This window comes from Crocosphaera chwakensis CCY0110, from assembly GCF_000169335.1.
Lineage (GTDB): Bacteria > Cyanobacteriota > Cyanobacteriia > Cyanobacteriales > Microcystaceae > Crocosphaera > Crocosphaera chwakensis.
Genome location: NZ_AAXW01000001.1, coordinates 170,223 through 227,893, shown reverse-complemented (window position 1 = coordinate 227,893; position 57,671 = coordinate 170,223). Strand labels below are relative to the sequence as shown.

At 36.7% G+C, this 57,671-nt stretch carries 58 protein-coding genes, 2 tRNA genes and 1 pseudogene (2 of these 61 cut by a window edge); 24 read left to right on the top strand and 37 right to left on the bottom strand.

Annotated elements, in window-relative coordinates:
• Both CY0110_RS01180 and CY0110_RS01175 read right to left on the bottom strand, forming a co-directional pair.
• On the bottom strand, positions 1–697 hold the 5' portion of the coding sequence (locus CY0110_RS01180) for a VWA-like domain-containing protein (protein WP_269719875.1). Its footprint begins 266 nt before the window's first position; 697 of the gene's 963 nt are visible here — the first part of the coding sequence; its start codon is at positions 695–697; its stop codon lies beyond the left edge, outside the window.
• 88 nt (positions 698–785) lie between these two features.
• Entirely contained in the window at positions 786–1,331 is a 546-nt protein-coding gene (locus CY0110_RS01175) for a retropepsin-like aspartic protease family protein (RefSeq protein WP_008272695.1), read from the bottom strand.
• A gap of 257 nt (positions 1,332–1,588) precedes the next feature.
• Between CY0110_RS01175 and CY0110_RS01170 the strand changes: the two genes are divergently transcribed.
• The gene (locus CY0110_RS01170; RefSeq protein WP_232285662.1) at positions 1,589–2,134 is read left to right on the top strand and encodes a hypothetical protein; all 546 of its coding nucleotides are present in this window, start codon (positions 1,589–1,591) and stop codon (positions 2,132–2,134) included.
• Between the two features lie 149 nt (positions 2,135–2,283).
• Here the strand turns inward: CY0110_RS01170 and CY0110_RS01165 are convergent, their stop codons facing one another.
• Both CY0110_RS01165 and pyk read right to left on the bottom strand, forming a co-directional pair.
• Positions 2,284–2,667: a DUF4346 domain-containing protein gene (locus CY0110_RS01165; protein ID WP_008272693.1), complete on the bottom strand. Its 384-nt coding sequence runs from the start codon at positions 2,665–2,667 to the stop codon at positions 2,284–2,286.
• Positions 2,668–2,789: 122 nt separating this feature from the next.
• Positions 2,790–4,568: a pyruvate kinase gene (gene pyk, locus CY0110_RS01160; RefSeq protein ID WP_008272692.1), complete on the bottom strand. Its 1,779-nt coding sequence runs from the start codon at positions 4,566–4,568 to the stop codon at positions 2,790–2,792.
• Between the two features lie 351 nt (positions 4,569–4,919).
• On the opposite strand from pyk, the gene CY0110_RS01155 reads away from it, so the two are divergent.
• The 5 genes from CY0110_RS01155 (at position 4,920) to CY0110_RS01135 (ending at position 11,315) form a co-directional block, all read left to right on the top strand.
• Positions 4,920–5,855, top strand: a complete 936-nt coding sequence (locus CY0110_RS01155; RefSeq protein ID WP_008272691.1) for a UDP-glucuronic acid decarboxylase family protein — start codon at positions 4,920–4,922, stop codon at positions 5,853–5,855.
• A gap of 111 nt (positions 5,856–5,966) precedes the next feature.
• The gene (locus CY0110_RS01150; RefSeq protein WP_008272690.1) at positions 5,967–7,316 is read left to right on the top strand and encodes a UDP-glucose dehydrogenase family protein; all 1,350 of its coding nucleotides are present in this window, start codon (positions 5,967–5,969) and stop codon (positions 7,314–7,316) included.
• Positions 7,317–7,768: 452 nt separating this feature from the next.
• A complete protein-coding gene (locus CY0110_RS01145) occupies positions 7,769–9,559 on the top strand; it encodes a sensor histidine kinase (RefSeq protein WP_008272689.1) in 1,791 nt (596 codons plus the stop codon).
• A 28-nt stretch (positions 9,560–9,587) separates the two neighbouring features.
• Entirely contained in the window at positions 9,588–9,977 is a 390-nt protein-coding gene (locus CY0110_RS01140; RefSeq protein ID WP_008272688.1) for a response regulator, read from the top strand.
• A gap of 3 nt (positions 9,978–9,980) precedes the next feature.
• Positions 9,981–11,315: a diguanylate cyclase domain-containing protein gene (locus CY0110_RS01135; protein WP_008272687.1), complete on the top strand. Its 1,335-nt coding sequence runs from the start codon at positions 9,981–9,983 to the stop codon at positions 11,313–11,315.
• A 40-nt stretch (positions 11,316–11,355) separates the two neighbouring features.
• Here CY0110_RS01135 and CY0110_RS01130 read toward each other — a convergent pair whose 3' ends face one another.
• The 3 genes and pseudogenes from CY0110_RS01130 to CY0110_RS01125 form a co-directional block, all read right to left on the bottom strand.
• The gene (locus CY0110_RS01130) at positions 11,356–11,691 is read right to left on the bottom strand and encodes a XisI protein (RefSeq protein WP_008272686.1); all 336 of its coding nucleotides are present in this window, start codon (positions 11,689–11,691) and stop codon (positions 11,356–11,358) included.
• Positions 11,679–11,795 (bottom strand): annotated as a pseudogene (locus CY0110_RS31305) (element excision factor XisH family protein); the annotation flags it as partial. The pseudogene CY0110_RS31305 and the gene CY0110_RS01130, both read right to left, overlap by 13 nt.
• Positions 11,796–11,885: 90 nt before the next feature.
• Positions 11,886–13,889 carry an NAD(P)/FAD-dependent oxidoreductase gene (locus CY0110_RS01125; protein ID WP_008272684.1) on the bottom strand — a complete coding sequence of 668 codons (2,004 nt, stop codon included), beginning with the start codon at positions 13,887–13,889 and terminating at the stop codon, positions 11,886–11,888.
• Between the two features lie 146 nt (positions 13,890–14,035).
• Here CY0110_RS01125 and CY0110_RS01120 point away from each other — a divergent pair, with 146 nt between their 5' ends.
• A complete protein-coding gene (locus CY0110_RS01120) occupies positions 14,036–14,269 on the top strand; it encodes a hypothetical protein (protein WP_008272683.1) in 234 nt (77 codons plus the stop codon).
• Here the strand turns inward: CY0110_RS01120 and CY0110_RS01115 are convergent.
• From CY0110_RS01115 to CY0110_RS01105, 3 genes are read right to left on the bottom strand one after another with little or no spacing between them, the layout of a single operon-like run.
• Positions 14,266–14,724, bottom strand: a complete 459-nt coding sequence (locus CY0110_RS01115) for an ATP-binding protein (RefSeq protein ID WP_035797939.1) — start codon at positions 14,722–14,724, stop codon at positions 14,266–14,268. The two genes, CY0110_RS01120 and CY0110_RS01115, sit on opposite strands and share 4 nt — an antisense overlap.
• Complete coding sequence (locus CY0110_RS01110) at positions 14,711–15,700, bottom strand: sugar transferase (protein ID WP_008272681.1); 990 nt, start codon at positions 15,698–15,700, stop codon at positions 14,711–14,713. The genes CY0110_RS01115 and CY0110_RS01110 overlap by 14 nt, the downstream gene beginning before the upstream one ends.
• A 27-nt stretch (positions 15,701–15,727) precedes the next feature.
• Positions 15,728–16,375 carry a DUF3318 domain-containing protein gene (locus tag CY0110_RS01105; RefSeq protein WP_008272680.1) on the bottom strand — a complete coding sequence of 216 codons (648 nt, stop codon included), beginning with the start codon at positions 16,373–16,375 and terminating at the stop codon, positions 15,728–15,730.
• A 206-nt stretch (positions 16,376–16,581) separates the two neighbouring features.
• On the opposite strand from CY0110_RS01105, the gene CY0110_RS01100 reads away from it, so the two are divergent.
• The 3 genes from CY0110_RS01100 to CY0110_RS01090 all read left to right on the top strand — a co-directional run bounded on the left by CY0110_RS01100 (position 16,582) and on the right by CY0110_RS01090 (position 19,122).
• A complete protein-coding gene (locus CY0110_RS01100; protein WP_008272679.1) occupies positions 16,582–17,703 on the top strand; it encodes a site-2 protease family protein in 1,122 nt (373 codons plus the stop codon).
• 147 nt (positions 17,704–17,850) lie between these two features.
• Positions 17,851–18,534: a hypothetical protein gene (locus CY0110_RS01095; protein WP_008272678.1), complete on the top strand. Its 684-nt coding sequence runs from the start codon at positions 17,851–17,853 to the stop codon at positions 18,532–18,534.
• Between the two features lie 24 nt (positions 18,535–18,558).
• Positions 18,559–19,122, top strand: coding sequence for a 2'-5' RNA ligase family protein (locus CY0110_RS01090; protein ID WP_008272677.1), 564 nt, complete (start codon positions 18,559–18,561; stop codon positions 19,120–19,122).
• A 45-nt stretch (positions 19,123–19,167) separates the two neighbouring features.
• On the opposite strand, the gene CY0110_RS01085 is transcribed toward CY0110_RS01090, so the two are convergent.
• Positions 19,168–19,238, bottom strand: a tRNA-Cys gene (locus tag CY0110_RS01085).
• Positions 19,239–19,484: 246 nt separating this feature from the next.
• Here CY0110_RS01085 and CY0110_RS01080 point away from each other — a divergent pair.
• From CY0110_RS01080 to folK, 4 genes are all read left to right on the top strand, one after another.
• On the top strand, positions 19,485–19,820 hold the full coding sequence (locus tag CY0110_RS01080) for a hypothetical protein (RefSeq protein ID WP_035797937.1): 336 nt from the start codon (positions 19,485–19,487) through the stop codon (positions 19,818–19,820).
• A gap of 138 nt (positions 19,821–19,958) precedes the next feature.
• A complete protein-coding gene (locus tag CY0110_RS01075) occupies positions 19,959–22,616 on the top strand; it encodes an efflux RND transporter permease subunit (RefSeq protein WP_008272675.1) in 2,658 nt (885 codons plus the stop codon).
• Between the two features lie 62 nt (positions 22,617–22,678).
• Positions 22,679–23,938, top strand: coding sequence for a DUF481 domain-containing protein (locus CY0110_RS01070; protein WP_008272674.1), 1,260 nt, complete (start codon positions 22,679–22,681; stop codon positions 23,936–23,938).
• Positions 23,939–23,944: 6 nt separating this feature from the next.
• The gene (folK, locus tag CY0110_RS01065; protein WP_035797935.1) at positions 23,945–24,439 is read left to right on the top strand and encodes a 2-amino-4-hydroxy-6-hydroxymethyldihydropteridine diphosphokinase; all 495 of its coding nucleotides are present in this window, start codon (positions 23,945–23,947) and stop codon (positions 24,437–24,439) included.
• A gap of 110 nt (positions 24,440–24,549) precedes the next feature.
• On the opposite strand, the gene CY0110_RS01060 is transcribed toward folK, so the two are convergent.
• The 6 genes from CY0110_RS01060 to rpsF form a co-directional block, all read right to left on the bottom strand.
• On the bottom strand, positions 24,550–25,956 hold the full coding sequence (locus tag CY0110_RS01060) for a DUF3370 domain-containing protein (RefSeq protein ID WP_008272672.1): 1,407 nt from the start codon (positions 25,954–25,956) through the stop codon (positions 24,550–24,552).
• Between the two features lie 398 nt (positions 25,957–26,354).
• A complete protein-coding gene (locus CY0110_RS01055) occupies positions 26,355–27,518 on the bottom strand; it encodes a GuaB3 family IMP dehydrogenase-related protein (protein ID WP_008272670.1) in 1,164 nt (387 codons plus the stop codon).
• Positions 27,519–27,960: 442 nt separating this feature from the next.
• On the bottom strand, positions 27,961–28,905 hold the full coding sequence (locus tag CY0110_RS01050; RefSeq protein WP_008272669.1) for a heme o synthase: 945 nt from the start codon (positions 28,903–28,905) through the stop codon (positions 27,961–27,963).
• A 100-nt stretch (positions 28,906–29,005) separates the two neighbouring features.
• A complete protein-coding gene (locus CY0110_RS01045) occupies positions 29,006–29,926 on the bottom strand; it encodes a COX15/CtaA family protein (RefSeq protein WP_008272668.1) in 921 nt (306 codons plus the stop codon).
• A 201-nt stretch (positions 29,927–30,127) separates the two neighbouring features.
• Positions 30,128–31,192, bottom strand: a complete 1,065-nt coding sequence (locus tag CY0110_RS01040) for a Gfo/Idh/MocA family protein (RefSeq protein WP_008272667.1) — start codon at positions 31,190–31,192, stop codon at positions 30,128–30,130.
• Positions 31,193–31,275: 83 nt separating this feature from the next.
• Positions 31,276–31,656, bottom strand: coding sequence for a 30S ribosomal protein S6 (gene rpsF / locus CY0110_RS01035; RefSeq protein ID WP_008272666.1), 381 nt, complete (start codon positions 31,654–31,656; stop codon positions 31,276–31,278).
• A gap of 209 nt (positions 31,657–31,865) precedes the next feature.
• Between rpsF and CY0110_RS01030 the strand changes: the two genes are divergently transcribed.
• Positions 31,866–32,693, top strand: a complete 828-nt coding sequence (locus tag CY0110_RS01030) for a fumarylacetoacetate hydrolase family protein (RefSeq protein WP_008272665.1) — start codon at positions 31,866–31,868, stop codon at positions 32,691–32,693.
• Here CY0110_RS01030 and CY0110_RS01025 read toward each other — a convergent pair.
• From CY0110_RS01025 to cofG, 6 genes are all read right to left on the bottom strand, one after another.
• Positions 32,653–33,162, bottom strand: a complete 510-nt coding sequence (locus CY0110_RS01025; RefSeq protein WP_008272664.1) for a Tic20 family protein — start codon at positions 33,160–33,162, stop codon at positions 32,653–32,655. The genes CY0110_RS01030 and CY0110_RS01025 overlap by 41 nt on opposite strands.
• A gap of 148 nt (positions 33,163–33,310) precedes the next feature.
• Positions 33,311–33,850: a GIY-YIG nuclease family protein gene (locus CY0110_RS01020; RefSeq protein ID WP_008272663.1), complete on the bottom strand. Its 540-nt coding sequence runs from the start codon at positions 33,848–33,850 to the stop codon at positions 33,311–33,313.
• A gap of 44 nt (positions 33,851–33,894) precedes the next feature.
• Positions 33,895–34,224, bottom strand: a complete 330-nt coding sequence (locus CY0110_RS01015; RefSeq protein WP_008272662.1) for a hypothetical protein — start codon at positions 34,222–34,224, stop codon at positions 33,895–33,897.
• 245 nt (positions 34,225–34,469) lie between these two features.
• On the bottom strand, positions 34,470–35,576 hold the full coding sequence (locus tag CY0110_RS01010; RefSeq protein WP_008272661.1) for an alkene reductase: 1,107 nt from the start codon (positions 35,574–35,576) through the stop codon (positions 34,470–34,472).
• Between the two features lie 134 nt (positions 35,577–35,710).
• Positions 35,711–36,106, bottom strand: coding sequence for a DoxX family protein (locus tag CY0110_RS01005; RefSeq protein ID WP_008272660.1), 396 nt, complete (start codon positions 36,104–36,106; stop codon positions 35,711–35,713).
• 58 nt (positions 36,107–36,164) lie between these two features.
• Complete coding sequence (gene cofG, locus CY0110_RS01000) at positions 36,165–37,139, bottom strand: 7,8-didemethyl-8-hydroxy-5-deazariboflavin synthase subunit CofG (RefSeq protein ID WP_008272659.1); 975 nt, start codon at positions 37,137–37,139, stop codon at positions 36,165–36,167.
• A gap of 112 nt (positions 37,140–37,251) precedes the next feature.
• Between cofG and pipX the strand changes: the two genes are divergently transcribed.
• Positions 37,252–37,521 carry a transcriptional coactivator PipX gene (gene pipX, locus CY0110_RS00995; RefSeq protein WP_008272658.1) on the top strand — a complete coding sequence of 90 codons (270 nt, stop codon included), beginning with the start codon at positions 37,252–37,254 and terminating at the stop codon, positions 37,519–37,521.
• A gap of 5 nt (positions 37,522–37,526) precedes the next feature.
• Positions 37,527–38,183 carry a YggS family pyridoxal phosphate-dependent enzyme gene (locus tag CY0110_RS00990; protein ID WP_008272657.1) on the top strand — a complete coding sequence of 219 codons (657 nt, stop codon included), beginning with the start codon at positions 37,527–37,529 and terminating at the stop codon, positions 38,181–38,183.
• Here CY0110_RS00990 and CY0110_RS00985 read toward each other — a convergent pair.
• The 3 genes from CY0110_RS00985 to CY0110_RS00975 form a co-directional block, all read right to left on the bottom strand.
• Positions 38,151–41,168, bottom strand: coding sequence for an FAD-binding and (Fe-S)-binding domain-containing protein (locus CY0110_RS00985; RefSeq protein WP_008272656.1), 3,018 nt, complete (start codon positions 41,166–41,168; stop codon positions 38,151–38,153). The genes CY0110_RS00990 and CY0110_RS00985 overlap by 33 nt on opposite strands.
• A 1-nt stretch (position 41,169) precedes the next feature.
• The gene (locus tag CY0110_RS00980) at positions 41,170–42,003 is read right to left on the bottom strand and encodes an acyl-CoA desaturase (protein WP_008272655.1); all 834 of its coding nucleotides are present in this window, start codon (positions 42,001–42,003) and stop codon (positions 41,170–41,172) included.
• Between the two features lie 99 nt (positions 42,004–42,102).
• Entirely contained in the window at positions 42,103–42,402 is a 300-nt protein-coding gene (locus CY0110_RS00975; protein WP_008272654.1) for a P-II family nitrogen regulator, read from the bottom strand.
• Positions 42,403–43,191: 789 nt separating this feature from the next.
• On the opposite strand from CY0110_RS00975, the gene CY0110_RS00970 reads away from it, so the two are divergent.
• From CY0110_RS00970 to hypE, 3 genes are all read left to right on the top strand, one after another.
• Positions 43,192–43,653 carry a pentapeptide repeat-containing protein gene (locus tag CY0110_RS00970; RefSeq protein WP_008272653.1) on the top strand — a complete coding sequence of 154 codons (462 nt, stop codon included), beginning with the start codon at positions 43,192–43,194 and terminating at the stop codon, positions 43,651–43,653.
• A 134-nt stretch (positions 43,654–43,787) separates the two neighbouring features.
• Positions 43,788–44,255 (top strand): Uma2 family endonuclease, encoded by a 468-nt coding sequence (locus tag CY0110_RS00965; RefSeq protein WP_008272652.1) that lies wholly within the window; start codon positions 43,788–43,790, stop codon positions 44,253–44,255.
• Positions 44,256–44,352: 97 nt separating this feature from the next.
• Positions 44,353–45,399: a hydrogenase expression/formation protein HypE gene (gene hypE / locus CY0110_RS00960; protein ID WP_008272651.1), complete on the top strand. Its 1,047-nt coding sequence runs from the start codon at positions 44,353–44,355 to the stop codon at positions 45,397–45,399.
• Here hypE and CY0110_RS00955 read toward each other — a convergent pair.
• A complete protein-coding gene (locus CY0110_RS00955; protein WP_035797932.1) occupies positions 45,396–45,809 on the bottom strand; it encodes a hypothetical protein in 414 nt (137 codons plus the stop codon). The two genes, hypE and CY0110_RS00955, sit on opposite strands and share 4 nt — an antisense overlap.
• Positions 45,810–46,018: 209 nt before the next feature.
• Positions 46,019–46,486: a hypothetical protein gene (locus CY0110_RS30670; protein WP_008272649.1), complete on the bottom strand. Its 468-nt coding sequence runs from the start codon at positions 46,484–46,486 to the stop codon at positions 46,019–46,021.
• 366 nt (positions 46,487–46,852) lie between these two features.
• On the opposite strand from CY0110_RS30670, the gene CY0110_RS00945 reads away from it, so the two are divergent.
• Positions 46,853–47,107 carry a SemiSWEET transporter gene (locus tag CY0110_RS00945; protein WP_008272648.1) on the top strand — a complete coding sequence of 85 codons (255 nt, stop codon included), beginning with the start codon at positions 46,853–46,855 and terminating at the stop codon, positions 47,105–47,107.
• 86 nt (positions 47,108–47,193) lie between these two features.
• On the opposite strand, the gene CY0110_RS00940 is transcribed toward CY0110_RS00945, so the two are convergent.
• Positions 47,194–47,532 (bottom strand): hypothetical protein, encoded by a 339-nt coding sequence (locus CY0110_RS00940; protein ID WP_008272647.1) that lies wholly within the window; start codon positions 47,530–47,532, stop codon positions 47,194–47,196.
• A gap of 193 nt (positions 47,533–47,725) precedes the next feature.
• Here CY0110_RS00940 and CY0110_RS00935 point away from each other — a divergent pair, with 193 nt between their 5' ends.
• On the top strand, positions 47,726–49,072 hold the full coding sequence (locus tag CY0110_RS00935) for a cytochrome P450 (RefSeq protein ID WP_008272646.1): 1,347 nt from the start codon (positions 47,726–47,728) through the stop codon (positions 49,070–49,072).
• Between the two features lie 133 nt (positions 49,073–49,205).
• Here CY0110_RS00935 and fabZ read toward each other — a convergent pair whose 3' ends face one another.
• Positions 49,206–49,694 carry a 3-hydroxyacyl-ACP dehydratase FabZ gene (gene fabZ, locus CY0110_RS00930; RefSeq protein WP_008272645.1) on the bottom strand — a complete coding sequence of 163 codons (489 nt, stop codon included), beginning with the start codon at positions 49,692–49,694 and terminating at the stop codon, positions 49,206–49,208.
• 149 nt (positions 49,695–49,843) lie between these two features.
• On the opposite strand from fabZ, the gene CY0110_RS00925 reads away from it, so the two are divergent.
• Together CY0110_RS00925 and CY0110_RS00920 are read left to right on the top strand one after the other, a co-directional pair.
• Positions 49,844–50,095, top strand: coding sequence for a 2TM domain-containing protein (locus CY0110_RS00925; RefSeq protein ID WP_008272644.1), 252 nt, complete (start codon positions 49,844–49,846; stop codon positions 50,093–50,095).
• Positions 50,088–50,393, top strand: coding sequence for a DUF3181 family protein (locus CY0110_RS00920; RefSeq protein WP_008272643.1), 306 nt, complete (start codon positions 50,088–50,090; stop codon positions 50,391–50,393). Before CY0110_RS00925 ends, CY0110_RS00920 begins: the two co-directional genes overlap by 8 nt.
• Before the next feature lie 440 nt (positions 50,394–50,833).
• Here the strand turns inward: CY0110_RS00920 and CY0110_RS00915 are convergent, their stop codons facing one another.
• From CY0110_RS00915 to CY0110_RS00885, 7 genes are all read right to left on the bottom strand, one after another.
• The gene (locus tag CY0110_RS00915) at positions 50,834–51,751 is read right to left on the bottom strand and encodes an NAD(+) kinase (protein ID WP_008272642.1); all 918 of its coding nucleotides are present in this window, start codon (positions 51,749–51,751) and stop codon (positions 50,834–50,836) included.
• Positions 51,752–51,778: 27 nt separating this feature from the next.
• The gene (locus CY0110_RS00910) at positions 51,779–52,756 is read right to left on the bottom strand and encodes an SDR family oxidoreductase (RefSeq protein ID WP_008272641.1); all 978 of its coding nucleotides are present in this window, start codon (positions 52,754–52,756) and stop codon (positions 51,779–51,781) included.
• Positions 52,757–52,984: 228 nt separating this feature from the next.
• Complete coding sequence (locus tag CY0110_RS00905; RefSeq protein WP_035797998.1) at positions 52,985–54,748, bottom strand: YfhO family protein; 1,764 nt, start codon at positions 54,746–54,748, stop codon at positions 52,985–52,987.
• A gap of 107 nt (positions 54,749–54,855) precedes the next feature.
• Positions 54,856–54,928 (bottom strand) — tRNA-Arg (locus CY0110_RS00900).
• A gap of 37 nt (positions 54,929–54,965) precedes the next feature.
• Positions 54,966–55,643 (bottom strand): uracil-DNA glycosylase family protein, encoded by a 678-nt coding sequence (locus CY0110_RS00895; RefSeq protein ID WP_008272639.1) that lies wholly within the window; start codon positions 55,641–55,643, stop codon positions 54,966–54,968.
• A 39-nt stretch (positions 55,644–55,682) separates the two neighbouring features.
• Entirely contained in the window at positions 55,683–57,161 is a 1,479-nt protein-coding gene (locus CY0110_RS00890) for a BCD family MFS transporter (RefSeq protein WP_008272638.1), read from the bottom strand.
• Positions 57,162–57,203: 42 nt separating this feature from the next.
• Positions 57,204–57,671: the 3' portion of a hypothetical protein gene (locus CY0110_RS00885; RefSeq protein ID WP_008272637.1), read on the bottom strand. It continues 1,197 nt past the right edge of the window; only the last 468 of its 1,665 coding nucleotides appear in the window; its start codon lies off the right edge, out of view; the stop codon is at positions 57,204–57,206.

Below are 57,671 nucleotides of genomic sequence, written 5' to 3'. Positions count from 1 at the left end.
CTGCATCAGCATAATATAATTCACATTTAACATGAGGATACGACCCTAAAATACCCACAACTTCGCTTAAAAATAATTGTAATTCTTGATTACCAATAGAACCACTGGTATCCACACAAACAAAGACTTGAACCGACTCTCCTGCTACAGCATCTAAATATAAACCACGACCAATAAAACGGCGATCGTATCCTTGAAAATCAGTAGGCGTTTGTATTAAATATCGCCATAAATAACTATGCCAATCAATTTGTGATTGAGAAATTTCTTGTAATTGTCTTTCAATTCCTGCTCGTAATGTTCCTTGACTTTTTGTTCTTTGAATAACAGTTGCTTGTTGCATTGCATTTCGCCAGTGAGATGCCAATTTTTCTTTTTCTGCTTGAGTTAAACTATCAAATTGATTACTTTTTGTCTTATTATTTTCTTGTTCCGATTTTTGAGAAGTTTCTGAACCATTGAAACCATCAATTTGATCGCTCTTTGTCTTATTATTATCTTGTTGATTTTCAGATGAGCTATTATTGCTATCATTTTCTTTTTCTGAATCTTGAGAATTACTTGAACTATTGCCTTGACAATCATCGGGAGGTTGGGATAATAAATCAGGGTTAGGTAGTTTTAAATCACAAGAATTTTTAAGCAATAAATCATAGATTTCTTCAACGCTCATTTTTTCCCATTCAGGTTTACGAATTCCTCCTTCTGGTAATTGATATAAAGGTTATGGGTGACAAGGCTTTCTAGATAGGTTTTTAGGGCGGTGGGGGTCATTTTACGGTTGCCTATCTCGTGCGTAACTCGATAGTATTTTCTTTAATCACTACGTCATAATGACCATAAAAGTTTTGTCCTAAGAGTCCAATAGGTAACGATGGGTTAATGGCGACTTGTAGATTAGACGAACTGAGTTCCCCTGCTTTGACTGAAGATACCGTACTCAAACCAATGGGAACCACTCCCCCTGCCGTTTGGGAAAACGCGCCGGCTTGAGGTTTTAAACCCATCGCGTCAGCCATATCCGTGCTAATAGTAATCCCACTGGCCCCAGTATCAAAGAGCATTTCAAAGGTATGTCGGCCATTAAAGGTGACATCTACCACAGGAATACCAGAATCTCTGCGTTTGATAGGAACAGTAAATACACCAGTTGGAGGAGAAACAGAGGTGTTAGAAGAACCAGAACCCCCACAAAGATGACCGAGATCAATATTTTGACCATTATCCCCTTGCAAAAAACAAGATTGTTGTGCTTGAGTTGGCACAAAAGAAGAAGCAAACACCATCCCTGTGACGACAATACTGGTACTAAGAATTTGTTTAATAGCCATAAGAATCAATAAATGCTAGAGGGCTTTATGGTTTAATATGCCCAAAACGATAATCATAATTTACACAATACGTTATCTTATAATGATTACTTAACTGTGATAGGTATCACATTTAACCAGTGATCAAAATCATCTTTTGAAAAGAAAGTTTTAACAGCGATTTGGGAATACTCGATAATAAATTCTATTTTAGAACTTATCAACAAATGAAAATCCCTCTTACCCTGTTAACCACGCTTGTTTCTGCTAGTGTAATCATGGCAAATTCAGCGGATGCTCAAGATTATTCGCGCAGTAGTTCCCGCGATTTTGATAATTGCGATTATGGTAATTATATGATGACTAATAATGGTCGTTGTGTTGATTTATCTGGCGACGATTCCAATCGTTATAATTTTTATGAGCAGAAGTTTTTCACTGCTTTAAAAAATGCAGGAATTTCTATTAGTTATGAAAGTTGTGAAGCCGGTTTATTAGGATATTATCAGCCTGATTATAATAGAATGACCATGTGTCAAAATAATCGACAAGATTTTAACCTTTATATTGAAACTTTGGCCCATGAAAGTTGGCACGTGGTTCAAGATTGTGCTGCTGGATTAAATAATGGAGTTGTTGTTCCTATTATGAATGCTGATTCTTCTACATTTCGCTCTATTTTAGCCAGTTTAGGTTCAGCAGATTGGGAAAGTTTAAATCTATATGAACCCCAAGATTTGCCTTATGAAGGAGAGGCATTTTTGATGGAGAAACATCCCGATAAAGTGTTACAAGCTTTAAATAACTGTGCTGCTAGACGTTAACAGTAACCAGTGATACTAGATCCGCTTTAGATAGTATAGTATTAACTTTCGGAGCAGGGAGTGGGGAGAAAAAACGTTACTCTACTAAAATAAGCGGATTTGGTATGACCAGTTAATAGTGACCAATCAATTTAACTGATCACTGATTGCTAATCTTGTATATATTCAGTTCCCATAATTAATGCTATTTCTGCCCTCATAAATTCTCGGCCTAAATAAGCAGCATGATCTAACATTGTAATGGGACACTGTTTATTTTCTTCGATTACTTTAACACATAATTCTTTCGCACTACGTCCAGTAAAAAGGGTTTCAGAAGTACGATTACTTTTCCCCCTAGCTGCGATCACTTCACCTGTTTCTGGGTCAACAGCTAGTCCTTTTTCATTAATAATATTGGTAAAATATTTAGCACAAATAAGTTCATTTTCTCGGTCGATATAAATAATAAAATATCCTCCTGGATCAAGAGCGATCGGACGTTTTGAGAGTTGATCATCAAGTTTTTTAATAGTTTGTGCTAATTCGTTCATAATACTAGGTCTGATTATCATAGGTTACTAACGAAAATAGGCACTCATGCAAGAGGCAAGAGGCAACAAAGGGTTTGTTTAGTCTGCTTTTAAAAGCGGATTTGGGATGACTTCTGACTTCGTTAAACCGCTCCATAATGACTATTACTGGTAACAATACCCGAATAAACAAAACCTTTTTCAGCATCTACAGTAATAATTGCTCCTTCTCGGATGTTTTGGGTCGCCTCTTTTAATCCGACAATAACAGGAACCCCTAAACGTAAACCAATGACAGCAGCATGACTGGTGAGACTGGATTCTTCGGTGATAATGCCAGACGCTTTACGCATCATATCAACAAACTCCGCGTTGGTTCCAGGCACCACCAAAATATCCCCAGGTTCAAAATTACCCAATTCTCTGGCATGATGGCCAATTCGAGCGCGTCCACTGGCTGAAGCCTGACCAACGCCGACCCCCTTTCCCAGGATAGCCTTAACCATTTCTACTTTTATTAAATCTGTTGATCCTGCTACCCCTTGTAGGGTTCCTGCGGTCATTACCACTAAATCCCCATCTTTGAGTAACTGATTTTCTTGAGCGACGTTAACGGCGGATTGGAAGGTTTGAGTGGCTGAGGCCAAATCAAGCACCAATAACGGTTTTACCCCCCAAACTAACTGTAATTGTCGTGCCACATCTACATGAGGAGTCACTGCTAAAATAGGGATTTGAGGGCGGAATTTAGAGACATTACGAGCCGTTGAGCCGGTTTTTGTCAAGGACATAATGGCCGCTGCATTGAGTTCTTGAGCAATATGACTAACCGCCGAAGAAATAGCATTGGTAATCGACTGTTTTTCCTCAGACATCAGTTTAGTTGCTGTGGGTTCCTTTTCAATGCGTTCAGCGATAGTGGCCATAGTTGCCACTGCTTCAACGGGATATTTACCCACAGCCGTTTCATTGGATAACATCACCGCATCGGTTCCGTCTAAGATAGCATTAGCTACATCGGAAACTTCAGCACGGGTGGGACGAGGGTTACTGGCCATACTATCCAACATTTGAGTAGCTGTAATCACAGGAATACCCAATCTATTCGCCGTAGTAATCAACCGTTTTTGAAGAATAGGCACATCTTCCGGGGGTAATTCTACTCCTAAGTCTCCTCGTGCTACCATTACCCCGTTACACAAAGCAAGAATTTCTTCCATATCCTCGATCGCCTCATGTTTTTCAATTTTGGCGATGACTGGCACATTTTTCCCTGCATTGGCAATAATTTCTTTAATTTCAAGAATATCTTGAGGATTTCTCACAAAACTTAGAGCTATCCAGTCTACGCCTTGATCTAAACCAAACATCAAATCTTTTTTATCTTTATCGGTTAAGGCTTTAACGGATAAATACACCCCTGGAAAGTTGACCCCTTTGCTATCGGACAATACACCCCCAACCACAACCCGACAATGAAGGTCTTTATTCTCTTTATCCACTTGTTCGACCTTCATTTCGACTTTGCCATCGTCCATTAAAATTCTAGCTTGTTCAGGGACTTCTTCGGAGAGGTACTCGTAGGTGATAGAACTAATGGTTTGATTACATTCGACTTGACGACTGGTCAAGATAAAAGGGTCACCGGGTTTAAGGGTAATCGGTCCATTAACAAACTTACCCAAACGAATTTTAGGTCCTTGTAAATCTTGTAAAATGGCAACCGGTTGATTTAACTCAAAAGCAGTTTGACGAATGAGGCGAATACTATGTTGATGATAGTCATGATCACCATGAGAAAAATTAAGTCGTAGGGTAGTCGCCCCAGCTAAAATTAATTGACGTAAAATTTCTTTATTTTGGGTAGCAGGGCCGATAGTTGCCACGATTTTTGTTCGGCGAGCCATAGAAGAAAAGGACATAGGGAGCTAAATTTAGGGGAGAAACGATCAATATACTAGAAATCAGAAGTCACCAAAAAGATACTATCTCAACCTCTGATTCAATATCTATAACGAACATTTATAAAAATAGGGTCTTTACTTAGGATCTCATGAATAGTTACTTTGAGTTAGAAAATTTGCTATTTTTTTAGGGATCGTTTTGACGGAACGCAGGAAGAAGGAGAATTAAAAGCCAAAATCAGTGACCAGTTATCACTTATACGTGACCAGTAACTAACGATTTGCCAAAATAAATAACTTAAAGGGGTTGGCCAAAACCCAAACCAAAGGTAAGTTAATATTAATTTCAACTTTGAACTTGTAGACTGCATGAGAATCTTAGTCACGGGTGGTGCTGGTTTCATTGGGTCCCATCTCATTGATCGCTTGATGGCACAAGGACATGAAGTCCTCTGTTTAGATAATTTTTATACCGGCCACAAACGGAACATTCTTAAGTGGTTTGGTAATCCTTATTTTGAATTGATTCGACACGATATCACGGAACCCATCCGTTTAGAAGTGGATCAAATTTATCATTTAGCTTGTCCAGCTTCTCCTATTCATTATCAACATAATCCCGTTAAAACCATTAAAGTTAATGTGTTAGGGACTTTGTATATGTTGGGTTTAGCTAAGCGAGTTAATGCACGTATTCTCTTAGCTTCTACTTCAGAAGTCTATGGTGACCCAGATGTTCATCCTCAACCAGAAGAATATCGAGGTAATGTCAGTTGTACGGGGTTACGTGCTTGTTACGATGAAGGAAAACGGGTGGCCGAAACCCTCGCGTTTGAATATCATCGAGAACATAAAACTGACATTCGAGTGGCACGTATTTTTAACACTTACGGGCCGAGAATGCTAGAAAATGATGGTCGAGTCGTTAGTAATTTTATTGTACAAGCCCTCAAAGGAAACCCGTTGACAGTATATGGAGATGGCTCTCAAACCCGCAGTTTTTGTTATGTTTCTGATTTGGTCGAAGGGTTAATTCGTCTGATGAATGGTGACTATATTGGCCCTGTGAACTTAGGAAACCCAGGAGAATACACTATTTTAGAACTGGCTCAAATAATCCAAGGAATGGTTAATCCTGACGCTGAGTTAGTTTATAAACCCCTACCCCAAGATGATCCTAAACAAAGACAACCGGATATTACTAAGGCAAAAACTTATCTTGATTGGGAACCTACTATTCCCTTAAAAGAAGGGTTAGAATTGGCTATTAAGGATTTTCGAGAACGAGTGTCAAAAGATAGTTAAACTCTTTCTAAGACAACTTAGTTTAAAATCCTTCTAACTTAGAAAATGATGCTGTTGTATCATCCCTAGAAAGTCTTGCTTTAAACAATATAAATTTAGAGGATAAAATTTATGCGCGTTTGTGTTATTGGAACTGGTTATGTTGGCTTAGTGACTGGGGTGTGTTTATCTCATATTGGCCATCATGTTATTTGTATCGATAATAACGAGGAAAAGGTCAAACTGATGAAGTCCGGCCAGTCTCCTATCTATGAACCTGGCCTCTCTGAATTAATGCACAGTTGTATGGAAGCAGGTCGTTTAGAATTTACCTCTGATTTAGCAGCCGGCGTTGACCACGGAGAAATTCTCTTTATTGCTGTGGGAACCCCTGCTTTACCCACCGGCGAAAGTGACACCCGTTATGTTGAAGCGGTAGCGCGAGGTATTGGAGAAAATTTAAACGGTGGTTACAAGGTTATTGTTAACAAGTCTACGGTTCCTATTGGTTCAGGAGACTGGGTGAGAATGATTGTCATGGATGGGTTGGCGAAACGGGAAGACTCTCCTAGGGATGTAGAGTTTGATGTTGTCAGTAACCCCGAATTTCTACGGGAAGGTTCAGCCGTTTATGATACTTTTAATCCCGATCGCATTGTTCTGGGTAGCAACAATGATAAAGCGATCGCTATGATGCAAGAACTTTATCAACCCTTGGTGGATCGGAAATTTGCTGATGATCCTTCTTTGCCTCCCGTTCCTGTGGTGGTAACGGACTTAAACTCTGCTGAGATGATTAAATACGCTGCTAATGCGTTCTTAGCCACTAAAATTAGTTTTATCAATGAAGTTGCTAATATCTGCGATCGCGTCGGGGCTGATGTCACCCAAGTGGCTGCAGGTATCGGTTTAGATTCTCGTATCGGTAATAAGTTCTTACAAGCGGGTATCGGTTGGGGTGGCTCTTGTTTCCCTAAAGATGTTCTAGCGTTAATTCATACCGCAACGGATTACAATTATGAGACAGAATTACTCAATGCTGCGGTTAGTGTTAACAAGCGTCAACGGTTAATTGCGGTTGAAAAGCTACAACAAGAATTAAAAATCCTTAAAGGGAAAACTATTGGTTTATTAGGGTTAACTTTTAAACCTGATACCGATGATATGCGTGATGCACCGGCTTTAATTATCATTGAACAGTTAAACCGTCTCGGTGCCAAAATTAAGGCTTATGACCCGATTGTGTCTCAATCTGGGTTAAGTCACGGTTTATCCAATGTCCTAATAGAAACGGATGCGGAAATGTTAGCCGATAGTTGTGATGCTTTAGTGTTAGTCACCGACTGGAAAGAATTTTTAAGCCTCAATTACGGGAAAATGGCTCAAGTCATGGCTAACCCTGTAATTATTGATGGTCGTAATTTTTTAGATCGGTCTAAGTTAGAAATGGCCGGTTTCCATTATGTAGGAATTGGACGTTAATCAGTCTTATTTTCAAATTAAATCAGTGAGTAGGATATCTTTAGTTTCAAGATGTTCTACTCATTTTTTTTGCTTCTTCTACTTACATCTTGCATCAGTACAAGAAAACTTAATAATTATCAGAAGATCATCAATTGTGAATAAGTTAGCGTCAAAATGAAATACTATTGCCTTTTGCCTCTTGCCTCCCTCAACTAGCTCATGTAATCGAAGGTGCAAGATATGAGTTCTAGGTTTGGACTAAAAAATTAAGGGACATTTTAAGAAAAGTAAATATAGCAATTTTAGCTAAAAAATCAATATTTTGGGTTTCACGGTCAAATTTTCTCTTAAGGTGAGATTGATCACGTTAATTATTTTAAACTTGGCATAGAATAAGATTAAGCTTCAGTTAAGAAAATTGTCTGAGCGAGTTTACTGTTGTTGATCTGATTCAATATCATGTTGTTACTATGTTAAGCTTGTTTACTAAAAATTTTTTAAAAAAGAATACAAAAGAACAACCTTTTCAACTGTTACGTTATTTTTCTATTACCAGTTTGAGCATTTTTTTGATCACAACAGTCGTCTTAGGCTATTTTTATCGTCACCAATCTATTCAAAATTTAATCACGTTAGGAGAAAAACAAAATGCGTCTTTAGGAAAACTATTTTCCAATTCTTTAGGAACAGAACTTAGTTCTTATATTAAAATCTCAGAAAATATGAATGAGCAGGAATTACGCAATGCTTTCTATTTAGAAACATTGACTAAAGCTGCTGAAACTCAGATGGAAGGTCTATCAGTTGTCAAAGTTAAAGTATTTAACTTAAACGGAACTACCATTTTTTCAACGGATACTCGGCAAATTGGTCAAAGTCGCCAAGGTTCTCTAGGATTTGAAGGGGCAAAAAAAGGCCAGTTTGTTACTCAATTAGCCACTAAAGATAACTATAATAGTTTTTCTGAAGAAATTCAAAAACGTGAACTGCTTTCTACCTATCTTCCAATTCAACACGAAAGTACAGGAGAAAAAATAGAAGGAGTTTTTGAAATTTATAGTGATGTTACTCCTTTAGTTAATAAAATCAAAGTCACTCAAAGAAATGTTGTTTCTGGTGTTATTATTATTTTATCATCAGTCTATGTAATTTTATTTTTAATTGTCAAAAATGCAGATCGTTTAATCAAAAAACAACGCAACTCTTTAAAAGCATCTGAATTACAATTAAAAGAACAAACTCAAAATCTAGAAAAAACATTAAAAGAATTATCTTCTACTCAAGAGCAATTAATTCAACAAGAAAAAATGGTAGCATTAGGACAATTAGTTTCAGGGATTGCCCATGAAATCAATACTCCTTTAGGAGCCATTCAAGCTGCAGGTAATAATATTAATAATGCTTTAAAATCTGCTTTATCAGAATTGCCAAAAATCAACCAGAATTTAAACAGTGAAGAACAAAATCAATTCTTTTTATTTCTTTCTCATAGCTTAAAAAATAACTCTTCTTTGACTTCAAGAGAAAAGCGGTCACTGAAACGAAAATTAATACATGAACTTCAAAATCATGATATTAAAAATGCTAGAAAAGTAGCAGATATTTTAATTGATATTGGTATTGACAAAGATATCGAGCCTTTTCTCTCTCTGTTACACCATCCCCAAGTAGATTGGATTCTAAATTTAATATATAACTTAACTCGTTTACCCAGTAATAATCGTATTATCCTTACTTCTGTAGAAAGAGCCTCAAAAGTTGTATTTGCTCTGAAAAATTATGCTCATTATGATCACAGTGAAAAGAAACAGTTAATTCAAGTAACAGAAGGGATAAACAATGTTTTAGAAATCTATTACAATCAATTGAAACATGACATTGAAGTGTTTCAAAACTATCAATCTGTACCAAAAATTTGGGCTTATCCTGACGAGTTGATTCAAGTGTGGACAAATCTTATTCATAATAGTATTCAAGCGATGCAAGGCAAAGGAACTTTAATTTTAAATGTTTTTGAAGACAATGAAGGGGTCAAAGTACAAGTCATTGATTCTGGAGTAGGCATTTTATCAGACATTCAAGATAAAATTTTTGAACCTTTCTTTACGACAAAAGCAGCAGGAGAAGGAAGTGGTTTAGGATTATATATTTCTCAGAAAATTGTAAATAAACATAACGGATCGATTAACATGGAACATCAAACAGGGAAAACTGTATTTACAGTATGGCTACCTATTAGTTCACCTGAACAATTAGAATGAAGTAAATCAATAGGAGCAATATTAATCTATGTCAAATTCAGCGATTTTGTGTGTTGATGATGAATCTGTTATTTTAGAAAGCCTTAAAGAACAATTAAAAAGACATTTTGGTAATCGTTATCTTTATGAAGTTGCTGAAAATGTAGACGAAGCTTGGGAAATTATTGAGGAGTTAAACAATGAAAAAATAAACATTATTATTATTATTTCTGATTGGCTAATGCCAGGGACAAAAGGTGATGAATTTTTGATTAATATTCATAAACATTTTCCAAAAATTATTACCATTATGCTAACAGGACAAGCTGATCAAGACTCCATTGAGCGAGCTAAACAACAGGCTAATCTTTATGCTTGTTTATACAAACCTTGGACAGAAAAAAAATTATTTGAAGTAATTGATTCAGTGTTGAAATAAATTATGAATAGATCCACAATTATTTGTGTTGATAACGAGGAAGTTATTTTAAATAGCTTGGGAGAACAACTCAAACGTCATTTTGGTAAAAATTATGATATTGAATTAGCCCAAAAAGGGTCAGAAGTTCTCGATCTTTGTGAGGAATTAACTGAAGAAGGAATTGAAATTCCAGTCATCATTTCTGATCAAAGAATGCCAGAAATATCGGGAGATAAGTTACTGATTAAAGTTCATCATCACTATCCCAAAACGTTAAAAATATTACTCACAGGACAAGCAGATGCCGTGTCTGTGGGAAATATTGTTAATGTCGGTGCTTTATATCGTTTTCTGAGTAAACCTTGGCAAGAAACAGACCTTATTTTAACTATTAAAGAAGCAATACATTCTTACGAACAAGATAAGCAAATAACAGAACAAAATAAGTTATTAAAGAAGATTAATCAAAAACTACACAACTCGTTATCGTTACTTCAAGCTACTTTAGAAGCAACTGCAGAGGGTATTCTTGTTATCGATAATATCGGTCGAGTCATTAGCTTTAATCAGACGTTTATTAATTTGTGGTCAATTCCTCATTCTATTGCCACAAATAACGATAAAAATCAAAGTTTGGCTTTTCTGTTAACCCAACTTAAAACTCCTGAGATATTTGAAGCAATTTTAGTGAAAAATAGGGATATAAATGAACAACAAAACAATCAATTGCTTGAATTAAACAATAATAAAATTTTCAATTACTCATGGCAACCTCAGAAACTCAACGGAAAAATGATTGGTCGAGTGTTTAGTTTTCGAGATATTACAGAACAAAAGCAAGCAGAAGCTATCATTAAACATCAAGCATTACATGATCCTTTAACTAATGTAGCGAATCGTATCTATTTTGAAGAACGTCTCTGTATTGCCTTAAACCAAGCGCAACAAACTCAAAAAATGTTAGCAGTGATGTTTTTAGATTTAGATCATTTTAAAGAAATTAATGATACATTAGGGCATGGAATTGGCGATAAATTGTTACAAAGGTTTGTAGAATGCCTTCAACAGTGTGTGAGAGATAAGGATCTGATCTGTCGTTTAGGAGGTGATGAATTTCTCATACTGTTGCCTGATATTAATCATAGAACTGATGTTTCTGCGATCGCTCAAAGAATTTTGACAAAACTAACTGTTCCTTTTGTCATAGAAAATAATACCCTCCATATTAGTAGTAGCATCGGTATTGCAATTTATCCCGATCATGGACAAGATACTGATACTTTAGTCCAAAAAGCCGACGTTGCTTTATATTATGTCAAACAACAAGGACGCAATAATTATCACTTTTTCCAATAAAAACAGTTCTTCAAACGAAATGAGATACTTTTGACTCCATTCAACCTACTGCAAACCCAGTATATTCTCTAACTAAAGGTTCATGAAAAGCTAAAACAATATCTTCTTTAGGAACACCCAATGCAACTAATTCATTCGCTATTCCCACCTCAGTACCATCATGTTGTATCCAAATTTTGCTATTTTTAATATCTAAATGTAAAACACAACCATGATATCTTCGTCTATTTTGCCAACCAACATACATCAATTGATAATGATCACCAACTGTATCAAAAATTAATTGTTGTTCAATGGGATCTTTCGATGAACCTAACTGGGAATATTTAGTAATAACTTGTTTAACATACTGACGATATTTTTCTAATTTTTCCATTCAACAATAATCTCCTCAATCGGATCGTAAACAATTAAATAAATTTGTAATCGTTGAATTACTGTTTGAATAAACCGCAACTCAAAAAAACTATAATAAATATCTGAATGGACTTCTTTTAAGCGATCGCCAAACAATTAACAACGAAATAGTGGGAATATTAAGCAGTACCATTTCACTTGTATAAGTTTAACTTAACGAGATGGGGTCAAACTCCTCTGAAAACTCAACAAACGTAACCACAGAGAAGGATATCGTTGTTGTAACTCGTCAGGAAGTTGCTTTAATAGTTTGGGAAACCAAGAAGAAAAGAAGAGATTTTTTAAGCTATCACCACTAAACTCAAAATAAGAACCCAACCAACGAATTAAGTCCTTATTTCCTGCCATCTCCCAGATCCAAAGTAATAAAGCGGGATTTTTTCTCGCAGCTTTTAAAGCGAGTCGGGTAAACATTAACCAAGTTGTTCTATCCTTAATAAAGGTATCTGCTACTTCTGGGGGAGAATCAGCCAATAAACCAAAAAAGGTGTTTAACATGGCGTTAATACGCTGTGGTGGTAAAATTTTTCCCGTGGGAACCATCATTCCTTTAGAAAACAACCAAGTTACTGCAACATTACTTTGATAGGCTCGAATTTGGTTTAAATTTTCGGCTTTAAGTAAATCATGTTTTAAGCAAAAATCTAATAAATAGGTTAATTTGTCTAAATTACGGACTAAAGAGCCAAAACCAGTAAAAATTAAAGGCGATTGTAAAGAGGCTGCATCACCAATAGCTACCAGTCGATCAAAAGCTACCTTGCGATCGCCTTTACTAACACTAAAATGACCTGGAATATAACCAAAAGTTGGCTTTTTCCATGTCAATTTTTCGGGGTTACAACGACGATACTCTGGCAAAATATTGAAGAAATCTTCGTACATTTCTAACAAAGAACCAGGGTTTTTGGGATGAACTTGATGATAATGAAAGAGATAAAAAGTCAACTCATCTCCTTCTCCTGGAAACAATTCCCAAATCAATTGCCTACCGCGAGAAATATCTCCATGAGAGTTTAGAACATCCCCATATTGATGATCCCAAACTTCAGAAGAAAACCCTTCAATAACGGCTCCAACCGTCGGACACACACTATTAAATGTTCGCTTACCATTAAGTTGCCAAGCAATGGGGGAAGCGGTTCCCATTGCATCAATTAATAAGCGTCCTCGAACTTCTTTCGTTTCTGTTGTTTCTAAATCAACTAAACTAACTGTTACCCCTTCTGAATCAATTTTACCTTTAACAAATTCTGTTTTCTCCCAAATTTCTCCCCCTGCTTGTTTTAATTTATCACCACATAACTTAAGAAATTTAGTGGTATCAATGGCAATATTTAAAACTTTCGGGGTATGTAGCACATCTGCTTTTAAATAAGAAGGATTATTTCCATCAAAAAACTTATTAAATCCATCAATATATTCTTTGGCAATAATTGATTCAAATTCAGCAGAGGTAAATAACCCCAAATCAATTAAACTTTGAAACTCAGACCGAGAAATATTCCATTCACGGTTCATCCGTCCAAATACTAATCGTTCTACTAATAGAACCCGATAGCCTAATTGTGCCATGACAGCAGCATGAATGACCCCTAAAGCCCCGCCAACATAAATTAGGTCATAGGTAGTGGTCGAAGGGGTAGGGGGCTGATTTTGTTGAAAAATAACTTGTTGAGGTTCTTGGGGATTTTTGACCCCTTCTCGCCATCGTTTTTCCCACCAATAGACCCGTTGTAAATCTGTGTCTCCTTGGGGCATTTTACGAAAGAAATGTACTGTTTTAGGATAATAAGGTTCTAAAGCTTCAAAAATCGAACAAGCAGAAGGTTCTAACTCTGGTAACTGAGGATATTGTTGAGGAAATGCTTTTCTGATCTCATCTTCTAACTGACGACAGACCTTTGCTTGTGAAGGAAACGATTGATTTCCCCAACGAAAAATTTTAAGGTAAGTGGTTCGTTGAACCGACCAGACAAAAATAGATAATTCTGTCTCTTTTGCTGAGGATGGAGAAACCCCAGAAACCACTTGTAAACGAACCCCATCTGGTGTAAGGTTTTTTTTGCCTGTTAGGGGAGTCCAAGACTCTTGTAACCACCGACAAACCTCGCGAGTGTTAGGGTTGGGAATTTCTAGATAAGTAATTTCCTTCATTGCAATATGTTAAGAAAATCAAAATTAAGCAAAATTACAGATTTTGTCAGGTTGAAAGTAAGCTAAACTTTCCGTTACTGTATTCTGAGAGACGCTTAAAAAAAGTTTACATTTTGAGACTGATTTAGACAATTGACGATAACTATATGCATTATTCCATTCCAGAGAGTCCAGAAGAAATATTTGCCCTCCGCACTAAACCAGTCGATGAGGAAATGATCGCCGTTGCCATTACCGGAGTGGTTAATCTTGCCCGTTCTCAGGGACAATCCTTGGACGAGTTGACGGCTGAAGTTCTGCAAGATGATCCATTGTTGGATAGAGTCCAACGTCGCTGGTTAAGTGATTTAGTTCGCCAAGCATGGCAAGCTTTTCCTTAAATCAGTTTTTTCATTTTTAAACAATTTTTATCAGAGTCAACGCGAATATAGTCTAATTCATCGGTTAATTTATCCATAAAAAAAAGACCGCGATCGCTTTCTAATTCTAGAGGATCAATATTTTGTTGTGTTAACTCGGCTAATTTAGCTTTTAAATCGAAAAAAGCTCCTTGGTTCCAAATCAGAATATCGACCCAAGTCTGATAAAAATTCACATTAATAATAATCGGCATCGTTGCTGGTAGATTTTTGTGAGCATAGAGGACTGTATTAGTAAACCCTTCAGATAGAGCTAGTTTACATTCCCACAAAATTTTAGGGGGTAAATAAGGTTTAGCAATAGTTTCAAACCAAACTAAAATCTTTTCTAAAGCCACAATTTCAGTCTTAACGGTAAGTTGAAAAGGCTTAAGTAAAGACTGGTTTTTCTTATCTCCGTTATTAGACTGCACCACTATTCTTATGAAATAAAATTAACACAGTCTTCAAGATAAGCTGAAGATCATACCAATGACTCCAATTTTTTTGATATCTTAAGTCTAATTCGATTACCTGTTCAAAATTGGTAATTCGCGATCGCCCGTACACTTGCCACTCTCCTGTCATACCTGGTTTAACATTTAGACGTTGCCACTGGGGGACTTCATACCTTTCTACTTCATCTGGGGTTGGGGGACGAGTGCCGACTAAACTCATTTCTCCTTTTAAAACATTCAAAAACTGAGGTAATTCGTCTAAGCTGGTTCTGCGTAAAAAACGCCCCACTCGTGTAATACGGGGATCATGGGTATTTTTGAAGATTGCTCCTTTTGCTTGATTCGGAACTTTTTGTTTTAGGGATTCAGCATCAGCACACATAGAGCGAAACTTGATAATCTTAAAGCGTTTTCCCAGCCAACCACAACGAGTTTGATGAAAAAATATCGGTCCTGGGCTATCTAATTTAATGGTAAGGGCTATGGGGATGAATAGAATAGCAGTAATCAATAAACCCACCAAACTGCCCGCAATATCCATTGTTCGTTTTATCCACGAGCGAACAGAAGGATGGGTTTCGGGAGGCTGTATTGAAACGGTTGGAGGATAGGTTTCGAGGGTAGTAGTGATAGGGATAATCTCATCAAGTCCCGTCATAGATAATACCGCCATGACTGGGGGAGGGGTTTGGTAAAGAATGAGGGTAACATTTTTACTCTTAGCGGCCTTAAAGTTATGGACTAAAGCACCCACCCCGCTACTATCCATAAATTCAGTTTCACTGAAGTCTAAAATTAGCTGTTTAGGAAGATAAACTGACGAAACTAAAAACTGATGACATACCTGCTTGAAATGGATTGCCTCTAATACAGTGAGGCGTTTGGGCATTTTCATTACAGGGTAGTTGTCAACAATAACAATGGGAAAGGGGATTTCTGGCGTTTGGATAGTCATCACCTGTTCGGAATTTGGCCATACAGATTAGCGCAGAGGACGCTTTGTCTTTTCCTGCTGCATTTTTTCTTTTGCCTTGCTTGCACTGCGTCTAAGGGCTTGGAGACGAGATTCATACTGTTTCCGTTGCCTGCGATTTGGAGTTTGTTCGATGAGTGTTTTGAAGGCACTTCCGAGACTTTTATAGGCGTTGGGCAAAGTATAACCAAAACGGGTAGCTAAAGCAATAGCTTTATCATCCGCTTCAATGGATTCTTTTAATTTCCTTTCTCCATTATTTTTTTGCCAGAGTCGATACCCAGAAATACCACAGAGGCCCAAGGCTAAGAGTAGAAGCAAACCATCTTGCACCCAAAGTTCTCCGACTGCTCCACCTAAACCGATGGCTAGTGCGGCCATTTCCCATCCTTCTCTGGGAATAGTATCATTTTGAATACGGGCGACTTCGTGCCAAAATAACAAATTTCGCTGATCAATGGCTAAATTTTCCCATTTCGCTAAGTCGATTTGAATTTCTACTTCGTCTCTTCCCAATTCTTCACAGCGTATGAGAGGGGGATTGATTTCGGTACTCCCTTCTATCATTACCCAGTTTTGTAGCTCTGGGGGCAGTAATGTTTTTAACCGCCTTAGCTCACTCATTTCTGCTCTAGCAGAAGAAGTTACATAGGTCATAGTCTTATAATACTTCTTTTATTCATTATATAAGGATTTTATCTTAGCAAAAATCTCGGTTAAAAAAATGGTTTTGTGAGAAACCGAACCTTTGAGGACGGATTGTACGATAACTTGTAATTTTCCCAGATTTTACATTTCGTTACAATAAGATTAAGAAACAGCGATGTAAGATAAAATCGCTGACACGATAGGAGGTTATTCATATGAATAACAATATAAGAGTTGGAAATTTATTTGGTATTCCTTTTTATGTTAATCCCTCATGGTTTTTAGTATTGGGGTTAGTTACTTTTAGTTATGGGGGACAATTAGCCTACTTTCAAGAATTGAATGGAATTATCCCTTGGCTTTTAGGGTTTGTCGCTGCTATTTTATTGTTTGCTTCTGTATTAGCTCACGAATTAGGTCATAGTTTTGTGGCTATTTCTCAAGGAATTGATGTTAAATCGATCACTTTATTTTTATTCGGAGGATTGGCTAGTTTAGAGAAAGAATCGGACACTCCATTAGAGGCTTTTTTAGTAGCGATCGCTGGTCCTGTTGTTAGTTTATTACTCGCTGCTATTCTATTTATTGTTGCCTTTAATGTTTCTTTTCCTGCACCGATTGAAGCCATTATTGAACTGTTAGCTTCGATTAACTTAGTGTTAGGGTTATTTAACTTGATTCCTGGTTTACCTTTGGATGGAGGAAACATCTTAAAATCCCTCGTCTGGAAGATTACAGGTAACCCCAATAAAGGGATTATTTTTGCCAGTCGTGTTGGTCAAGTATTTGGCTGGTTAGCTGTTGCTGTTGGTGGTTTATCCATCTTAGGAATAATCCAATTTGGTAACTTTTGGACTTTATTAATTGGTTTTTTCTTGTTACAAAATGCTGGTGTTTCTGCCCAGTCTGCACAAGTACAAGAAACCCTCAATGGTTATACAGCAGAAGATGCAGTTATTCCTGATAGTCCTATTGTTTCTGGTGAGCTAACGATTCGTGAATTTGTTAATAATTATGTGATTGGAAAAAATCAGTGGAGAAAGTTCTTAATTGTTAACGAAGAAGGCAATTTATCAGGAGTTTTAGAAGTAGAAAGCTTGAAAAAAGTTCCTACCTCTGAATGGATTGATATCAAGCTTTTTGAGGTCATGGAACCTATCAAAGACTTGATTACTATTAAGTCAGATGAAACCCTACTAGAAGTAGTCAAAATGCTCGAAGATGATCCTCAAAAACAGCTAACAGTAATAGGAAATAATGGACAAGTTCTAGGATTACTTGAAAAAAATTCTATTATTAAATTACTGGAAAAAGATAAACAAACACAAACTGCCTGATCGAAAATAATCAAAACATGGTAGAGGTCAACAGTTGTTGACCTCTATGATATTTATAGGGATAACCCGATTTTTAAAAATTATAGCTCTACGTATTATAATTAAGGTATAAGATGTTTTAAGTATCAGGAGCATCAGGAAAATTATATGGTAATACACTTAAAAAAAGTTGTGCCAGTTGGTCGAACTTTTGATGAATATATTAAGATGTTCAATTTAACAGAAAACGATTGTAAAAGATGGATTCTAAGTGTAGCAGATGGACCGGCTAGTTTTAATACCGAAGGTACTCAATTAGGTTATACAATAAAATCAGTTGACCCTCTTTATGTTTTTAATAGTGAGCAAATTAAAACTCGTTTTTATGAAGTCATTGATGACATTATTAAACAAGTAGAAAATACCTCAAATGACTGGGTTTGGAGTTATCATAAATCCCCCCAACAATTAAGAAAAAACAGAGAAAGAGTGATTGCTTTATTTTGTGAAGATTATGAACAAGGGAAAAAAGAAAATCGTTATGAAATAGGAGAATTACCTAAATTAAAATATAAGGATAATGAATATGAATTAGGATTAATTTCTCATTTCCTTTTTCTTTATTCTGAATATTTTGATCAACAGTTTCATTTAGATGCAATTGGGGAAATGCTAAGAGTTTGCCAAGAAGTAAGAATTTTTCCTTTAATAACCCTAAAACATGAAATCTCACCTTATGTTGATATTGTTATTAAAATATTTAAAAACAAAGATTACGAATGTAAAATTGAAACTGTTTCCTATGAATTACAACCGAAAGGAAATCAAATGCTAAAAATTACTAAAGTATAATAATCAGTTGTCTCTATCAATAAAATGAATAATTTTAAAAAGCCTTCAAAAAAGAGATTTTTTATTGCCTTACTTCCTCCTAAAGATGTGCAAGAAGAGGTGACAAAAATAAAAGAATATTTTAAAGATATTTATAATAGTAAAGCAGCTTTAAAGTCTCCGCCTCATGTTACCTTACAACCACCTTTTGAGTGGGATACTGAAAACTTACCCCCATTAATTCAGGAATTAAATTATTTCTCGCAATCTCAACAATCCTTTTCTATGACTTTAAGAGGGTTTTCTGCCTTTAAACCTCGTGTTATTTATATTGATGTCTTAAAAACCTCTGAACTTTTATCAATTCAAAAATCATTAATGTTTCATCTAGAATCTTCTTTAAACATTGTCCATCAGGTGTCTAAAAGTCGTCCTTTTTCACCTCATTTAACCCTTGCTTTTCGAGATTTAACGAAAAAAAATTTTTATCGAGCTTGGCCAGAATTTAAAGATAAAGAAATTTACTACAATTTTGTGATTAATGAAATAACTTTATTAATCCATAATGGCAGAAATTGGGACATTCATTCGGAATATTGTTTTAAATGATTAATAATAATTTGCTTTTGTATTCTCTACCAAAAAAAATAATCAAGGCGGCACCCAGACTCGAACTGGGGATAAGGATTTTGCAGACCCCTGCCTTACCACTTGGCTATGCCGCCATTTAGACACTCTTACAAGTATAACAAAAATAATTCAAGCAAGACAAGGTTTAAATTAAGACAAAACCTAAATTTTTCTGAAGAAACGTAACACCTATCCGATGGATTAAACTGACTTGTGCAGTGGTAGAAACTGACATAACGACCCTTACCATAGCCTTAATAGTGAGTATAGACTAAAAATGGAGGTGAGGCGTGTTAATAATAAAAGCCTTTCGTTCTATATCTTTACGCCGAAAATATCCTATGAATAAGACTTACAAACTACTTGTCGGGACAATGTTGTTATTGGGACTAGGTACAGTATCCTTCGCTCAAAATGCCGATGCTGCCAATCCCTTTACCCAATTCCGTAATAATAATTGCGTTCCTGAAGCGAAAAAAGCAGGGTTAACTCAAGCAGAAGCAACACAAATCTGTAATTGTACGGTTCAGGCATTACAGAAGAAATACTCAACCCAGGCTTTTTCAAATCTTTACGCTCAATATAGAAATGGAGATAATAACGCCAGAAGAACTTTAACCCGTTATGGACAAAATTGTTCTGACGAAGTTCTTGATAACATTCTCTGGGAAGACTAAACCCTAAAGAGGCGATCATGAGGATAAATACTTAATTATCTTTCGCCACTGATCGCAGTTAGCTGAAGACTTTTTTAATATTAGTTTTCAGCAAACCTTGTTATAACCATAGAAACGGTGTGAGTACGGCAAACCTTTATGAAACTATCTTGGCGACAACATCTGAATATATCCCGCGTGGCGATAAAATATGCACGAGTCACCCTTTTTATCGCGATCGCTGTGGCAGTGGCAGGGATATTTGCTTTTAGCTCGCTTAAATATGCCCTATTTCCTGAAATTCCATTTCCTGTGGTTATTGTTCAGGGATCTGCACCTTTAGAAACTGCCTTAGAAACAGAGAAACAGTTGACCAACCCGATTGAAACTTCGTTGCGATCGCTAGAAGACGCAGAGTTATTTTCTTCAACTTATCCCGGCCAAAGCATTATTAATGTTGCCTTTGCAGCCGGGTTAAATCTGGATCAATCAACAGAAATTGTTAAAAATTCCCTGAAACAAGCTCAGCTACCCTCCGACGCAACCATAGAAGTTACACCGTTTAACCTTAATGAGTCGGTGGCGGTGACTTATGCCATTTCCAGTGAGACGCAACCAGTTGAAATTTTAGCATCTATTGCCGAAGAAAAAATCATTCCTTCCCTCGAAGCATTACCAGGAGTCAGACGGGTTGATTTATTAGGAGATAGTTCCTTAAGAGATGTCGGTAATAGTAATAGTTCAACTACAAATCCCCCAACTTTAACGCGGTTGAATCAAGAGGATATTTTAGCGATTCAAGTCATTAAAAAAGCTGATGGAAATACGTTAGATGTAGCTGAGGCAGTACAGGGAAAAATTTCTAGTTTACGAGAAAGTTTATCTGATGTTCAGTTAGTTATTGCTGAAACTCAAGCAGATTATATTGAAGAAGCGAGTCAAGCCACTTTAGAAGCATTATTAGGAGCAATTATCTTAGCTGTTTTAGTTATTTTTCCTTTTTTAAAAAATATTCAAGCCACTTTAATTACTGCGTTAGCCATTCCTATGTCTTTATTGGGAACCTTTATTGTTATGGCGATTGCAGGGTTTAATTTAGAAACCATTACTTTATTGGGATTAGCATTAGTTATTGGCATCATTGTTGATGATGCTATTGTCGATGTAGAAAATATTTCTCGTCATATTGATGAGGGGATGAGTCCCAAAGAAGCAGCCATTAAAGGAACAGATGAAATTGGTTTAACGGTGTCGGCTTCTACGTTAACACTAGCTGCTGTATTTCTTCCCATTGCTTTTATTGGCGGTAACTTAGGACAATTTTTTAAACCGTTTGGTATGACAGTGGCTGCTGCGGTTTTAATTTCTTTATTAGTAGCGAGAACCTTGTCCCCAGTTCTAGCAATGTATTGGCTGAAACCGAGAAAAAGAAGAGAAGAACATCAGCATAAACCCTTTATTTTAGTTCCTATTTATCATCGTGTTTTAAATTGGTCTTTATGCCATCGTAAGGCTGTTATTGGAATTGCATTGGCGAGTTTTATTGTAGGTTTGGGATTAATTCCTTTTATTCCTCAAGGGTTTGTTCCTAAGTTAGACCGAGGAGAATTTAATGTTATTTATACCTTACCTAATCCAAAAATTCCCAATCGTTTAAAAGCTGCTCAAGAAAGAATGAGTGAGAATGAAGGATCTTCATTATTTCAAGGATTAATGGAGTCTCCTGAACGTATTTTGTTAAGTAGAAATTATCGAGTAGGCAGTAAATTAGAAGGGATCGTTTTAGAAGATCCTAACGTTGAATCTGCTTATACTATCGCCGGTTATCAAGGTAATCCTCTTAAGGGTAGAATTTATGTACAACTTAAGAATAATCGGACGTTAACCACTAGCCAAGTTCAAGAAGAAATCAGAGAAACGCTGCCAAAACTAAAGGGAGGAAGTATTAGTGTAGAGGATATTCTTTTCATTGAAACTGGTGATGATAGTCCTCTAAAAATAGCTCTATTAAGTAGCAATTTGGAAAGTCTTGAAACAACAGCAAAACAGTTGAAAGATCGCTTAGAAACAATTCCAGGATTAGTGGATATTAAACTATCAGCAAGTGTTGAAAGCTCATTTGTAGAACATTTTCAACAACAAAGAGTGATCTATCTAACGTCTAATTTATCCGAAGGAACTGGGTTAGGAGATATTACTAAAAAAGTAATTTCAATCACTGAAGAAATATTACCCAATAATGTAACTTTTGATATCCAAGGAGCATCGGCGCAAGTCCGTAGTATTTTTAAAGAATTTGCGATCGCTTTGTTCTTTGCTATTCTCTGTATGATGGTGATTTTATATGTAACTTTTGGTCGCTTTTTAGAGTTGTTTGTGGTACTTTTATCTTTGCCTTTATCTATTGTAGGAGCAATGTTTGCTCTATTAATTACTCAAAGCGATTTCGGGATGATATCATTAATTGGTCTAATCTTCTTGTTAGGCCTATTGGATAAAAATGCCATTCTATTGATGGATTATACTAACCAATTGAGGCAACAGGGTATCAGTCGTCATCATGCTATTCTCAAGACAGGAGAAATTAGGTTACGCCCGATTATTATGACCACGGCATCTACCATTTTAGGGATGCTTCCCATTGCAGTGGGGTTAGGTGCTGGTGCAGAATTAAGACAACCAATGGCTGTTGCTATTATTGGCGGTTTAATTACGTCATCTATATTAAGTTTAATTGTGGTTCCTGTTCTTTATACAGTATTAGAAGATGGTTGGGAAAAACTCTGTTTTAGAAGAATGAAACGAGTTGACAATTAAGTAAGATTTAGGTCATATTAGGAAGGTATCTTCTTAAGAAAAGGTGAAAATAAAAAATTAATATGACCTTCCTTTTTAATCCTTTATTTCTCACTACAATTTTAATTACTTTTATTATTAATGCAGAAGAGAAAAAAGCGACCGCTAGTCCAAAATCTAACTTTAACTATCCCATCATTGATCATAATTTACCTTATAGTAAAGATTTGACAAAAATAGAAAAAAGTGATAGAGAGATAGAAACTTTAGAGAAAGCTTTAGAGGTTGCCAACTCCTTAAAAGATGTTCAAGCACAGCAGGAATTATTAATAAAAATAGCTCAAAAGTATGCAGAAATAGGGGAAAAGAAAAAAGCAATTAAAATCCTTAATCAATCATTAGTAACTATCCAATCATTAGATAACTTAAATCAAAAAACTGAATTAATGCTTGCTGTATCTCAAGCTTATGAAAACCTAGGAAAAAGTAAAATAGCTAATAAAATTTTAGAAAAAACTGTTATTTTGGTAAGTAACTTAGAAGATGAATTAATTCAAGCCCAACGCTTAACAGAAATTGCCTTAAGACAACCTCAGAAATCTGCAGATATTTTACTTACAGAAAGTCAGACATTAATAGCAAAAGCATCAAAACCCGTTTCTTTATTCCCCTTTCAACCTACCCCTCTAAACGGAAGTATTAGCTTTTTTGGAAGCATAGAATCCGCTTTAAATACAACTAATGAAGTTACTATTAATTTGGGATTAGAACAAACCTGGAAGTATGATGAATTCGCATTTAGAGGATTATTTAGCACCGATTTTGATAGTGCAAGAGTCGTGGATAGAGATCAAACAACCATTGATTTAACAGGAGAATATCGTCATCATTTTGACGAAACTTGGAAATTTTTTACCTATAATACATTTCTACGAGATCAAGAAAATAATATTAATTATGATCTCAATTTAATTGCAGGCCCAGGAATTAATATTTTTCGTAAGTATCCTAACCGTCGTTTAGATATGGGAGTGGGTTTAGGGGCCAGATATGAAGATTCTTTAGGTAAACCAGATGACACTAATTTTCCGACAGTAAGTTATTTAATTAGTTACCGAGATATATTTTTTGAACGCTTAAATTATCGTCAACTTTTTATCTATAATCTACCCGTAGAAGATACGGTTGACTCTCGAATTTTAGCCATTAGCGAGTTATCTTGGCCGTTGTTTGAAAATTGGTCATTAACAGGGCGTTTACAGTATATTTATTTAGGGGTTCCACCAGACAATAAACCTACCTCAGAAATTAATTTTTCTACAGGATTAACCTACGATTTTTAATTAAGAATGATGACAAAATGTGCCATTGCATTAGGAAGTAATTTAGGAGACTCATTAAACATTTTAGAGACAACCATAACCTTGTTATCTAGACATCCTTCTATCGACTTAATATCCCATTCCCCTTGGTATCAAACCACTCCAATAGGTCCTCCTCAACCTAATTATTTTAATGGTTGTGCTATCTTAGAAACCAGTTTAACCCCTCAGGATCTTTTACAAACTTTACTGAGTATAGAACAAAAATTTGGGCGTATTCGTCGAGAAAAATGGGGGCCAAGAACCTTAGATTTAGACTTATTATTGTACGGTGATTTAATCTTAGAAACTCCTTCTTTAAAAATACCTCATCCCCTGATGCTTGAACGAGCATTTGTATTAGTTCCTTTGGGCGACATTGGGGCTAGTTGGGTACATCCCATGACAAAAAAAACGATCAAAGAACACCTTAACAAGTTAAAGTATGAAGGAATTAAACTTTGTGGAACAATCACTCAATAATGATTACTTTAATGAGATTCCTCGTTTCCTCGGAATAACCATTAAAGATACAAAAAATAACAAAATTGGGGGTGACATTAACCCATATCACACCCCCTACACCGACACTTTTAATTAGGAAGATTACCGTAGAATAATTGCATGGTTTCCACGGTTAAAACTTGAGGAGGTGTTGCATCAGGAGGATAGAGAAAATCCACTTCAACCATTCTTTGTTCCCCTGGTTTCAGATTGAATCTTACCAACGGTTCCCCTTGTTGTCCTTGTCGTTGTACTAAGTGAAAGAAACGTTCTTGAGTGGTTCCCTCCCCATCTTCATAATTCACTTGTACTGTTCCACGAAAGAATACTTGACCTTGGGGTTGACGGGAAAAGATTAGGCGATCAGCGTATTCATTTTTCTTGAAAGGGGTTTGCAAAGTGACGGCTACGGTTTGGGGTTCATTGGTTTTATTAACCAAAGGTAGGGTTAAATTATAATGTACCCCATAGTTGCCATGAGCTTTATAAGCGGTATCAGGATAACGCACTAACATCGGTGCGCTTTGTATTTGTTGTGTCCCGTGGGTTCCCGTTGTCACTGTACTGAGGGGATAAGAAAATGCTCCACCCCGTTCAGGAATAGTAAGATAAGGTTTCCCTTGTCCATCGCTCAGTCTTGCTTCCCATTCAGACCCCACAGAGATACCTGCAACACGGCCATAAATGGTTTTATCTCCATAGTCCACATCTGGAGGAGTAGGGGCCAAATCTCTCGGATAAATTAAACCGCCTTTAGTAACAATGTGTCGCCATTCGTTAAGATTAGGTTCTCGATAGGCGATCTTAACTTTCTCTTTGTCTCCTTCTTTGTATTTAATTTGTTCTGCCACTTCATAAAGGGCTAAATTAGCCATGTACAAAGGACCATCACTATAAACCCGTAAAAACGTTGATCGCGCGCTACTGGGCTTAATAGGAAGGGTAAACAGCATCCGACTTTGATGGGGTGGGATAACAATACGACGAGATAATTCGTCTTGGTTAACCCCTCTAAGAATATCCCCCATTAAACGGGAACCTGGCCCAGAAAAAACTTGTCCTGATGGATCTTCAACAATGGGCGGAAGATTAATAAAGGGTGCGTCAGAAGAGTTGAGATAACTTGCCCCTTGTAACACCTTGACTACCACTGTTTCTGAGGTAGGATTATGAACTAAAAGACCTTGATAAAGGGTTTTATTCCCTTGTGCCGGTCGAGAGATGTGATGACTGAAAACATCGAAACGGCCTTCTACAGGATAATTGAGATGAGCGTCAGGACGACGCTTACCATTGGGGGGAAACGTCGATAATAAAACTCCTTCTGTCGAGATGACTTCAGGACTATTGCTATTGAAAACTAAAACGTCATTGAGTTGGCCAGGTAATGGGCGTATCTCTTGAGGTTGAGTAATAAATTGAGGGTTCCTTTCCCGATAGGTCAAGGGATAGGACGCGGTTTGTGCGATGAGTAATGATGATAGTAAAGAAAGCATAAATATAAAACCAGCAATTTTAAAACGGAGTTAATAATTTTAACTTTTTTTCAGATTGCCGTCATTCACTGGAATTTGTCAATCCCTATTTTAGAAAAGAACTAAAATAACAAAAATTAGTTCCCTTGCTTTGCCAAGGTCTTTTAAGCTAACACAAACTTTCCTGGAATCGTTAGGATACTTTCATTAAAATAGTTAATCAGGATGATAGGTTTAGGTAATATAGTGCTACGCAAAAGGCAAGAGGCAAAAGGCAAAAAGCAAAAGTTAGTCAATCAACAAGTTGCTTGTTTGGGTTGCAAGGGAGCAGGGAACAGGGGAGATTATTTAAAATATTTTTAGGATAAAAAAAGCCCCAACTAAACCATATAAGGCTAATTGGGGAAAATTGAGGGTTTTTATTTACCCATACCTAACTGTTGAGCTTTTTGGTAAACTTTTCCTTCTGTCAACAACGAAGGTGCAATGACCACTTCTACATCTTGCATTCCTTTGAGATCCTTTGCTCCTAGGGTTCCCATACTGGTTTTTAAGGCTCCGAGTAAGTTATGGGTTCCATCGTCTAATTTAGCAGGGCCGGTTAAAATTTCTTCAATGGTTCCAGTGGTTCCCACATTAATTCGGGTTCCTCTCGGTAACACAGGGGAAGGGGTAGCCATACCCCAATGATAACCCCGTCCAGGAGCTTCGGCTGCACGAGCAATGGGAGAACCGATCATGACTGCATCAGCACCGCAAGCGATACATTTACAGATGTCTCCGCCGGTGACAATACCGCCATCAGCAACCACAGGAACATAACGGCCTGTTTCCTGTTGATAATCATCTCTAGCTGCTGCACAGTCTGCGATCGCTGTGGGTTGGGGAACCCCTACCCCTAACACTCCGCGAGAGGTACAAGCAGCACCGGGTCCAATTCCCACTAAAACAGCTGCTGCGCCAGCTTTCATCAAGTTTAACGCCACTTCGTAGGTGACACAGTTACCGAAAACGACTGGCATGGGCATTTCTTGGCAAAATCCCTGTAAATCCAAGGGTGTAACAGATTCGGGGGATAAATGCGCCGTCGATACCACGGTTGCTTGTACAAATAATAAATCGGCCCCTGCTTCGGCTACAATATTACCGTATTGAGAGGCTCCAGCCGGGGTTAAACTAACTGCAGCAATACCCCCATTTTTTTTTATGTCGGTGATACGTTGTTTAATTAATTCAGGTTGAATGGGTTTTGCATAGAGTTCTTGCATTAACCCCACAAATTCCGATTTACCCACCGATGCAATGCGATCGAGAATAGGTTCAGGATCATCGTAACGGGTTTGAATCCCTTCTAAGTTGAGAACGCCGATCGCCCCTAACTCTGAGAGTAATCCGGCCATTTTCACATCAACTACGCTATCCATTGCACTGGCTAAAATGGGGATAGTGCGCTCAATACCACCAATCGTCCAACGGGTATCCGCTAAACTAGGATCTAAGGTACGAGTGCCTGGAACCAGTGCAATCTCGTCTATACCGTAAGCACGTCGGGCTGTTTTACCACGACCAATAATAATATCCACGCTTCTATATCCATTCCCTAAGTATTAGATTAGGCTACCAAATTTTGAGGGCTTTAGGGAAGGGGAAGTCGGGATCTAATCCTACGAAAAGGCATCGTGAACTACGTTAGTCATCGATCCGAATGAAAAGGTCGTCACAGAAGAAGCGGTGCGACCTAAGTTGGGTTTCCCGACCTAGGGAAACCGCACCAAGACAATAGCAGTTTTTTTATTGGTTTGAAAGCATATTCATCACTGAATTCATGATCATTTTTTGCTGATGAGGTTCAACAATTAATCGCTTTTGTTCCTAATAAACGTACTTATTATTCGAGAGGTCTGAGGGCTGCAACCCTTATTCGATGGGCTTTTTTGCTTTACTTTCTGTGTAAACCCCCCAGACGACAGCAGGAAGCGGAGAGATTGAGTTCTCTTGCTGCTTCCTATACAAAATAATGCCCTATTAGCTAACGAAATTGATCATTGCGGTAAAAACTTGATGGGTAAAAGGTAAGCTATCCACCACCATAGCGGTACATAATAACATCAAATAGAGGATAGAAAACTTAAACAAGGATTTTGCCATATCTTTATTAAAGGGATTTTGTTTCAGTAACCAAGTTTTCTTGATAAACATCGCCCCTAACAACACAGCCATCACTCCATATAGCCAACCCGAAACTCCCAGAGGATAGACCAATAAAAAGGTGCAAGGAATCACTAATAAGGTATACCACCAAATTTGACGTACCGTTGACTCTTCTCCTTCTATGACTGGCATCATTGGCACATTCACCTGGGCATAATCATCCTTAATCATCAAGGCTAACGCCCAAAAATGAGGGGGAGTCCAGAGAAAAATGATGGCAAACAAAATCCAAGGGGCCCAACTGAGATCCCCTGTCACTGCAGCCCAACCGACTAAAGGAGGAATGGAACCTGCAGCCCCACCAATGACGATATTTTGAGGGGTATTGCGTTTGAGAAAATGAGTATAAACCAGCATATAAAAGGCAATGCCGGACATGGCCAATAAGCCACTAAGAAGGTTGATATAGATAAGAAAGAGACTAAAAGAAATTACCGCCAATACCAAGGCAAAAATAAGAGCGTGACTCGATTGAACTCGGCCCGAAGGGATGGGACGGGCCCTGGTTCGCAACATTTCATAATCGATGTCTCGATCATAGATACAGTTCATCACTTGCGCTGAAGCGGCCGCGAGGGTTCCTCCAATTAAAGTAATGAATAGTTTAAAAGAGTCCACTTCTCCTTTAGAGGCGATCCACATTGAAGCGGCCGTGGTAATTAATAAAAGAGGAATAATCCTCGGTTTGGTTAGCTGATAATAACTTCTAACCACTTGTAAAACGTTCTCGTTACGACGGACAATATCAGTCCCAATCATTAATTCACACCAAATTCTATTAATTGATAAGTTATTGTGCTAAGCACGAAGAAATAGAGAAACACAGAAAGGCCATTCGTTAGACAACCCATCAAGATGCTTAACTGTTGCCTTCTATGGATACATCTCGCATTCCTAGGGTTGTCAAAGCTACTAATGTCACAAATAAAGCAGCCCCGACAGTGTGATGGGTTACGGTTAAGGGTTCTACCTGTAAATGTAGGTAAAAGGTGGCTACCCCTAACAGAACTTGTAACAACACGACACTCCCGGCTATCCAAGCTAGTTTTCTCAAGGTAGGATGAAGTGCCGGTGTCCGCCAGGCCATAAAGACAACGGTTAAGGTGGCTACGGTAGCAGGAACCACACCAATAATATGACTATTCATCACAGCGCAAAGTTGAGAACCACCGAAGCACTGATGCAAAGCCCAACGGGAACCCACTAACGCCCCTAATAAGCATTGGATATAAACTAAAATAGCAGCGATGAGACTCGCCCAACGCAGTTTGCCGGCGGTGGTGGTGCCTTGATAGGGAGTTAGACAGAGGGCGATAACCACCAAGGTAGCGAAAAAGAGAAGGGCCGTTCCTAAATGGGCGGTAACAATATCAAACCGCAACATTTGAGTGACGGTTAAACCCCCTAAAATGCCTTGAAAGACAATCAACCCTAATGCCCCTAAACAAGCCCAGGGCAACCATTTGGGGAGTTCTTTCCGAAACCACCAAGACAATCCCACTAAAGCCAGGGTACTCAAACCAATCAAAGAAGCATCCAAGCGATGGAACCATTCTAAGAAGACTTGTAGGTTCATTTGTTGGGTGGGGACTAACTGACCATAACACAGGGGCCAGTCGGGACAAGCTAAACCGGCATTCATTACCCGTGTGGCACTGCCTACAGCCATTAATAGTAGGGTGGCGATGGCGATTTTCCACACTAAAAATCTCATCCATTTTTGGACTTTCGGGCGATCGCCTGAGGTATTGATTCGTCCTGTAAGAACAGATTCTGTCATAGCATCCTAATTACTTTATTTAACACATTTTGTTGTTAACAAAGTGTTGACTTTGCTACAAAATTTTGTCTCTTTAAAAGCAGAGCTAGTCAGATTCTACTCAAGGGTTTATGATTTGTGCATGGATTTTTAGGAACTTTTTCTAATCTTTTGATTCAGTTAATAATGACGTTACTTATGTTAACAATTCCAGACTTAATTTTAATTAAGTTTTAATGTATTATCTTCTAAGGACTGAAGAGAAATAATTGCCCCATTTTCTTTCATTGAATGACTTAAAGCGGTTAAAATTTGCACTAACTTAGTCGCCACTATTCCAGAAGAAACCGTACAAGGACGATTCATTTTAACACTATCTAAAAAGCGATCGCAGACTTCTTTGAGGGGTTCTGCTTCGGCCACCGAAATAACCTGTTTTTGTTGGCCTTGAGGAATCCATTTTTCCCCTTGGGATTGTACATAACCCTGTTGTAAAATGAGGGGTTCATCCTTAGACATTTCATCAAAAATTAACGTCCCTTCACTTCCTACCACACACAGTCGACGCTGTTTATCAGGATTACACCAACAGAGATGAATGGTTGCTTGAAATCCACTAGGATAATATAAAGTTACCCAAACCATATCTCCTAAGCCATTTGGAGATAAAGAAGTAGGGCGATCGCTTTGTAACCAAATCTTTCCTTGTGCTTGCACTTTGTTGGGATATTCATTCAACCAATGATTAAAAATACTAATATCGTGAATGGCTAAATCCCACAGCGCGTCAACATCCTGGCGCACTGGACCTAAATGGGTGCGACTGGCATAACCATAACGTAATTTCCCTAATTTTCCTGTTTCTACTGTACATTTACCTTTATTAACAGCAGTATGGAATAAATAGGTATGATCGATCATTAATTGTCGCTGTTGTTGTGCGGCCAAACGAGTTAATTCTAGACATTCCTCAGGATCAAGGGTCAATGGTTTTTCTGCTAAGACATGATACCCTGATTCTAAAGCTTCTTTAATGAGGTGATAATGGGTCGATGCCGGGGTAACTACCACAATAGCATCTAAGTTAACTTGCTGTTTGATGCTTTGCCAATCCGAGGTTAATAAAATTGATTGGGGATCGAGGGAAAATTTTTTTTGAATTCTGCTTAAATTATCAGTAACTGGATCAGCGATCGCCACGACATCGGCTTGAGGATGGGCTAGAAAATTGCGGACCAAATGCGTTCCCCAACGTCCAACCCCTAAAATAGCTAATCGAATTTTCAACGATTTTCACCCTTTTCTGGCAACTCATTTGTCGTTTACCGAAAAACATGACCAGTAAGTGGTCACTGGTCACTGATAACTGTTTAAGCTTCAGAAGCGACAGGTTCAGGTTCTGCTGCTTGTGGTTGTTCTTCTTCTTGTGGTTGTTCTTCTTCTTCGGATGTTTCTGAGGATACGTCATCTAATTTGATGGTGAGATAACGCAGGACATCTTCACCTAAACGCATCATCCGTTCTAGGGGTGCAATTTGGCTTCCATCAGCTTGATAATTAAACTGAACATAAATGCCATCTACCTTTTTTTGGATAGGATAGGCAAGACGACGTTTGCCCCAAATTTTCGTTTGTAGGTCGGTGGCGTTATTCTCCGTTAAGAATTCTTGGTATTTGGTCACCGCTTGGTTAACTTGCTCTTCTGAAAGGTCAGGACGCAAGATAAAAATCATTTCGTACTGTCGACTCATGGCTTTAAACTCCTTATGGACAAGTTGGCTTCGTGATCAATGTATGGTCTTGAAATCAAGAAGCAAGGATCATCGGAAACTAATCAAATGAAAAAATGTCTTCTTTTTGAGACAGATTCCTTTAAAATCATACTACGACTTTATGACGAATGGCTACGATATTTAATGGCTATTTAGTCAACTTCTAACCTAACTGACTGCTCAAGTTTATGCCGCAACGCTATGTTCGAGTAAAAACAACTCAAGGAAACATCCATTATGGTTCACTTAATCTTAATCGCAGTGTGGCGGTGTTTGACGCTGCCCCTTGGGATGGAGGACAACCCAGTGGCGTTGTCTTAAAAGCTGATAGTTATGAATTTTTAGCTCCTTGTTTTCCTTCCAAAATTATTGCAGTGGGCAGAAACTACAAGGCCCACGCAGAGGAACTGGGTAATACGGTTCCCAAAGAACCTTTACTCTTTCTTAAACCTCCTTCTACTCTTATTGGAGAAGGGCAGCCTATTTATTACCCTCAACAGTCTCAACAAGTGGATTATGAAGGAGAGTTGGCTTTAGTAATTGCAGAAGTCACTAAAAATTGTTCTGAACAAGAAGCCCGTACTAAAATTTGGGGTTATACTATCGCTAACGATATTACTGCCCGTGATTTTCAAAGAAAGGACAATCAATGGGTTAGAGCAAAAGGGTTTGATACGTTTTGTCCTTTGGGTCCTTGGGTGATTCGGGAATTAAGTGCTGCTGCTGCTATTCAAACGTTTGTTAATAATGAGACAGAACCTAGGCAGTCTGCTTGGGTTCATGATATGGTGTTTTCTCCTCAAGCAATCGTTTCTTATATTTCTCACATTATGACCTTGTTTCCAGGGGATGTTATTCTCACAGGAACCCCAGAAGGGGTTGGTCCCCTCAATGTTGGCGATCTCGTTCGGATAGAAATTGAGGGGATTGGTAGCATAGAAAACCCTGTCATCAGTGCGCCAATCTCTAATTTCACTACCAGCGAACCTGAGAATAAGCAGCCTCAGAAATCGTAGGAATTTCTGCATAACGGCCTAAGGCTGATTGGATAATGGAAAAATACGAGGCTGCTAAACCCCCTAAAAACAGTACATTATATAGGGTTTCTATGAGAAGACCACTACGTCCCAAGGCAGGAATCAAAACATATTGCATAATAATGCCAGCTAAAGCCAATAGAATGCCGATGAGAATAGATTGCATGGCATTATAGCGAATAAAATGGCTAACGCGATCGTTACGGACAACTAAAGCAAACAGAAGAATAAAGACGAGGAAACTACCAAAACGTCCTAATGGTCCGAGTAATGTGCCTAATAAACTATAAGTGAGTCCTACGGGTAACGCTGGAATTAACAGAAAGTTAAAAATTGGAAACTGTTGTAATAGAAAACTGCCAAAAAACACAGTGTCATAAACGGCAAAGCAATAAACTAAAGTACCAAAAATGCGATCGGGAATACTGACTGAACCACGCCAAGTCATTACGGGTTGCTCCTTGATGGTTAAAGTGACTTCACTTTTTAATGTACAACATTTATTCAGTGATCAGTTACTTGTACTGAGCTACGTCGAAGTATCAGCGAGCAATTATCAATTTGATCAAAATTGCTTTGCAATTAGTTGAGCTACTTCACTTTAAATCTAATAATCCTTGTTCTTTTAGTTTAGGATTAAAACGAATTTCTGTTTGATTTCCTCGTTGCTTTAAGGTTTCTTCTATATCTGCTTGCACTCTTCTCGAAACTTTTTTGAGTAATTTTATTTTTCCTAGTTCATCACTATTTTTATAGGTTTCTTGTTCTTCTTCTGTCATGGAAATTTTGGCATCAATCGGTTGTGTCCATAAGCTTTGGTTGGTTTCATCATTGATAGATAAATCCCCATTTTCTTGAGTCCAGTTATATTTAATTTCTTCTAAGATAGTGCGACTGGGACGGGCAATAATTTCAACTTTTAGCCAATAGCATTCATTCGGTTGACGCACTAAATGTTGTTTTAAACTGGCATAAATATCACGAGAATAACCGATAAATTTTAATTGTTTAGTTTCGTTGAAAATGGCATACACTCCAATTTTTTTGTGTAGTTCTTCGGAAATAATTCCATTTTCGTCTAAGTAAGGTAAATGGTCTAAACTGTTTAAACTAGAGAGTTGAGTTTTGGTAATCATAAGTTAGTTCTCAAGAAAAAAAATGAAGTTAAGGACAAGAAATATTACTTAATGAGGCGGTAAATAGCACAAAGGCGACTGGGGTTAAAGATTTTAGCTTTAAACATGAAAGTTGGGGGAACATTAATAATAATATGCTCATCAGAATTATGATATTTCTCGAATTTTTGGGGCATCCCTTTGGGGGTTTGGCTACTGTAGGGAACAGGTTGAAATAATAATTCAGTAAATTGGATAGATATTCTTTTCTCTGACAATTGTTGAGAAATTTGTTTAACAAACTCTGAATTATTTAATAACTTAAATAAGGTTTCTTTGGCTTCCGAGGCAAGGATAAAATTGGCATCAAAGTTTTCAATTATTTTAAAACCCATTCTGATTAAAATTTAGTTATGAAAATCATCTTAGTTATCATACCTGAATACCCTTAACCTCTTGCAAGACCTAAACCTATTTTTGTAATGAGACTTAACATTTAAGATTAGTAATCATTTTATGAATTAATAATAGAGAATGATTACTCCTCCCTAAAAGGGAGAAGATTGAGGAAAAGAAGATATTTCTTCTTATTGTATTTAAGATTTTTCTAAATGGACTTAATCATTTGCCTATCCTATTATTAACTTTTTTTACTTTCTTCGTAGGTAGGAAAATCAATATAACCCTCTGCATCAAAGGAGTACCAATACTGCATATCTGCAGGAGGATTTAACGGCCAGTTATTAGCAAACCTTTCCACTAAATCGGGGTTACTAATAAAAGGTCTTCCAAAGGCAATTAAATCAGCATTTCCTTCTCTAATCTTTGCTTCTGCACTGTCTTTACTATAACCACAATTTCCCATTAATACCCCATCAAATACCTGACGAAAGTCTGCTAATGTCATGGGTTCACCTAACTCGTGAAAACCAAACTGTAAGCCATCTATTATATGAAGATAAGCTAAGTCATAATTATTTAACTGTTGAGCGACATAGGTAAATAATTCTCTATATTCAGGAGAACCCATATCATTGAAATCACCGTTGGGTGATAATCTTACTGCTATTTTGTTAGCAGGGAAAACTGTTAATACTGCTTCAACAATCTCCTTTAAGAAACGATAACGATTTTCAATGCTTCCCCCGTATTTATCGCTTCGATGATTTGTTTTGGACTGTAAAAATTGATCGATTAAATAACCATTAGCTGAATGAATCTCAACTCCATCAAAACCAGCATTTTTCGCTCTTTCAGTAGCTAAGCGATAATCTTCAACAATACGGGGAATTTCTTCGGTTTCTAAAGCGCGAGGAGTTTCGTAAGGTTGTTTACCAATAGGGGTATGAATATAGTCTTCATTTAGTTTAATAGCAGAGGCAGAAACAGGTAATTGATTATTTTCTTGAAAGCTACTATGAGATGCCCTTCCACAGTGCCAAAGTTGTAAGAAAATAGGGGTTTCTTTTTCATGAAGTGCTTGGGTAATAGGTTTCCACGCTTCCATTTGTTCGTCTGAATAAATACCGGGACTATGTACCCAACCACATCCTTGCCGAGAGATAACGGTTGCTTCACTAATAATCAATCCTGCTGATTTCCTTTGCATATAATACTCTTTCATGAGATCATTAGGCATTCTTTCTTCTCCCGCCCTAGAACGAGTTAAAGGTGCCATAATAACCCTATTTTTTAGAGTAATATTGCCAACTTGACAAGGAGCAAATAATGTGTGTGAATTATTCATTTTTTTCTTGAAATTAATCAATTACTATTATAAATTTTATCTGAAATAGATGACTTTTGAGTAACTCATTTGAAATATAAAACTTTGATATCGTTAAGAGACAATTAAGAAATTGTCCCTAAAAAATAGATTAATTATGATTTTAGATAGTGTTCTAAACTAAATTTTCCTGACCCAAAGGCGAGGATCATTAATAGTCCACCCATTAATCCTAAATTCTTAAAAAAAGCGATTTCTTCTTCTGGAAATGTTCCATGAAAAATAACAGTAGCAGGAATTAAAAAGCCGATTAATAAACAAGCACCAATTTTAGATTTATATCCTAACAAAACAGATAAACCACCCACAATTAAAACTAGAATAGTTGCCCAGAGTAAAACTTCAGTTAAAGGGATTCCTTTTGAGGCCATATAAGCTTGAGTTTGTGCAGGCGATAAGAGCTTACTAACACCAGATTTAATAAAAATTGCTGACAAAAATATTCGACCTAAAAGGGAAACATTACTTTGAAAGTTGCTTTGGTCTAACATGGATAAATCACCTATTTTATTATGTTCTATATTTTAGTCAGATTCTAACAATTCACTCTTAAATTGACAACAAAAACTGAAATTGAGGAGAATTTTTCCAGGAATTTACAGCATTTTGTAGAGATAATGATAACCAGTCATAATAATGGGGATAGACGGGAAGGCGAGGGACTAATTGCCATCCGTGAGAGGCTAATAAATCAGCTAAACCGTGATAAGAAAAATGGGGATAATCTGGGTTTACCTCATCTTTAGGGCTGATTCCACCTAAATCTCTAGCTCCTGCTTCTAGGCAGTCTAACAAACATTTTGGATCTGTGATTAAATTAGGGGGGATTTGTAGGGTAATCGAATCAGGCAAAATATTTCTAGCTTTAGCCACCATTTTCGGTAGTTGATAAATAGGGAAAGTGGAGACTTCTAACTGTTGCTTGCTTCCTGTACGATGAGGCTGTAAAATAACTTCTTGGATGTGATGCCATTTTTGATGAAGAGATGCGATCGCTTTTAATGTTTGCCAAGATTCCTCCTCACTTTCTCCAATTCCTAAGAGAATACCTGTGGTAAAAGGAATTTTTAATTTTCCAGCCCATTCTAATTGTTGTAACCTCAATGAAGGTAATTTACTGGGCGCAGAATGATGAACACTTTTTAGAAGTTTTGGAGTAATTTGTTCAAGCATTAAACCCATAGACGGATTAATAGTTTTTAAGGTTTCCATTTCAGCAAAACTTAAAACTCCCACGTTTGTATGAGGTAAAAAACCCATAGATAAAGCTAGTTTACAAAGATTATAAATGTTTTGAAACCAAGCTTTTCTTCGAGAGGACTGGGGATGAACTTCCCCACTTAAAATTAAAATTTCACAAACAAATTCATCTTGCAGTTTTTGCAAAATAGTTTGACTTTTTTCCAAGGTTAACCAATCATCTTGATAAGGGTTAACCCGAAAATTACAATAGGTACAACGATTAAAACATTCATAGGTCGGTACTAGGGTATATGCTGGACTATAGGTAATTTGTTTTGTCATATTTTTTATGATACTTTAATTAATAGTAATTTATCTCAACACTTGACTATAATACACCTAGACTTATAGGGTTTAGAGAGTTATTATTAAAGGAACTTTTTAAAGATCAAGAATGACAAACGAAACTTATTTTAATCATCCTGTTTTCGGACTTCTTTATCGTGTCTGTATCCTTGATGACAATCAAGAGTTATTTACTACATTATATGCTCAACGGTTATTTTTTCTAGTGAAGATGATACCGAATAATACGGTTTTGGAACCTATTAGCCGTTCAGATGCTAGATTATTAGTAGAAAAACGTTTGCGTAATCTTCATCGTCTAGGACGTACTGAAGAGTACAAAGACTTTCAAGCTATGTATAAACAAACTTTTCCTTAAAGAATATGAATATTTCTGAAAATCTTGACAAAATTTTGGGTCAAATTCCTTCTTCTGTGCGTTTAGTTGCTGTTACTAAAAAGAAATCAGTTGCTGCTATCGAAGAAGCTTATAATTATGGGATTCGTGATTTTGCAGAAAGTCGTGTTCAAGAGGCACTAGAAAAGCAAGAACAGTTACAAAATTATCAAGATATTTGTTGGCATTTCATCGGCCATATTCAAACTAATAAAGCTAAACAAGTCTTAAAAAATTTTCATTGGATTCATTCAGTTGATAGTCTTAAGTTAGCAAAATATTTAGATAAATTAGCAGATAAAAACTCTATTTCTCCTCATGTTTGTCTTCAAGTTAAAATTTTACACGATCCTAATAAATATGGGTGGAAAGTAGAAGAAATTTGGCAAGATTTATCCAAATTAGAATCCTTAAAATATATAAAAATTGATGGTTTAATGACTATTTTACCTTTAGGATTATCTCAAAATGAATGTTTAGATACTTTTGCAAAAACAAAAGAACTTGCTAGCAAAATAACAGAAAAGTCATCCCTACAGTTGAAAGAATTATCTATGGGAATGTCGAATGATTATTTATTAGCAGTAGAAAAAGGTGCAACGATGATACGTTTAGGAACCATTATTTTTGGAGAAAGAAATTAAGTGTTTTAAAGCTTGAATGGGATGTTGAGGTTTCCATCCCGATAACCTTTTAACTTGATAACGGCAAGAATATCCAGTAACTAAATAATAAGATTGATCATCCATCTTTTCAGGTAAATGTTGTTGCCAACTACTGTGATAAATGCCTTTAGAATTTTCATAATGTTCCTTTTCATGGCCATACATTCCAGCCATTCCACAACAACCAACAGACACAATATTTAAACTGATTCCCATGTTGTTAAAAACTGTTTGCCATTGCTTTTCTGAGTTAAAAGCTAGGGATTTTTCATGGCAATGTCCTAATAAATAATAGGGATGTGTTGATTTAATTTTAGGTAATTTGTTCTCTTGTGTGACTAAGAATTCTTGGATGAGTTGAACTTTATTAAAACTGTTTTGATGATTCGTCATCTTTGAATACTCATCTCGATAAGTCAAGGTTATACTGGGTTCAATTCCAATTATAGGAATATCTAAGTCTAAAACTGTTTTTAACTTTTTAATATTTTGATCAATTACTATTTTAAACTGATCAATAAATCCTTTTAAATGTAGCGTTTTTCCATTGATAAAGAAGGGGAATATGTAAACAGTATAACCTAAGTTTTCGAGACAATTGTAAGTATCGATTACTAACTGTGATTCATAGAAACTGGTAAACGCATCTTGTAGCAAAATGATGCTATTTTTTCGTTCTTCTACTGATAAATTTTCTAAAGTTTCTAAGTTAAATTTTATGGGTAATTTATCTCGTACAGTTGGAGAACTAATAAGAGGGATATCAACTAAATTTAATATTTTACTGATAAATAATTTACTCAAAGGGTTGTGTACAATACTATTACATAAATTTGGTGCAAAAGATTGATAATGAACCACTTGCTCTATATTTGCCATAAAATAATCCCTTAAAGAATGTAAATAACGACTATGATAACGTTCTAAAAACTGAGATTTTAAGTCAGGAATATCAACATGAATGGGACATTGACTTACACATCCTTTACAACCCAAACAGCCTTGCATTGCTTCATAAACATTGTGGGAAAAATCTTCTTTTCCTTGCCATTTTTCTAGAGTGTACCAGACTTTTTTAGGAAGAGGTAAACTATCATCAAAACTGTCTTGAAACTTGGACTTTGAAAGTAATCTTAACCATTCTCTTAATAACATTGCTCTCCCTTTTGGAGAGTGAATGCGATCGCTAGTTTGTTTAGCAGAAGGACAAATAATTTCATCAGGATTAAAGTTAAAACAAGCACCATTGCCATTACAATTGAAAGCTGCTTCATAATCTTTTCTAAACTGTTGAGAAACTTGGCGATCAAAGTGTCCCCTTAAGGTTGATTCGAGTTTAACAATTTCATCTGAACTATGATAAGGTATGACTATTTTCCCTGGGTTTAATTTATTATCAGGATCAAACACTTCTTTGATTTTTCTTAAGTCTTGATAAAGTTCTTCTCCGAAGAATAAAGGGGTATATTCACTACGAAACCCTTTCCCATGTTCTCCCCATATTACACCACCATATTTACGAACTAAATTAACAACTTGATCCGATATTTCTCTGATTAATTTTTCATCTTCAGGCATTTTCATATCCAAAGCCGGACGAACATGAAGACAACCTACATCAACATGACCGAACATGGCATAATTAAGGTTATAACTGTTTAATAAAGCTTGAAATTCACGGGTATAACTGGCTAAGTTTTTAGGAGAAACGGCAGTATCTTCAATAAAAGCAATAGGTTTGCGATTGCCTGGCATACTTCCTAATAAGGCTGCTCCTTTTTTTCTTAATGACCACAATTGCTTAATTTCTTCTGGTTTCTTAGTATAATAAAAACCTATAATTCCTGGTTTTTTATAATTTTCTAATTGATTAATTAAAGGTCTTAATTGCTTTTCTATTTCCTGATCACTTTCTTCAATAAATTCAACTAAATTAATGGCTTGGGCATCACCAATGAAGTTTTTAACTTCTTGATAAATACTATCATTTTTAGCTAATCCTAAAATTGTTTCGTCAATCGTTTCGATGGCAGCAGGATTATAATTGAGTAAGTTTGCAGCATCTTTTAAAGCAGCATCAAAGTTATGATAATGAATCGCTAATAATTGAGTCGCTTTAGGGATTTTAGTTAAGTTTAATTTAGCTTCTGTAATTATTCCTAGTGTTCCTTCTGAACCTGCTAAAATTCGATTTAGATCAAAATAGTTTTTTGTCTCGTCATAAACTTTAGCTAAGTTATAACCCGTCATAAATCGAGTTAATTTAGGAAAGATGTTATCAATCAATTCTGCTTTTTCAGAAACAATTATATCAATAAGTTTATAAATTTCTCCTAATTTCCCATTTTGTTGTTTTAAACTATCTAAATCATCTCTACTAACTTGGGAGGAACTGCTTAAAGTTGAATCAGATAAAACCCAACTTAATTCTAAAATATGATCACTGGTTTTCCCATAAATACGAGAACCTTTACCCGCAGCATCTGTATTAATCATTCCGCCAATCGTAGCACGATTGCTAGGAGCAAGAGAAGGAGCAAAAAACAAATTATGTTCGGCTAAAATGTAATTTAATTGGTCTAATATGATTCCTGGTTGAACCTTAACCCATTGTTCTTGAACATTGAGTTCTAAAACCTGATTCATGTACTTAGAACAGTCTATAATAATACTAGGAGAAAGTGACTGTCCATTAGTACCAGTTCCCCCTCCTCTAGGAGAAAAAGTAACCGTTTCAAATTCAGTTTTATTGGCTAATTTAAAAATTTTTCTAATATCTTCAGCAGTACGAGGAAAAATAACCGCTTGGGGTAAAATTTGATAAATACTGTTATCAGTTGAAGCAATTAAACGGTTAGCGATATCCCCTTTTATATCTCCTGAAAAAGTTGTTTCTTTTAAACAAGCTAGAAAATCAGCGATTGTTTGATTGATGGTTGTTTCTGGTAAAACTCTAGGAATCATTTTAAACTGGTAGTTTAATCTTCTTAGCTAAATTCAGTTTACTCAAAATTTTAATAGTCCACCAAGTTACATCTATTTCCCACCATTTTAATCCAGCCTTAGCTATATTAGGATAAGCATGATGATTATTGTGCCAACCTTCTCCATAAGTTAAGATAGCTGCCCACCATAAGTTACGGGAATTATCATTACTCTGATAAGTACGATAACCTCTTAGATGAGATGCAGAGTTAATAAACCAGGTACTATGCCAAAGTAAAACCGTTCTGACAAACAAACCATAAATGACAAATGACCAACCACCGAGAAAGTAAAGGAAAAGTCCCAGAGGTAACTGTAATAATAAGAAATAACGATCTAACCAACGATAAAAGGGCTGTTTATCGAGATCCGGAGCATATTTTTTATACTGATCATAATTAAAAAATTCTTGACGATCATAAAATAACCACAGCATATGACTCCACCAAAAACCCCGTTTCGCAGAGTAAGGATCTTTTTTCATATCTTCAGTATAGGCATGGTGCATTCGGTGTCCTGCAACCCAAAATATCGGGCTACCTTGCAATGCTAAAGCCCCAATGATAGCAATGATATATTCTAGGGCTTTTGGGACTTCAAAGCTGCGATGAGTTAATAAGCGATGATACCCTAAACAAATGCCAATACTGCCGATAAACCAATGAAGAAAAATAGCAACACCTAAAGCTGACCATGAAAAGAACCACGGGGCCGAAAGTGCAACTAGATGAACTGCACTGAAAAATCCGACAGCCACCCAATTTAATGTTAATGGTTGTCCTCCGTCAGGAGATATTTTAATTGTCTTCGTCATATAAATCCGATATTTTTGCAAGTTAATAAGACATCAGAAAGCTTCTATTATTTTTTCTCTCTGATGACAGAATAATTTTCTATTTTTTTGTTGTGTTGATTAATCAAACAGTCCGTCTACTTTTTGACGAAATGCAATCAAAGCCCGATTTGTTTCAAATTGATTCAGTTCGTCTAATAATTGATCAGATTTTTCTGAAGTAACAATAGTTTTGATTTCAATATTAGTGTTGTATCCAGCAATATCACCTATTCGCCTACCATGACTACCAGCACCCTGTGCAGGAATAATTGTGTAACCAGAAACGCCAATAGTTTGTAATAGGTGTATGAGACGATCTTGTAAAAACGCTTCGCAAATGATGGTAAAAAGTATTCCTTCGTTTATATTTGAAGACATCGTTGCCTCCTTTGATAGTTATTTTTTGAAACTTCAGCAGGAATTAATTCGCTGCTGTCACTGAGAGTAGGTGCTAGACTCCTGATTTTTGTTCTATTATTAGAGATATTTTTGTAACCTTTAACTACGATTTAATTCTAACACAATTTTATCTAAAATATCTAAATCTATATTTTTTAGCTCAACATCATTAAATGTGTTTTTTCCTCTATTTTTAAACAATTTTCTCAAAAATTAGTATATTGGTTTAAATCTTGATTGTTTTTTGCATTATAGACTAAGAGTAAAAAAAATAGCTGGTGATTAATTCTTTAGCGTTAAATTTTTAGCAATAGGCTAACTTTTCTGGATAAAATATAAACTTTTGTATCTTTATTGTAAGGAATAAAAATACTACGTTAAGGTGTAGTTACTTGAGAATAGTTTTCGGGTATGTGTCGAAAGAAATAGACTTTTTTCTCTATAGATATAAAACTCTACGTCCTGCGAGAGAGAAGTCTATGTTTTCTTCCTAAGAAAGAGAACATTCTCATCCCAACCGGGTCAATAATGCTAACGCTTTTAAAAAAATCTTCTGAAAACTTTCATTATTCTTCTCGGAGTGATCATCATAGAAACACCACTAGATATGACCAATCTATGAGCCATCAGCATAGTTGTCCTTGCTGTTCTTATATTTTGCTATGTCATATTAATGGGCGAGGTATCTACTGGTATTGTAGTCACTGTCATCAAGAAATGCCCGCTTACAACACATAAAAAACATCAATAAATAACGAGGAAATTAACATGAACGCTCAAGAAATGTTGGAACGATACGCAGCCGGAGAACGAGATTTTAGTCGAGTCAGTTTAGTTCACGTTTGTCTGTGTGATGCTAACCTAGTCGGAGTCCACTTAGAAGGGGCAGAGTTGATTTTAGCAAATTTAAAAGGAGTTGCTTTAACAGAAGCTCATTTAAACCAAGCTAAATTGAATGAATCTAATCTAACTCATGCCAACATGATTCAAGCTTGTCTCATCGGTGCAGAAATGATCGATATTGATTTAAGTGGGGCCAACTTAAGTGGGGCTGATTTAAGAGAAGCGGATCTGAGTGGGGCAAATTTAGGAGGAGCCAACTTAACCAATACTCAACTAGAAGGAGCAAATTTGATGGGGGCGGATCTTAGAGGGGCTGATTTAACAGGGGTTAATTTAGAACAAACTAACTTAGCAGGAGCCAAATTAAGTGGGGCTTTTCTTAACTAATCTCTCGTATTTTTCTAGTCCACTATAATATTCTAATAGTTAGGTTAAACTGGGTCTAATTTCAGGATGCTTGTATTACCCAAAAACTCTGTTTTTGAAGACTTAATCTAACTGTTAGAATTATTGATATTAATATGATTATAGGTGATAGAATTAAAACCTCTTCATTGGTTTATGCAAGAGTTGCAGGTGTTTTATATTTAATTATTATTGTTTGTGGTTTGTTTAGCGAGATGTATGTTCGTTCTAATCTTATTATTCGAGACAATGCAGTGACAGCAGAACGATCGCCTGATGTATCTTGGATAAAGTTAGAAAGATGGAATCAATTAACCCTAGAACAAAGAGAAAAATTTCCACCCATTGCACCTAATTTTGTTTTAGAATTAATGTCCCCTAGTGATAGTTTGAAAAATACACAGGATAAGATGGAAGAATATCAAGCTAACGGAGTTAAGTTAGGTTGGTTAATTGACAGAAAATCACATCAAGTTGAAATTTATCGTCAAGGACAAGCTAAAGAAGTATTAAATGAGCCAAAGTTTTTATTGGGTGAAGATATTTTACCTGAATTTATTTTAAATTTAGCAATGGTTTGGTAAATCATACTGTCAAAATTTTAAGCTTTTTTCTAGATACCGCGACCTTGGTCAATCTCTATAATTCATATACGAATAAATTAGAGATTGATTATCTAAAATGAACGATTTTAATGTATCTTGCCCCATTCCTTTAGATAAATATCCGCAAGTTTTACTCGCTCATGGAGGAGGGGGAAAACTGATGCAGCAGTTACTGGAAAAAATGGTTTTTTCCACCTTTAAAACCGCTCAAGATATTCCTCCCCATGATTCGGCTGTCATTAACCTTCCTGGGTCGAAAATAGCCTTTACAACAGATTCTTATGTGATTCATCCGCTTTTTTTTCCTGGGGGAGATATTGGCAGTTTAGCCATTAATGGAACGGTCAATGATCTCGCCATGAGTGGCGCACGACCGCTTTATTTAAGTTTAGGATTTATCATAGAAGAAGGACTACCGATGGAAACTTTATGGCGAGTCATTCAGTCTTTAAAAAAAGCAGCCGACGTAGCTAATATTCAAGTAGTTACAGGAGATACAAAAGTAGTTGATCGCGGTAAAGGAGATGGGATTTTTATTAACACCGCAGGAGTAGGTATTATTGAACATGATCGAAGCATTGCTCCTCAATTTGTGCAGCCAGGCGATGCTATTTTAATCAATGGAGATATTGGTCGTCACGGCATTTCTATTATGGCAGTTAGGGAAGGATTAGAATTAGAAACCACTATTGAAAGTGACTGCGCTCCGCTTCATAATGTTGTTTTAGAAATGCTTAATCAAGGCATAGAAATTAATTGTTTAAGAGACTTGACCAGAGGAGGTTTAGCCAGTGCATTAAATGAAATCGCAACCAGTGCCGAAGTAACTATCAATATCAAAGAAAGGACAATTTCTATTCAAGAAGATGTACAAGGGGCTTGCGAAATTTTAGGGTTTGATCCCCTCTATGTTGCCAATGAGGGGAAATTTGTTGCTTTTATTCCGCAAAGCTCAGTTAATCAAGCCTTGAAAATTATGAAATCTTTTTCTCAAGACGCTTCTATTATTGGTGAAGTAACCGGCCACGGAACAGATATGGGTTTAGTTACTCTAGAAAGTAAAATCGGTTCTCAGCGCATTGTTGATATGTTAAGCGGAGAACAATTACCCAGAATATGTTAAGTAACAGGACTCATATTATGTCCCTGAGTGCGAGTATGTTGGGCTGCTTCGGTGGCAATTTCGGCTGCAAGGGTGGTCATAGGTGAAGTCGGTTTTGACCGTTTCTGACGATGATTTTGCCGAGATGGAACAGTAGAAGCAGGGGTAACTAAACTGTATGCTCTCCAGTGGCTTTCTATACTCCACTCAGGATCATCGGTGACAACCAAAACCCCTCCGGCCGGTACAGATAATTCATCCGTACTAGCCCAAATACAAAATTGAGTCCAGGGAGAACGCAATAAAAATATTGGTATCTGTTTTCCGTCGCAACTGCCATCCGTATATCCGAGTAAATAGCGACCCTGTTTAATCATTGGCCGTAGTTGAGGATATTTCTCTAACAACATGAAAATTCCATGGTGGGCCATAAAGTTAATGATTACCAATTCAACAAAAGGAGGTGTTGAAGTGAGACTTAACAGCAACCTTAGCCATTAAGCATAGAAAGAGGTCACTGTAAAAGTAAGTATCAAATGTAACGAAATGGCGTTTTTTAGGGAAATGTCAGATAACTTTGACAAAAAACCCCTCTAAGCTGGGAAAAAGAGTGGTGATTTATCAATATTTGTAACAAAAATTAAGTAGTTGTTTCTTTTTTCTTAACAGGACTAACCTTGGCACGATATAAAAGTTTATGGTCGTGACCATATCCCACATAGCGAATAATCACTGGATCATTCGGTTCAGCATGACCCCCTCCTTCTAGAAGTTGATGAGACTGAGGGTCATAGGGTACTACTTCCCCAACACTTCCTTTCATTTCCAATCCCCATTGTTTGAGTAATTCAAAAATGGGTTTCACTAAGGGTAATAATTTGACCGCAGAAATTTCAGGATTTTTTTGAGCAACAATAGCAGCCGTCGGCCATTGCAATAACCAAGATTCTAAAGCAGCGATACTAGAGGCTTGAAATTCTTTTTCTAACTGCTTTTCTTGTTGCTCTAATTCCTGTTGTAATTGTTTATATTCCTGTCGCAATGACACAGCATGACTATCAATATTCCCTGAAATATCTTGACTGGCAATTTGCCAATCTGCGCTCAAAGATTCTGTCGTTTCAAACTGTAATAATAACTGTTCTAAAGGAATTTTTAAGACCTGAGATAGCTTGAGAAGGTCTGTAATGGGTAATTTAGGAAATAACCCTATTAATAGTCGATTTAACTGCCATTGAGATACCCCAGACAGTTGACTTAATGTTCAAAATTAGCAATTTCCGCTTGTTGCATTAACTGCTGTAACTTTTGCTGGTTAGAAAGATAAGTGGTAGACTGGTTCATAAAATTTAATATAATGATTTAATAGCAATTATCCTGAGTTTACCTTAAATTAGTACCAGGAATAATAATAATTACACTTTTGTTATTATTGTTCGTTAATTAATTCTGAATTAAGACCTATTAAAACCCTATGAATTCTATTACGTGGATTGGTTTACTAGCAGGAACATTAACCACCATTTCTTTTTTTCCACAAATGTTAAAGACGTGGAAAACTCGTTCGACTAAAGATATTTCTTTAGAAATGTTTTTACTGTTTTGTAGTGGTCTTTTATTATGGATTATTTACGGTTTATTCATGAGAGATATTCCTGTGATCATGACTAATATTGCTACTTTCGTCCTAGCGTTTCCTATTCTTATTTTGAAACTGAAATATAAGTAAATAAAAAAGTCCCACATTTTCTTGATTAAGATTGTAGAATATTTAATCAATACTTTGCGGGACAAAATAACTAAGTCTACGAAACCTTAATCCTCGTCAATAGGGGGAAATGCTTCTTCTATTTGCCATAAAATATCTTTATGATCGATGAACCAACTACGGGTTTCTGGGGTGAGTTGAATCCAAATAATTTCCATCGGAACATGAGGAGACGCATACTGATACTTTTCGCCTAATTGTCTCAAATTATCAATAATATGAGGGGATAATCCAAAGATAGACCAATCAACGTGCAAATGTCTTCCAAAAACCCCTCCCGTTGGATCAAAAACTAATTGAGATGCTCTGACTAAATCTGCGAAATGTTTCGGCTCTAGTCCGGTTAGCTTTTGGATTTCCATTCCTTGGCTACCACTTTGCTTCATAGCGACTTTACCTTATCGGAGAATTCTGTAGTCATTGTAACTGATTGAGGTCAATTTCTATCTATTTTTTTGTTAATAAATGATAACTCATTATCAAAAGATTAATTTTTTTTTTGATCTATCAAGTTTTGATAATTAATATTTTCTTATGTTACGATTATTTATAGCTATTTATTTTACTTAACTTGCAGTTATGGTCTTACCTCCTAGCATCTCTACACCTCGACTTTTAAGACTCTTTAAACTAATTTTTTATCCCCTAGATTCTCTTGAAAACTATTATGAAAGATATGGGGATATTTTTATTGTTGGCCAATCAGAAACTCCCTTTGTTTATATTAGTAATCCTCAAGGTATTCAAGAAATATTAACAAAGGATAAAACCCATTTTAGAACAGGAGGAGGAAGCGGTTTTTTAACGACTTTTTTGGGAAATAATTCATTACTATCTTTAAAAGGAGAAAAACATCAAAGAGAACGAAAATTGCTAACTCCTGCTTTTCATGGGGAAAGACTACAAAGTTATGCAACACTTATTTATTCTATTAGTGATGAAGTTTCTGAAAAGTTAGAAATTAATCAATCTTTTAATGTTCGTGAAATAATGCAAGAAATTACTTTACAAGTGATTTTAAAGGCAGTTTTTGGTATTGCAGAAGGAAAGCGTTATCAGAAATTAAAAAATTTGTTAACAAGTTGGCTATCTTTTTTTGATTCTCCTATTAATGCTACGATTATTTTCTTTCCTTTTCTCCAAAAAGATTGGGGTAACTGGACGACTTGGGGTCGTTTTTTACGAATAAAAGCTCAAATTGATGACTTAATTTACACTGAAATTAATGAACGCCGACAACAAAAGAATTATCAAGGAAAAGACATTTTAACTCTGCTAATATTAGCCAGAGATGAAGATGGAAACCCCATGAGTGATCAAGAATTACACGACGAATTGATTACTCTATTAATTGCTGGCCATGAAACCACTGCATCTAGTTTAACCTGGGCATTATATTGGATTCATTATTGTCCAGAGGTTGAAGAAAAACTGCGATCGCATTTCTCAATTTTAGATAAAAATATTGACTTGTTAAATATTATCAAGTTACCCTATTTAGATGCAGTTTGTAGCGAAACTTTACGCATTTATCCAGTTGTTGTAAATGCGTTTATCCGTGTTTTAGAAACTCCTTTAGAATTAATGGGATATCAATTTAAACCTGGTACAGTTTTTGCCCCTGCTATTTATTTAGTTCATCATCGAGAAGATATTTATCCTAATTCTAAACAATTCCGACCAGAAAGATTCTTAGAAAGACAATTTTCTCCCTATGAATACTTGCCATTTGGTGGAGGCAGTCGTCGCTGTATTGGTATGGAATTAGCAAAAATGGAAATGAAAATAGTTTTGTTTACCCTCTTATCAAAATATAAATTCAAACTTTCTTCTTCTCATCCCCTTAAACCAGTTAGACGAGGATTAACTATTGCGCCTCCTAATAGCTTTAAAATGATCATAACTCAAAAATTAGCTTATACCTAATCTAGGTTTTTAAAACAAAAAACTGAATCAAACAATGATAGAGAAAAAAAGTATTTTTAACTAAAAATCTGTTGAGGAGGATTATGATTCCTCCTTAAAATATCAGCAAAATCTGATTTAATTTTTCAAATCCTTAATCAATACGAGAAAAAAGCATTTCACCTTGTACTGCTAACTCTCCATCCACAGTTCCTTCCCCTTTCATTTTGGCAATTCGATTACGCTTGAGAGTTAATAATTCCACCGTCATAACCAATTGATCTCCAGGAATAACTTGACGACGAAATCTAACTTTATCAATTCCTGCAAAAGCAAAAAATACCCCTTTCATCCCTGGTAATAAAGTAAGAACAATTCCCCCAACCTGTGCCATAGATTCCACAATTAAAACCCCTGGCATTATTGGTAAACTAGGAATATGTCCAGGAAAAAAAGGCTCATTAATGGTGACATTTTTTATGCCTACCGCCTTCTTCCCAGGCTCATAATCAATAATACGATCCACTAAAGCAAAAGGATAACGATGGGGTAATAATTCTCGGATTTCTTGAACCGTAAAGGTCGTTTGAATTGTCGTATTTTCGCTGGAGTTATCAACAGGGGGTGCAGTCACATCAGACATAATAATTAAATAGCCATCAATACAAATAATCCTTTCTCATTGTTTCATTATTCAAGAAATTTTCTAGATGATTTCATATTTCTTATTAGTCAGGAAGGGAAAGATTCTGATAAGATAAAAAAGAGAAATTATAATAGATATGAATCCCTATGCCTCCTCGTTGGCCTCGTAAACCCGATCGTGCTGATCCTGAGTTCCGTCGCCTTGATGATCGTATGACCTTTGCTGTTCATGTCGCTGCTTTCTTAGCAGGTAATTCTGGGGTGTGGTTTGTCCATAATATCAGACAAGCGGAATGGAGTTGGATTGGCTGGTTTTCAGCAATCTGGGGAATGGTATTACTGGGACATTTAATTTATATTACTGCGATCGCTGACTATAGCAAAAAATCTCATGGCTAATTATAAAACAACACAAGCAGTTGAATCCCTCGCTGCTGAAATTGGTGAAAATATTTACATTGATGTGGCAAAATGGCATCTTTATCTATCGGATGCACATTTACATACTACTGTTGCTGAAAAAGTTTACCCTCTGCTCGAAAATGACGAAGTAAGCGAAGACGCGATCACTGATATTCTTCGTAGCATTTCTGTTAGTTTGGGAGGTGGTAAAAAAGAAGTTTCTCTGTTGGAATTATTACCCAAACAATGCCAAACGAATTTATTGGAGTTACTTGAAGAATTTCAGCGAAGATAAATGCTTCGTATTAGCTAATTCTATCACACAAATTTTAGCAACTCTAAAAATCGATTTTGTTGGAGGGTAGTAGGTTAAGTAATTTTCTCGAAACTGATTAAATTACCATCTAATAGCCATTTTCAATTGAGTGGAACATCTAAAAATTTTTCCTCCTGCCTCCTGCCTCCTGTTCTCTGCCTCAAAGCTAGAGAATTAAAATCTATGCAAATGAAAACTGCTATGATACTAATTCTCAAAAGTGACTGAAAACTTGGTGTTATATACGGCTTCTGACCATTAGTGTAGTGCCTCCAGAAAGATGTTCTTAACTACTTTATCCAACTAGCAGAAGAAACAGGTATTTCTTATCAAAGCCTAATTGAACTTTATCTACAAGATTGTGTTCATCAACAACGAAAACCTATAGTACAGTGGTTAAGCAAAGACGAATCAAAAAGTTAAGGCAATTCAACCGAAGTCGGTTTAGCAATATGAGGCAGTCCCCACCCTAACTTTTCCCTTAAAATACGGAAAAATTCAGGTTCTTCTAGGCGAATAAAACGCGCAGTATAACGGGACTTTTCTACATGAATTCGATCTTCTGGTAACACATAACACCCTCCATTCCCATCTACGACCAAAACCATGCGGTTAGGGGTTGCAGGAAAAATAGTTGCAGGTTCCTTATCCGAAAAGACCAAAGAACGAGAAGCCAAGGAATGGGGACAAATAGGGGCTAATTGCAACACGGGGACATCAGGAGTAACCACGGGGCCTCCTGCACTTAAAGAGTAGGCTGTAGACCCCGTAGGAGTGGATAAAATCAAGCCGTCAGCAGCAATATCAACCGATGCGTGTCTGCCGATTTTTATTTCAAAATGACACATACTGGTCAAAGGTTCACGATGAATGACCATTTCATTGAGGGATAATGCTTCCCAAAGCAAAGTTTTTTCACGATACAGTTGTACCGTTAACATGGTACGCTCTTCTACTTCGTAGTCTCCTGCTATAACTTTATCTAAGATTTCTGATAACTGGTTAAGATAAACTTCTGTTAAAAAGCCCATATGTCCCGTATTGACTGTTAATAAGGGGATACCACAAGGAGCTAACTGTCGATAAGCAGACAATACCGTACCATCTCCCCCCAAGACAATAGCAAAAGCCATATCTTGATCAAAATTAGGGGGAATTAACTGATCAATGGCCGTATGACAGACCGGACCTTCAGGGTGAGAATAGCCAAGGAGTCCTCCTCGGCCAGTCTCTAGACAAACAGTCCAGCCTTTTTCCGTCAACTGAGTTTGTAAATCGTTGGCAGCTTTACAAGCGACGGGTTTGAGATCGTTAAAAATAATGCCGACTTTTGGCACAACAAATTATCCTGAATCAGCTTTGACTTAGACAGAAGATTTAAAAGGGGTTTTCTTTTTCTTCTTCGCTTTGCTCTTTTCGTAATCGATTTCTTTGAGCTTTTTAAGAATACGACTAAAATACTCTTGAAAATAAGCTTCTAAAGTAGTCGTTTCTTTTGGATCAACCCCTAGGGTTTTGTAAACTTCATCCATTGAGGCATTTAAAGGTTTACCACTGGCCAAAACTTCAGCAAACGCTAGGCGGTCAGAAATATTATACGTCCATTGGAAGAAACGAGTAAAGCGACGTAAAAATCTTAGCAGTCCTAAGGGAACACGGGCAATTTTTACTCGTTTATCTGAAAGTCTTTCACATAATTCGATGATTTCTTCTGCTGTCCATGCTTTTGTTCCTACCATCGGATAAGTCTGTTTTTGGGTTTCGGGGACTTCTAACGCACGAATGGTTAATTTAGCTACGTCTTGAGTATCCATATAAGCAATAGGAGTGCTTTCTCCTGATATCCAAACCGCTTGGTTATCTAACATAGGAACCGCGTATTGACCAATTAAGCCCTGCATAAAGCCACAAGGACGTAATATGGTATATTTGAGTTTTGACTCTTTTAAGAATTTTTCTATGCAGTGTTTAATATTCATTAACGGCACATCAGGGTATTTCTCAGCGTTAAGAATAGAAAAGAAGATATAACGGTCAATACCAGCTTTTTCAACTGCTTGGATTAAGTTTACTTTCCCATCCCAATCGATTTCTTTCATAGACAGGCTATCCGTTGGCCTTGCTGCGGCCGCGTCAATGACTGCGTCCATTCCTTCTAAGATAGGGGGTAAGGTTTCTGGTTTACAGATGTCCCCTGGTCTTAATTCTGCACCCCATTCTTTTAAGAAGGCTGCTTTTCTGGCATTTCTAACTAAACAACGGACTTCATGACCTTCATCTATGGCACGACGGGCTATTTGTCGCCCTAGCGTCCCTGTTGCACCGACGATTAATAATTTCATTTATATAAATTTGTAACGTTTCTTAACCTTTCTCTAAGATATTAACAGAAAGTTACACAGTTTTCACATTTTGTGCAAGATTACAGCTTGTTATACTCTAGATAAGTCTGTTGATTGTATGATGTTACTTTCAAAGATTTATTAGGGCATAATCAAAGGGTAAGTTTTGTTAATCTAATTAATTTATGATCAAGTCAAATATATAGAAAAATGGTTGAATTCTCTTCGCTAGATTGACTCTTGCTTCAAAATATGAGGACTTCTCCCGACATTCCTATTAAAAAAGATTAAAGTAGCAAAACTCAAAAAACTGACAATGACCCCTATGGTAAAAGCTAGAGTCCATTGATATCGCAATTCTACGTTGTATAAGCCAGAGTCCAGTTGCAATTCTATGCTTCCATCCTTAGACATTTTAATAGGATAGGATTTCTGATTAATATATAAATGCCAAGCTGGATAATAATAAAGTCTGATTTGGAGTTTTGATGATTTCTCTGCCGTCACAGTAAACTTTCGATAATAGCTTTTCCATTCCTCGATTTGAAATTTAGCTTCACCACTAACAACAGCAATTTTAGGTTGATCTTGAAGAGGTATGGGAGGGGATGAAGGATCTTCATTGAGAATAGGTCGGTATTCTTCAACATCCCTTAATTTATTCGTGTAGGGATCTTCGAGAATAGTTACAATATGACTAAGATGTTCTATGCTACCCCGACCTGGATTCCTCAGTGTAACGTATTTACGGGATAACTTGTAAGAATAGCTAAAATTAAAGAAAAGAATGCCTATAATAACTGTTGATAGTAAGAAACGAGGAGTAAGAGGTAATTGTAAAAGACCTTGAACAACGATCGCAAAGACAACTGCTCCCACAAATGAAAATATCTGTAAAAATCGCCAGGGAAATTGTAGCATTTGTAAGGTAGGACTCATGTTCCAAATAAATTCAGAAAAAGAACTCATTATAAAAACTAAAGCTAATATAAAAACTAACCAGGGCTGTATTTTTTTAGTAATATTAGATTGATAACGATAAATAACAAAAGCAATAATCATTAAGAGAAGAACGACTAAAGCTTGATGACTAAAAATATACACAATCTGATTCTTATCAATATTAGTAAAAATATCTCTAAAATTTAATAAATTGGCTGCAGCACCTCCCCAAATGCCTCTCATGACCTCGATATTAACAAAGCGTTTTTCGAGGATAGCCGGTAATAAATAAAAAGAGGCTATTCCCCATCCTATACCTGCAGATATAATGGTTTTTACCACAGCTTTCCAAGGTCGATTAAGTATAGAAAATAAGACATAAGGAAACCAAACAATTGCACAGACTAATAAGCTTGGAGTATGAGTCAAAGCAATCAATGTCCAAGACATAGGTAGTGTGAATCGCCATTTTTTTTCGGAGAGAGATTGGTCAGTTGACCACCAAAGTAAGGGAATCCATGCTTGCACAAAGACTGATGCTAATCCTCCTCTCCAATAAATATCAAAAGCAATATAGGGAACTGTCATATAAGCAAATCCACCCAGTAAAGCAGCAGTTCTTCCCCATTGATTTCGACCATAAAGGTAAAAAGTAAAACCTGATAAGAAAAGTGCTAAAGAAAAGAGTGTAATAACGACATCTTGAGTATTTAAACCACTCAACTTTAGAAATGAGCCAAGATAATAAACAAATGGTGGATAGAAAACAAAAGTAGGGCTGCCATATCCATAATTTGTTCCAGCTAACCATCGAGGATACCAGATTCCTTCGGATAGTTGTTTAGAAAAATGTTGAATCCAAGTCAGATGCCATTTAAGATCAACTTTTCCATTAATTCCATCTTTTATCATTTTATAATTAATCAGAATCGTCGCTACAACTAATAGAGCAACGATTATTCCTTCGAGTAAATAAGGTCTAAGGAATAACTGACGGCTAAGACTAACTTTTTTGGGCTTAATTTTGTCTAAAATTGTTTCTGGTTTCATGAGCTTAGTGACTTTAGGACTGAGCATTTAATCGCTAATATAGCGTTTTTCAGTTGAGTAGCAAATATTTCCAGTTAACTAAGACACGGATGAAATCAGAAAACAAACGGGTGTGACAGGACTCGAACCTGTAACCGACAGCTTAGAAGGCTGTTGCTCTATCCATTGAGCTACACACCCATGAATTCCTATTGTAACTTGTTTTTACCTGATTTGCCTAGAACTCTAATTCGTTTAATCGGTGTTGAAGCATTTCGGGAAATTTAGCGTAATACCGCTTATTCAAGGGGGAAGGATGGGGTAACGGGAGTAGGGATACTTGATGCTGGTGCTTTGTTTTCTGGAAATCAACGGCCTCAAGGGTTACACGCATTTGTACTTCATAGCGGTCGCTGCGTTTCCAAAATGTCTCAATTTCCTCTTTTGGTGCGTAGGGAGTAAACCATTTAAACGCTTCTGTCCCCAAGGTCACGATTTGAGTTCCTCCCCAATGAATCACCAATAATTGTTCAATAAAGGGACGAAATCGTTCTTTGACTTTAACAGAATAAGCTTTATTTCCTGGGGGTTTATAAGGGACAGTATTGGTGAGTAAAGCGCGATCGCAGATAGCTTGTAAGTCTTCGGGGGAAGTTGCTTCTTGATGATAAATGCCTTGATAAAATCCTTTACGAACCATCGTACCGGCTGAACCAATTAAAGGTTGTCCTTTGGCCACCTCATCCCGTCCTAAGTCTCGACCAAAAAAGCAAATTTTACTGTTTAAATTTCCTGCATAAAGTACCGGTTCGGTTGGAATTTTTCCAGCAGCTTGATAAATAGGTGTATCAAGGGGAAAACTTGCCCTTTCTGCTTCAAAGCGAATTTTCTCTAATAACGTTTTAATCTGATCCATCACTCCTCAAAACTGTTCACTGTTCGCTGTTCACCGAAATTACCCATCTAAGTCCCCTTCCATCACCATAGAAAGGGCAGATTTAGCATTATCCCGAAACTCTTGAATATTGACTTTTCCTAATAACCAAATCGCCACAATCATACCCAACCCTTGAATAACAAAAACTAAAGCGTAGGATAACACAGGAACAGGAAACACCATTTTTCCAAAATTTAAAACCACGCCCCCTAAAACCGTAGACAGTCCCCTTGCGATCGCTTGTGCTAACCCCCAAGCACCGATAAAGGTTCCGGCGGTTTCAGCTACGGTTAAATCTAACATTAAACTGGTGGCTCCGGCGGTAATCATCCCTGATGCTAAGCCAAAAAACAGTAACCCTGACTTCAGGAGACTTTGACTAGGGATAGTCCCGGCCAAAACAATCATGACAAAACAACCCACTGCTAGGATACAACCCAGTTTTGTGGTGCGTTGTTTTCCCAGACGGGGAACCACCAGAAAACCTGTTGAAGCAATACCGAAGAGGGTTCCGGTGCCAAAAAAAGCGTTTAATTGTGTCGTTTCAGAGATACACATCCCAAACACTTCACCCCCGTAAGGTTCCATTACGGTATCTTGCATAAATAAACTAAGGGTTAAAATCAAAATAAAGCTAAAAAAGAGTCCCGTTTGACGACTCGCTGTCAAGACATTTAAAGCATCTTGTAAACCAATTTGATCTTCTCGTTGTACTGTCTGTGACCGCATTCCAAAACGAGAATAACGAGATTCTACCCCCCAAGTGGCGAAAAAAGACATAATTAAGACTACCACTGGCATGATGATAAACACAGGGTTAACAGTAGCTTGTAGGGTAGCAATATTAGCCATTTTTGCCGTTTCTGTAGGATCGTAGGACAAAATAGCTTGACCACAAATTTCGGGGGTATTCAATAATTGAGAACTGACGATCGCTCCGACGACAATACCTACCATTAACATCGACCAAACAATGCCAATTAATTGCGATCGGTTATCCTCGTCAGACACATCTACCAACATCGCTGCAAAGGGGGTTGAACTCATACTTAAGGCTAATCCATAACCCCCAAAAACCACCCCTAACAAGATGGCCCAACCGTAACTTATCCAACTCCATCCCGTTGCCTGGATACTGCTTCCCAGTTGCCAGACTACTTGTAAGGCAATAAACGCCAGAGAAGTGAAAAGAATAGCACCTATCCAAACATATCCTGTGCGATGATACCCTTTTATTGGTTTCGTATCTGAGAGTTGTCCAAACCACACGCGCGCCGGACTGACAAACTGATACATGGCGATCGCGGTAGCTGCGATCCAAGGGAGTACAGTCAATTCGTCGATCATGATACGGTTGATCACCCCCAACGTCAACAGGGACATGATTCCTAGGCCCATTTGGAATAAACCTAAACGAAACATGGTTAAGAGTTTTATTTTGGGTAGAGGTTTGATCGGTTTGGGATCAGAGGTTTCGGGTATCTCGTTGATGGTCATTTTAATTAATAATTAATAATTAACAATTAATAATTAATGAATTTAACTCTTATTATTCAATAAAACCTTTAACCCTGTCAAGATTTGACCGTCTTTTACTTGTTTTTCTGCTACAAGTACCGTAGCATTAGGAAACCTATTATTAAACCAATGAATTAAAACATAATTAAGGGTATTAATTTCTGCTCCTGCTAGAATAATTTGATCAATAGAATCAGGAGAATATTGACCTTGAGAAAACAAAACTTTTAGCTTTTCTTGGAGGATTTTCAACCAAGGATTAATCACTTTATCTATCATCTCTTGACGGTGAACTGACCAAGATTTTTGGATTAGAGTAGATGTAAATGCTTCTTGTTCTTGTAAAATTAATCTTGTTAATTGAGCAGCTTCGATGAAAGCTTTTCCTAAACTATTGTTTTCTAGATATTGTTTAAACGTTTTTCTTTTAGTAATTTCAGCCATTCCAGGAGTAGGAAAGGGTTGAGGAAAAGGAGAAAAGTTAAGGGT

Bases quoted from the DNA above. Each gene is read 5' to 3' on its own strand.
- CY0110_RS01175 (WP_008272695.1), bottom strand. From the start codon at position 1,331: ATGGCTATTAAACAAATTCTTAGTACCAGTATTGTCGTCACAGGGATG.
- CY0110_RS01170 (WP_232285662.1), top strand. From the start codon at position 1,589: ATGGCAAATTCAGCGGATGCTCAAGATTATTCGCGCAGTAGTTCCCGC.
- CY0110_RS01165 (WP_008272693.1), bottom strand. From the start codon at position 2,667: ATGAACGAATTAGCACAAACTATTAAAAAACTTGATGATCAACTCTCA.
- pyk (WP_008272692.1), bottom strand. From the start codon at position 4,568: ATGTCCTTTTCTTCTATGGCTCGCCGAACAAAAATCGTGGCAACTATC.
- CY0110_RS01155 (WP_008272691.1), top strand. From the start codon at position 4,920: ATGAGAATCTTAGTCACGGGTGGTGCTGGTTTCATTGGGTCCCATCTC.
- CY0110_RS01150 (WP_008272690.1), top strand. From the start codon at position 5,967: ATGCGCGTTTGTGTTATTGGAACTGGTTATGTTGGCTTAGTGACTGGG.
- CY0110_RS01145 (WP_008272689.1), top strand. From the start codon at position 7,769: ATGTTAAGCTTGTTTACTAAAAATTTTTTAAAAAAGAATACAAAAGAA.
- CY0110_RS01140 (WP_008272688.1), top strand. From the start codon at position 9,588: ATGTCAAATTCAGCGATTTTGTGTGTTGATGATGAATCTGTTATTTTA.
- CY0110_RS01135 (WP_008272687.1), top strand. From the start codon at position 9,981: ATGAATAGATCCACAATTATTTGTGTTGATAACGAGGAAGTTATTTTA.
- CY0110_RS01130 (WP_008272686.1), bottom strand. From the start codon at position 11,691: ATGGAAAAATTAGAAAAATATCGTCAGTATGTTAAACAAGTTATTACT.
- CY0110_RS01125 (WP_008272684.1), bottom strand. From the start codon at position 13,889: ATGAAGGAAATTACTTATCTAGAAATTCCCAACCCTAACACTCGCGAG.
- CY0110_RS01120 (WP_008272683.1), top strand. From the start codon at position 14,036: ATGCATTATTCCATTCCAGAGAGTCCAGAAGAAATATTTGCCCTCCGC.
- CY0110_RS01110 (WP_008272681.1), bottom strand. From the start codon at position 15,700: ATGACTATCCAAACGCCAGAAATCCCCTTTCCCATTGTTATTGTTGAC.
- CY0110_RS01105 (WP_008272680.1), bottom strand. From the start codon at position 16,375: ATGACCTATGTAACTTCTTCTGCTAGAGCAGAAATGAGTGAGCTAAGG.
- CY0110_RS01100 (WP_008272679.1), top strand. From the start codon at position 16,582: ATGAATAACAATATAAGAGTTGGAAATTTATTTGGTATTCCTTTTTAT.
- CY0110_RS01095 (WP_008272678.1), top strand. From the start codon at position 17,851: ATGGTAATACACTTAAAAAAAGTTGTGCCAGTTGGTCGAACTTTTGAT.
- CY0110_RS01090 (WP_008272677.1), top strand. From the start codon at position 18,559: ATGAATAATTTTAAAAAGCCTTCAAAAAAGAGATTTTTTATTGCCTTA.
- CY0110_RS01080 (WP_035797937.1), top strand. From the start codon at position 19,485: ATGAATAAGACTTACAAACTACTTGTCGGGACAATGTTGTTATTGGGA.
- CY0110_RS01075 (WP_008272675.1), top strand. From the start codon at position 19,959: ATGAAACTATCTTGGCGACAACATCTGAATATATCCCGCGTGGCGATA.
- CY0110_RS01070 (WP_008272674.1), top strand. From the start codon at position 22,679: ATGACCTTCCTTTTTAATCCTTTATTTCTCACTACAATTTTAATTACT.
- folK (WP_035797935.1), top strand. From the start codon at position 23,945: ATGATGACAAAATGTGCCATTGCATTAGGAAGTAATTTAGGAGACTCA.
- CY0110_RS01060 (WP_008272672.1), bottom strand. From the start codon at position 25,956: ATGCTTTCTTTACTATCATCATTACTCATCGCACAAACCGCGTCCTAT.
- CY0110_RS01050 (WP_008272669.1), bottom strand. From the start codon at position 28,905: ATGATTGGGACTGATATTGTCCGTCGTAACGAGAACGTTTTACAAGTG.
- CY0110_RS01045 (WP_008272668.1), bottom strand. From the start codon at position 29,926: ATGACAGAATCTGTTCTTACAGGACGAATCAATACCTCAGGCGATCGC.
- rpsF (WP_008272666.1), bottom strand. From the start codon at position 31,656: ATGAGTCGACAGTACGAAATGATTTTTATCTTGCGTCCTGACCTTTCA.
- CY0110_RS01030 (WP_008272665.1), top strand. From the start codon at position 31,866: ATGCCGCAACGCTATGTTCGAGTAAAAACAACTCAAGGAAACATCCAT.
- CY0110_RS01025 (WP_008272664.1), bottom strand. From the start codon at position 33,162: ATGACTTGGCGTGGTTCAGTCAGTATTCCCGATCGCATTTTTGGTACT.
- CY0110_RS01020 (WP_008272663.1), bottom strand. From the start codon at position 33,850: ATGATTACCAAAACTCAACTCTCTAGTTTAAACAGTTTAGACCATTTA.
- CY0110_RS01015 (WP_008272662.1), bottom strand. From the start codon at position 34,224: ATGGGTTTTAAAATAATTGAAAACTTTGATGCCAATTTTATCCTTGCC.
- CY0110_RS01010 (WP_008272661.1), bottom strand. From the start codon at position 35,576: ATGAATAATTCACACACATTATTTGCTCCTTGTCAAGTTGGCAATATT.
- CY0110_RS01005 (WP_008272660.1), bottom strand. From the start codon at position 36,106: ATGTTAGACCAAAGCAACTTTCAAAGTAATGTTTCCCTTTTAGGTCGA.
- cofG (WP_008272659.1), bottom strand. From the start codon at position 37,139: ATGACAAAACAAATTACCTATAGTCCAGCATATACCCTAGTACCGACC.
- pipX (WP_008272658.1), top strand. From the start codon at position 37,252: ATGACAAACGAAACTTATTTTAATCATCCTGTTTTCGGACTTCTTTAT.
- CY0110_RS00990 (WP_008272657.1), top strand. From the start codon at position 37,527: ATGAATATTTCTGAAAATCTTGACAAAATTTTGGGTCAAATTCCTTCT.
- CY0110_RS00985 (WP_008272656.1), bottom strand. From the start codon at position 41,168: ATGATTCCTAGAGTTTTACCAGAAACAACCATCAATCAAACAATCGCT.
- CY0110_RS00980 (WP_008272655.1), bottom strand. From the start codon at position 42,003: ATGACGAAGACAATTAAAATATCTCCTGACGGAGGACAACCATTAACA.
- CY0110_RS00975 (WP_008272654.1), bottom strand. From the start codon at position 42,402: ATGTCTTCAAATATAAACGAAGGAATACTTTTTACCATCATTTGCGAA.
- CY0110_RS00970 (WP_008272653.1), top strand. From the start codon at position 43,192: ATGAACGCTCAAGAAATGTTGGAACGATACGCAGCCGGAGAACGAGAT.
- CY0110_RS00965 (WP_008272652.1), top strand. From the start codon at position 43,788: ATGATTATAGGTGATAGAATTAAAACCTCTTCATTGGTTTATGCAAGA.
- hypE (WP_008272651.1), top strand. From the start codon at position 44,353: ATGAACGATTTTAATGTATCTTGCCCCATTCCTTTAGATAAATATCCG.
- CY0110_RS00955 (WP_035797932.1), bottom strand. From the start codon at position 45,809: ATGGCCCACCATGGAATTTTCATGTTGTTAGAGAAATATCCTCAACTA.
- CY0110_RS00945 (WP_008272648.1), top strand. From the start codon at position 46,853: ATGAATTCTATTACGTGGATTGGTTTACTAGCAGGAACATTAACCACC.
- CY0110_RS00940 (WP_008272647.1), bottom strand. From the start codon at position 47,532: ATGAAGCAAAGTGGTAGCCAAGGAATGGAAATCCAAAAGCTAACCGGA.
- CY0110_RS00935 (WP_008272646.1), top strand. From the start codon at position 47,726: ATGGTCTTACCTCCTAGCATCTCTACACCTCGACTTTTAAGACTCTTT.
- fabZ (WP_008272645.1), bottom strand. From the start codon at position 49,694: ATGTCTGATGTGACTGCACCCCCTGTTGATAACTCCAGCGAAAATACG.
- CY0110_RS00925 (WP_008272644.1), top strand. From the start codon at position 49,844: ATGCCTCCTCGTTGGCCTCGTAAACCCGATCGTGCTGATCCTGAGTTC.
- CY0110_RS00920 (WP_008272643.1), top strand. From the start codon at position 50,088: ATGGCTAATTATAAAACAACACAAGCAGTTGAATCCCTCGCTGCTGAA.
- CY0110_RS00910 (WP_008272641.1), bottom strand. From the start codon at position 52,756: ATGAAATTATTAATCGTCGGTGCAACAGGGACGCTAGGGCGACAAATA.
- CY0110_RS00905 (WP_035797998.1), bottom strand. From the start codon at position 54,748: ATGAAACCAGAAACAATTTTAGACAAAATTAAGCCCAAAAAAGTTAGT.
- CY0110_RS00895 (WP_008272639.1), bottom strand. From the start codon at position 55,643: ATGGATCAGATTAAAACGTTATTAGAGAAAATTCGCTTTGAAGCAGAA.
- CY0110_RS00890 (WP_008272638.1), bottom strand. From the start codon at position 57,161: ATGACCATCAACGAGATACCCGAAACCTCTGATCCCAAACCGATCAAA.